The sequence below is a fragment of the Microbulbifer thermotolerans genome, from assembly GCF_900112305.1.
GTDB classification, from domain to species: Bacteria; Pseudomonadota; Gammaproteobacteria; order Pseudomonadales; family Cellvibrionaceae; genus Microbulbifer; species Microbulbifer thermotolerans.
Genome location: NZ_FOKT01000009.1, coordinates 1 through 57,671 on the forward strand (window position 1 = coordinate 1; position 57,671 = coordinate 57,671).

The 57,671-nt window shown below is 56.1% G+C and carries 43 protein-coding genes and 2 pseudogenes (1 of these 45 running past the window's edge); 23 read left to right on the plus strand and 22 right to left on the minus strand.

The window, feature by feature from the left end; all coding sequences use genetic code 11:
• Nucleotides 1-52 precede the first annotated feature (52 nt).
• Nucleotides 53-481, plus strand: a pseudogene (locus tag BM155_RS17835) (IS5 family transposase); the annotation flags it as partial.
• A 729-nt stretch (nucleotides 482-1,210) separates the two neighbouring features.
• Here the strand turns inward: BM155_RS17835 and BM155_RS14225 are convergent.
• From BM155_RS14225 to BM155_RS14235, 3 genes are all read right to left on the minus strand, one after another.
• Nucleotides 1,211-2,002 carry a DUF2884 family protein gene (locus BM155_RS14225; RefSeq protein WP_074903860.1) on the minus strand — a complete coding sequence of 264 codons (792 nt, stop codon included), beginning with the start codon at nucleotides 2,000-2,002 and terminating at the stop codon, nucleotides 1,211-1,213.
• A gap of 168 nt (nucleotides 2,003-2,170) precedes the next feature.
• The gene (locus tag BM155_RS14230) at nucleotides 2,171-2,998 is read right to left on the minus strand and encodes a transglutaminase domain-containing protein (protein WP_067156195.1); all 828 of its coding nucleotides are present in this window, start codon (nucleotides 2,996-2,998) and stop codon (nucleotides 2,171-2,173) included.
• A 5-nt stretch (nucleotides 2,999-3,003) separates the two neighbouring features.
• Entirely contained in the window at nucleotides 3,004-3,234 is a 231-nt protein-coding gene (locus BM155_RS14235; protein WP_067156192.1) for a DUF350 domain-containing protein, read from the minus strand.
• A 127-nt stretch (nucleotides 3,235-3,361) separates the two neighbouring features.
• Here BM155_RS14235 and BM155_RS14240 point away from each other — a divergent pair, with 127 nt between their 5' ends.
• The gene (locus tag BM155_RS14240; RefSeq protein WP_067156189.1) at nucleotides 3,362-4,255 is read left to right on the plus strand and encodes an SPFH domain-containing protein; all 894 of its coding nucleotides are present in this window, start codon (nucleotides 3,362-3,364) and stop codon (nucleotides 4,253-4,255) included.
• 12 nt (nucleotides 4,256-4,267) lie between these two features.
• The gene (locus BM155_RS14245; RefSeq protein ID WP_067156186.1) at nucleotides 4,268-4,678 is read left to right on the plus strand and encodes a hypothetical protein; all 411 of its coding nucleotides are present in this window, start codon (nucleotides 4,268-4,270) and stop codon (nucleotides 4,676-4,678) included.
• Between the two features lie 207 nt (nucleotides 4,679-4,885).
• Here BM155_RS14245 and BM155_RS14250 read toward each other — a convergent pair whose 3' ends face one another.
• The 3 genes from BM155_RS14250 to BM155_RS14260 form a co-directional block, all read right to left on the minus strand.
• Nucleotides 4,886-7,714, minus strand: a complete 2,829-nt coding sequence (locus tag BM155_RS14250; protein WP_083421213.1) for a M16 family metallopeptidase — start codon at nucleotides 7,712-7,714, stop codon at nucleotides 4,886-4,888.
• Nucleotides 7,715-7,947: 233 nt separating this feature from the next.
• A complete protein-coding gene (locus tag BM155_RS14255; RefSeq protein ID WP_067156181.1) occupies nucleotides 7,948-8,346 on the minus strand; it encodes a globin in 399 nt (132 codons plus the stop codon).
• A gap of 153 nt (nucleotides 8,347-8,499) precedes the next feature.
• On the minus strand, nucleotides 8,500-9,273 hold the full coding sequence (locus tag BM155_RS14260) for an alpha/beta hydrolase family protein (protein WP_074903862.1): 774 nt from the start codon (nucleotides 9,271-9,273) through the stop codon (nucleotides 8,500-8,502).
• Between the two features lie 219 nt (nucleotides 9,274-9,492).
• On the opposite strand from BM155_RS14260, the gene BM155_RS14265 reads away from it, so the two are divergent.
• The 3 genes from BM155_RS14265 (at nucleotide 9,493) to BM155_RS14275 (ending at nucleotide 12,928) form a co-directional block, all read left to right on the plus strand.
• On the plus strand, nucleotides 9,493-10,656 hold the full coding sequence (locus BM155_RS14265; RefSeq protein ID WP_074903864.1) for a phosphoglycerate kinase: 1,164 nt from the start codon (nucleotides 9,493-9,495) through the stop codon (nucleotides 10,654-10,656).
• 140 nt (nucleotides 10,657-10,796) lie between these two features.
• Nucleotides 10,797-11,861 carry a class II fructose-bisphosphate aldolase gene (gene fba / locus BM155_RS14270; RefSeq protein ID WP_067156172.1) on the plus strand — a complete coding sequence of 355 codons (1,065 nt, stop codon included), beginning with the start codon at nucleotides 10,797-10,799 and terminating at the stop codon, nucleotides 11,859-11,861.
• Between the two features lie 83 nt (nucleotides 11,862-11,944).
• Nucleotides 11,945-12,928: an alpha/beta hydrolase gene (locus tag BM155_RS14275; RefSeq protein WP_067156168.1), complete on the plus strand. Its 984-nt coding sequence runs from the start codon at nucleotides 11,945-11,947 to the stop codon at nucleotides 12,926-12,928.
• Between the two features lie 26 nt (nucleotides 12,929-12,954).
• Here the strand turns inward: BM155_RS14275 and rarD are convergent, their stop codons facing one another.
• Both rarD and serA read right to left on the minus strand, forming a co-directional pair.
• On the minus strand, nucleotides 12,955-13,863 hold the full coding sequence (gene rarD, locus BM155_RS14280) for an EamA family transporter RarD (RefSeq protein ID WP_067156164.1): 909 nt from the start codon (nucleotides 13,861-13,863) through the stop codon (nucleotides 12,955-12,957).
• 229 nt (nucleotides 13,864-14,092) lie between these two features.
• On the minus strand, nucleotides 14,093-15,325 hold the full coding sequence (serA, locus tag BM155_RS14285; protein WP_067156161.1) for a phosphoglycerate dehydrogenase: 1,233 nt from the start codon (nucleotides 15,323-15,325) through the stop codon (nucleotides 14,093-14,095).
• Nucleotides 15,326-15,462: 137 nt separating this feature from the next.
• Between serA and BM155_RS14290 the strand changes: the two genes are divergently transcribed.
• The 5 genes from BM155_RS14290 to BM155_RS14310 all read left to right on the plus strand — a co-directional run bounded on the left by BM155_RS14290 (nucleotide 15,463) and on the right by BM155_RS14310 (nucleotide 20,281).
• On the plus strand, nucleotides 15,463-16,125 hold the full coding sequence (locus BM155_RS14290) for a fumarylacetoacetate hydrolase family protein (RefSeq protein ID WP_217641552.1): 663 nt from the start codon (nucleotides 15,463-15,465) through the stop codon (nucleotides 16,123-16,125).
• 105 nt (nucleotides 16,126-16,230) lie between these two features.
• Entirely contained in the window at nucleotides 16,231-17,739 is a 1,509-nt protein-coding gene (locus BM155_RS14295) for an aldehyde dehydrogenase (protein ID WP_067156156.1), read from the plus strand.
• A 136-nt stretch (nucleotides 17,740-17,875) separates the two neighbouring features.
• The gene (locus tag BM155_RS14300) at nucleotides 17,876-18,301 is read left to right on the plus strand and encodes a VOC family protein (RefSeq protein ID WP_067156152.1); all 426 of its coding nucleotides are present in this window, start codon (nucleotides 17,876-17,878) and stop codon (nucleotides 18,299-18,301) included.
• A 256-nt stretch (nucleotides 18,302-18,557) separates the two neighbouring features.
• Nucleotides 18,558-19,274: an SIMPL domain-containing protein gene (locus BM155_RS14305; protein WP_067156149.1), complete on the plus strand. Its 717-nt coding sequence runs from the start codon at nucleotides 18,558-18,560 to the stop codon at nucleotides 19,272-19,274.
• A gap of 227 nt (nucleotides 19,275-19,501) precedes the next feature.
• Nucleotides 19,502-20,281 carry a TerC family protein gene (locus BM155_RS14310; protein WP_067156146.1) on the plus strand — a complete coding sequence of 260 codons (780 nt, stop codon included), beginning with the start codon at nucleotides 19,502-19,504 and terminating at the stop codon, nucleotides 20,279-20,281.
• 116 nt (nucleotides 20,282-20,397) lie between these two features.
• Here BM155_RS14310 and BM155_RS14315 read toward each other — a convergent pair whose 3' ends face one another.
• From BM155_RS14315 to BM155_RS14335, 5 genes are all read right to left on the minus strand, one after another.
• The gene (locus BM155_RS14315; RefSeq protein WP_254773203.1) at nucleotides 20,398-22,200 is read right to left on the minus strand and encodes a serine hydrolase; all 1,803 of its coding nucleotides are present in this window, start codon (nucleotides 22,198-22,200) and stop codon (nucleotides 20,398-20,400) included.
• A gap of 448 nt (nucleotides 22,201-22,648) precedes the next feature.
• Nucleotides 22,649-23,479, minus strand: a complete 831-nt coding sequence (locus BM155_RS14320) for an ATP-grasp domain-containing protein (RefSeq protein WP_074903869.1) — start codon at nucleotides 23,477-23,479, stop codon at nucleotides 22,649-22,651.
• A gap of 254 nt (nucleotides 23,480-23,733) precedes the next feature.
• Entirely contained in the window at nucleotides 23,734-24,330 is a 597-nt protein-coding gene (locus tag BM155_RS14325; protein ID WP_067156140.1) for an esterase/lipase family protein, read from the minus strand.
• A 108-nt stretch (nucleotides 24,331-24,438) separates the two neighbouring features.
• Nucleotides 24,439-24,852, minus strand: coding sequence for a nucleoside diphosphate kinase regulator (gene rnk, locus BM155_RS14330; RefSeq protein ID WP_067156137.1), 414 nt, complete (start codon nucleotides 24,850-24,852; stop codon nucleotides 24,439-24,441).
• 202 nt (nucleotides 24,853-25,054) lie between these two features.
• Nucleotides 25,055-25,909, minus strand: coding sequence for a hypothetical protein (locus BM155_RS14335; protein ID WP_067156134.1), 855 nt, complete (start codon nucleotides 25,907-25,909; stop codon nucleotides 25,055-25,057).
• A gap of 828 nt (nucleotides 25,910-26,737) precedes the next feature.
• Between BM155_RS14335 and BM155_RS14340 the strand changes: the two genes are divergently transcribed.
• A complete protein-coding gene (locus BM155_RS14340) occupies nucleotides 26,738-27,034 on the plus strand; it encodes a Bor family protein (protein ID WP_067156130.1) in 297 nt (98 codons plus the stop codon).
• Between the two features lie 696 nt (nucleotides 27,035-27,730).
• Here the strand turns inward: BM155_RS14340 and BM155_RS14345 are convergent.
• On the minus strand, nucleotides 27,731-28,663 hold the full coding sequence (locus BM155_RS14345; protein WP_067156125.1) for a LysR family transcriptional regulator: 933 nt from the start codon (nucleotides 28,661-28,663) through the stop codon (nucleotides 27,731-27,733).
• 504 nt (nucleotides 28,664-29,167) lie between these two features.
• On the opposite strand from BM155_RS14345, the gene BM155_RS14350 reads away from it, so the two are divergent.
• From BM155_RS14350 to BM155_RS14365, 4 genes are all read left to right on the plus strand, one after another.
• Entirely contained in the window at nucleotides 29,168-30,613 is a 1,446-nt protein-coding gene (locus BM155_RS14350) for an NAD-dependent succinate-semialdehyde dehydrogenase (protein WP_074903871.1), read from the plus strand.
• A gap of 62 nt (nucleotides 30,614-30,675) precedes the next feature.
• The gene (gene aptA / locus BM155_RS14355) at nucleotides 30,676-31,989 is read left to right on the plus strand and encodes an omega-aminotransferase AptA (RefSeq protein WP_074903872.1); all 1,314 of its coding nucleotides are present in this window, start codon (nucleotides 30,676-30,678) and stop codon (nucleotides 31,987-31,989) included.
• Nucleotides 31,990-32,151: 162 nt separating this feature from the next.
• Nucleotides 32,152-32,751: an HdeD family acid-resistance protein gene (locus tag BM155_RS14360; RefSeq protein WP_074903874.1), complete on the plus strand. Its 600-nt coding sequence runs from the start codon at nucleotides 32,152-32,154 to the stop codon at nucleotides 32,749-32,751.
• Between the two features lie 120 nt (nucleotides 32,752-32,871).
• Complete coding sequence (locus BM155_RS14365) at nucleotides 32,872-34,677, plus strand: aminotransferase-like domain-containing protein (protein WP_074903876.1); 1,806 nt, start codon at nucleotides 32,872-32,874, stop codon at nucleotides 34,675-34,677.
• 56 nt (nucleotides 34,678-34,733) lie between these two features.
• On the opposite strand, the gene BM155_RS14370 is transcribed toward BM155_RS14365, so the two are convergent.
• Nucleotides 34,734-35,957 (minus strand): MFS transporter, encoded by a 1,224-nt coding sequence (locus BM155_RS14370; RefSeq protein WP_083421214.1) that lies wholly within the window; start codon nucleotides 35,955-35,957, stop codon nucleotides 34,734-34,736.
• Between the two features lie 572 nt (nucleotides 35,958-36,529).
• Here BM155_RS14370 and BM155_RS14375 point away from each other — a divergent pair.
• The 3 genes from BM155_RS14375 to BM155_RS14385 all read left to right on the plus strand — a co-directional run bounded on the left by BM155_RS14375 (nucleotide 36,530) and on the right by BM155_RS14385 (nucleotide 41,676).
• Nucleotides 36,530-37,384: a carbon-nitrogen hydrolase family protein gene (locus tag BM155_RS14375; protein ID WP_067156106.1), complete on the plus strand. Its 855-nt coding sequence runs from the start codon at nucleotides 36,530-36,532 to the stop codon at nucleotides 37,382-37,384.
• A 126-nt stretch (nucleotides 37,385-37,510) separates the two neighbouring features.
• A complete protein-coding gene (locus BM155_RS14380; RefSeq protein ID WP_067156102.1) occupies nucleotides 37,511-39,952 on the plus strand; it encodes a TonB-dependent receptor in 2,442 nt (813 codons plus the stop codon).
• Nucleotides 39,953-40,071: 119 nt separating this feature from the next.
• Nucleotides 40,072-41,676, plus strand: a complete 1,605-nt coding sequence (locus BM155_RS14385) for a tetratricopeptide repeat-containing sulfotransferase family protein (protein ID WP_175487809.1) — start codon at nucleotides 40,072-40,074, stop codon at nucleotides 41,674-41,676.
• Nucleotides 41,677-41,807: 131 nt separating this feature from the next.
• On the opposite strand, the gene BM155_RS14390 is transcribed toward BM155_RS14385, so the two are convergent.
• Both BM155_RS14390 and BM155_RS14395 read right to left on the minus strand, forming a co-directional pair.
• Nucleotides 41,808-44,522 (minus strand): M1 family metallopeptidase, encoded by a 2,715-nt coding sequence (locus tag BM155_RS14390; RefSeq protein WP_074903880.1) that lies wholly within the window; start codon nucleotides 44,520-44,522, stop codon nucleotides 41,808-41,810.
• 112 nt (nucleotides 44,523-44,634) lie between these two features.
• Nucleotides 44,635-46,185: an alpha/beta fold hydrolase gene (locus BM155_RS14395; protein ID WP_074903882.1), complete on the minus strand. Its 1,551-nt coding sequence runs from the start codon at nucleotides 46,183-46,185 to the stop codon at nucleotides 44,635-44,637.
• 328 nt (nucleotides 46,186-46,513) lie between these two features.
• On the opposite strand from BM155_RS14395, the gene BM155_RS14400 reads away from it, so the two are divergent.
• Nucleotides 46,514-48,058: a collagenase gene (locus BM155_RS14400; RefSeq protein ID WP_074903885.1), complete on the plus strand. Its 1,545-nt coding sequence runs from the start codon at nucleotides 46,514-46,516 to the stop codon at nucleotides 48,056-48,058.
• 444 nt (nucleotides 48,059-48,502) lie between these two features.
• Nucleotides 48,503-50,647 (plus strand): MltF family protein, encoded by a 2,145-nt coding sequence (locus BM155_RS14405; protein WP_139223285.1) that lies wholly within the window; start codon nucleotides 48,503-48,505, stop codon nucleotides 50,645-50,647.
• Between the two features lie 113 nt (nucleotides 50,648-50,760).
• Here BM155_RS14405 and BM155_RS14410 read toward each other — a convergent pair whose 3' ends face one another.
• Complete coding sequence (locus BM155_RS14410) at nucleotides 50,761-51,909, minus strand: MFS transporter (RefSeq protein WP_067156077.1); 1,149 nt, start codon at nucleotides 51,907-51,909, stop codon at nucleotides 50,761-50,763.
• Between the two features lie 148 nt (nucleotides 51,910-52,057).
• Between BM155_RS14410 and BM155_RS14415 the strand changes: the two genes are divergently transcribed.
• Nucleotides 52,058-52,987: a LysR family transcriptional regulator gene (locus BM155_RS14415; protein ID WP_067156074.1), complete on the plus strand. Its 930-nt coding sequence runs from the start codon at nucleotides 52,058-52,060 to the stop codon at nucleotides 52,985-52,987.
• Between the two features lie 59 nt (nucleotides 52,988-53,046).
• Here the strand turns inward: BM155_RS14415 and BM155_RS14420 are convergent, their stop codons facing one another.
• From BM155_RS14420 to BM155_RS14435, 4 genes and pseudogenes are all read right to left on the minus strand, one after another.
• On the minus strand, nucleotides 53,047-53,658 hold the full coding sequence (locus tag BM155_RS14420; RefSeq protein WP_074903887.1) for an ERAP1-like C-terminal domain-containing protein: 612 nt from the start codon (nucleotides 53,656-53,658) through the stop codon (nucleotides 53,047-53,049).
• A 180-nt stretch (nucleotides 53,659-53,838) separates the two neighbouring features.
• Nucleotides 53,839-54,186: a M1 family aminopeptidase gene (locus BM155_RS14425; RefSeq protein ID WP_067156066.1), complete on the minus strand. Its 348-nt coding sequence runs from the start codon at nucleotides 54,184-54,186 to the stop codon at nucleotides 53,839-53,841.
• Between the two features lie 52 nt (nucleotides 54,187-54,238).
• A pseudogene (locus BM155_RS17840) lies at nucleotides 54,239-54,376 on the minus strand (hypothetical protein); the annotation flags it as partial.
• A 145-nt stretch (nucleotides 54,377-54,521) separates the two neighbouring features.
• A complete protein-coding gene (locus BM155_RS14435; RefSeq protein WP_074903889.1) occupies nucleotides 54,522-54,884 on the minus strand; it encodes a hypothetical protein in 363 nt (120 codons plus the stop codon).
• Between the two features lie 361 nt (nucleotides 54,885-55,245).
• On the opposite strand from BM155_RS14435, the gene BM155_RS14440 reads away from it, so the two are divergent.
• Nucleotides 55,246-57,671 carry the 5' portion of a hypothetical protein gene (locus BM155_RS14440; protein ID WP_067156055.1) on the plus strand. 349 nt of this gene lie beyond the right edge of the window, so the window shows 2,426 of its 2,775 coding nt (coding positions 1-2,426); the start codon lies at nucleotides 55,246-55,248; the stop codon falls past the right edge of the window.

Genomic DNA, 57,671 nt, shown 5'->3' on the forward strand with positions numbered 1-57,671 from the left:
TGTTTTCTGACGGAAGCTTTGCTTCAGCAAAAAAAGGGGCCCAGAGGTCGGAAAAACCAAGCGCGGCAAGGGTTCAAAGTGGATGGTGGTGGTCGATGGCGAAGGTGTTCCACTTGGAAGCACCATTACCTCGGCCTCACCAGCAGAAGTCAAACTGATTGAACCTTTGCTTGAAGTTACGTATGGGAAGACAAAGATACAACGCTTGGTGTATGACAAGGCGGCCGACTCAGATCTTCTGCAGGACCGTTTGGCTAAGCAAGGGATAGACTTGATCTGCCCACATAGAAGCAATCGAAAGAAGCCCGCTAAGCAGGATGGTCGAAAGCTTCGACGATACACGCGCCGCTGGAAGGTTGAGCGAACGTTTGCTTGGCTTGGTAACTTCCGCCGACTTGTTGTTCGCTGGGAAAGGCATGTAACCATCTACAGGGCCTTCTTCTATATTGCGTGCATGCTGATCGCGCTTAGGAAGTTATGAAATAGCTTCTAGTTGATTATGACATGGGGGTTGCACTAAGGCTAAATTCTTCAGTTGAAGAATTATTACAGCAGTTTGAGGCAGACCTAAGTAATTATAAATACAGTCTTCAGGAGGACGCATTGGAAGATGGTGTGCACTGGTTAAAGCCAAGCAAAGAAATTGACCCAGTAAATTGGTTTAACTCACCACGCTGGCAGTATGTTAACACTGCTCTAAAAAATAGCTAAACAAAATGTGAAATCCATCAATTGAAAAAATGATGGAAAGTCTACTGCATATTCAGTTCGCTGTTGCTGGAGCTTGCTATACGGATAAGTAGACCCGGAGTCCGGTGTGGATACAGCTTTATTGGGGTGTGACAGCACTATTAGGAAGCCCGCGACGGTATTTTTCAAAGATAGGAAAAATTTAGGAAGTGACCGGGAGGGGATGGGTAGATGAATCACCCCGGGTCTATCGTAGGCCAACGCTCTTGATAGAGTTAGCCAATGAACAAGAAATATGGATATTGTCCAAAGTGCGGGAATACCGAAATTGGAAGGTAAAAAACTGCTGGAATCAAGTCTGGTGAATTATCTGGGAAGGTATGCCGAAACAGATAGTAAGGCAGTGGATATTCAGAAGAGGTAATTTAGGATTTCCAGATTGTAGTTTCGGCTGTGCTGTTGAGTGTGTCTTATCCGATTAAAAAAGGCCGCGCAGGGCGGCCAATCTTTGGGGGGTATTTTACAATTCGATGTTGATAATGTCGTAGGGCGCCAGTTCAGGAATGGCACTGTGGAGTGTGTTCTCGAGTTGATCGATGGTTTGTAGTTGTCCGCATAGCCGCTCTGCTCTCAGTTCCAGTTGTTTGCCCCGCTGTTCCACTTTTTCTCCCGCTTCTTCCGCAGCCGCTTCGGCTTGTTGTTCGATACTGCGACCGCCGGTGAATACGGCTTTCAGTGCCTGCCAGGCGATGGTGCCGGCGGAGTCCGCGGCCAGCGCTGCGATTTTGGGCTCTAGCTCTTCTTCCACTGTTTGCTCAATTAATGCATCGATATCCGGATCTCCCAAGGTGTAGATTTCCCCCTCTTCGTTGAGCCGGGCTTCAACCCGGCGCAGGAGGTCGTCGGATGCCTGTTGCAGTTCGGCATTGTTTGGGTGGTCAGGCCCGGCGAGTGCGGTGAGGGCGACCGATATGCCGTTTAAGGCCAGGTCGACCGCTTCCAGGGAGACCAGCAATATTTCCCGTCCCGAGCCGTGCAGTTGGCTGTGGTATTCCCGCATCAGCTGCTGCTGGCGGTCGTCGAGTTGTATAGCCTGGCCCTCGATTACCAGTTGGGTCGGTGTTTGGAAGCGTACCGGGATGTCCGCATTCTCACTGTCTTCACGGATTTCCAGGAAGTCGGGGCCGACGCGCACAGTCCGGTTCAGGTCCGCGTTACAGTTGTCGCCCTCACCGGTTGAGAGGTGGATGCCCCCGGCCATGGCGGTGCCCGGCAGAAGTATAGCGGCGGATAGTGCGAGTGGTTTCCACATGGGGTTGGTCTCCGGTTTTCGTCTATTGTCTGTAAGACGGCTTAACCCTGCGTTTGGATGCAGTGGATGAAAAAATTTCTGCGCAGGTGCAGCGGTGTCCGGGCGCGAGTGGAGGGCCTGATGGCAAAGGGGGGGATCAAGGTAAAGGGCTGAGCCCCGTTTGCGGGCTCAGCTGCGGATAAACTGGGACTTTTTCACCCAGTGGCTGCCGCGGTATTTGCGCGTTGGACGAGTGTCTTTCTTGGCCCAGAAGAAGTGGCGATTGAACTGGAATTCGGGCTCGTAGCCTTCTGTCAGCGCCGCCAGCGGCAGTGCCTGCCAGTTGGACAGTCGGCGCTTGCTGGTGGCTTCCAGCAGGTACTCTTTGTTATCGACAATCGCCACCACCCAGGCGTGGCCCTCGCCGTTGTGGGTACCGAGTACCACCCGGGCGTCCACACCCAGCTCAATCAGCCAGTCCGCCAGCAATATGGCGTGGTCTTCGCAGTCGCCCCGTTTTTGGTAGAAGGCCTGGCGGGAGGTCTGCCAGATATCTGTAAGGCCCGCGTACTGTAAGTGGTCGTACTGGTATTCCTTGCGGATGGCGAGGGTATACAGCGGCACCCACAGCTGTTTGGTGTTGAAGGGGCGGAAGCCGACCAGATAGCTGTTGGCGAAGTGGTGTTTGTTGTCCAGGCCGCGGGCCGAGGCGGTGACCTGGGGGATGCCCTGCCAGTTCCACACCGATACATAGGCGCTCTGCTCGCGGCTGCGCCGGGCGACAATCTGTTGAATCGTCTCTTCCGGCAGGGGACGGCTGGTGCCGACAACCCTGACCACACCGTACTGGCGATCCCGCTGGACACTGCCCGGTGCATTGATATTGAGCCGCTGATCGAGCGCTTCTTCCAGTTGCCGTCCGGTAGTTGCCGCTTCCCGCCGCTGTGTCAGTTTCACGGCCAGGTCCGGCAGTGTGAGCAGGGTGCCGAGGCAAGCGATAAAGAGCCAGCCACGCATACCACTTAACCCTTGAGCCCGAAGGATATGATCAGAGCGACGAAGATCAGTATGGTCGAGGCAAAGATGGCCACGGCAATATTGCCGTTTTTCAATTCGCCCTCGATATCCACATGCTTGAGCAGCTTCTTGTCGATTGCGATCAGAGCCGCCATACCGATCAGCAGAGCTAGTAGGGTATAGAGCAGGTTGATCCCCAGGTTAAATAGGGTTGCGGTGATAAATTCCAGTTCCATAAGCTTCTCTGATTGATGAATTACCGGGATACGCTGGCGCAGGCCAAAGGGAAATCACTTGTGCCCCTGTGGCGGCTGACATATCTTATCCTATTTGAAAATTAAAAAAGATATACGGAGATTTTGTATGCGATCAGTATGGGTCTGGATTCTTGTTGTTGTTGCGCTGGGACTCTCCGCCTGCGGAGATCGGGTGGAAGTTCCGCCGGCCCACGTGGGGAAAATACTGACCAAGAATGGCTATAAACCCGAGACGGTGCCACCGTCCAAGTTCCGTCTGGATATGTGTTTCTACTACTGTGACAAGCTGATTACTCTTGCCACAGCCGATTTTGGGCACAGAGAACAATTCCAGTTGTTTATGCCCAAAGATCAACTGAATATGAGTTTCGACGTGCGGATGACGGGCGCTGTCAATAACGAGATGATCGATAATATCTTTGATCGCATTCCTCCGACCAACAACAATATATCGGTCAATCATATATACGGTACCTACGCGCAGCCGGTTATTCGTGATGTTGTGCGCCGGGTGGTTGCCAAGTATTCCATCAATGAGATCGCGTCCAGCCGTGAAGCGCTGAGCCAGGAGTTGTTTTCCGAAGTTAAGGAGGCTCTCAAGGGCACACCGATCGTGATTAAGCGCCTGGGGCTTGCCGATGTACAGTTTCCGAAGGTTATAACCGAAGCCAAAGAGCGCGCTGCCGAGCGCCGCGAGCTGATCGAGCAGGAAAAAGCCCAGTTCGAAATTCAGAAAATTCAAATGGAGCGGGATCTGGAACGGGAGAAGATGAATCGCGCTATCGCCAGGGAAAAAGCTCTGGGACAGAAAGAGGTGAATGATCTGCTGGCGAAATCGGTCACCGACAAGTACTTGGCCTACCGTACCCTGGAGGTGCTCGAAGCCATGGCGGAGTCCGACAACAAGGTGTTTGTGCCGGTGGAAGCGCTGGGTACTATTGGCCTGCAGCAGGCTGTTTTCAGTAATGAAGTCAAGCATGTTGCGAAGAAACGCCAGTAAAGGGGCGCTGTGATGGATTTCAATTCGCAAATTTCCAACTGGCTGGTCGCCGTGCTCGGCGGCCTGGCTTCCTGGGTGGTGATTGCCGCCTGCGCGCTATTGGCCATCAATGTCTTTTTCCGTGTGCGGCTGCTCCACGCACGGGGAGATGGGATGCACTGGTTGCTCGACCGCAGTCTGGTGATCCGCTTTTTATGTCTGTTGTTTTTTATCTGGGTGTTGATCGGTTTCAACAGTAATGCGCCTAAACTGACACTGGCGCCGGATTACAGTGCTGAGCAGCAGGCGATAAAAAACGCGTTGAGCGAGAAAACTGGCGGTGTGCGAGATTTGTCGCCGCGCCGGGAAACAGCCGCTGAAACCAGTGAGCGTTTACAGTCTTTGCGTGAGGCGCAGAAAGAAGAGACTGTCGGAGAGGAATAGGAGCCGTTTGGACGGGGCTTGGATACTGAGCGCTCCGATACCAGTGAAAGCACCCGGAATCATCAAGAGTGCCTCGGGGCGCTCAGGCAGTAGGTGGACAGCGCAAATATGCCGGATACAGAAGATACGTGCCTTATTTGTGCCGTCCATTTTCTGATCGGGCCCCTGAGTCAGCAGCACTGTTGCTGATGACTCAGAGGTGACTTCTCAGTTCGCGGCCAGGGACGGCATCCGGTTGCCGTCGGCATCCAGCTCCGCAATGGGGCCGATATTCAGGCTGCGGATCTTTTTCTCGATCTTTTTCTTATCCCCCACAATCACCCAGGTGAACTGATCCGGTTTGATGATCTGCCGCGCCAGGTCGTGAATGGTCTCCAGATCGGTGTTGCGGATCAGTTCGGCGTAGCCGTTCATGTAGTTCAGTGGCCGCTCATAGGTAACCATGCTCGCAACCGCACCGGAGACTGCTTGTATGGTTTCAAAGCGCCCTGGTAGTTCATTGATGCGCTTGGCTTTTACCTTGCTGAGTTCTTCCTCGGTGGCTGGCGCATTGCCGATATAGGAGCGCAGTTCCTTTTGCAGTTCTGTCAGGGATTCCGCGGTTTTATCGGTCTGCACTGGTGCGTAGACCAAAAGCGGCTGTTGGCTCTTGGCGCCGGTGAAGAAAGAGTAGGCTCCATAGGCCCAGTGTTTCTCCTCGCGCAGATTCATATTGATGCGCGCAGTGAAGGTACCGCCGAGGATGTCGTTCATCATGTGCAGGGCTTCGCGCTCGGGGGTTTTTTCCGAGGGCGCCAGAAGGCCGCCGATAATGATGGACTGTTCGGAGCCGGGTTTGTCAATTAGGAAGACACTGGCTTTTTCCGGGTGCGCCACTTCCGCTAGGTTTTTCTGTGGCAGAGGAACGTCCGGTGCGCGCCAGTCGGCAAAGTGGTTTTCCAGTTTTTGTACCAGCGTGTCCAGGGTGATATCGCCCACGGCAACCAAGGTGGCGTTGTCCGGACGCATCCAGGTGCGGTGGTAGTCGACCAGGTCTCCGCGGGTCAGGGATGCGATGGATTCCTCGGTACCGGAGCCGGTGAGAGGCACGCCGTAGGCGTGGTCTTTGCCGTAGAGCAGCGGCGGCAGACTGCGCAATGCCATGTCCATTGGCCGGGTTTTTTCCTGCTGTATGGCGGCGATCCAGCGGCTGCGCTTGCGTTCGATTTCCTCGTCGGAGAAGGCCGGGTTTAGCACTATATCGGCGAAGAGTGCCAGAGAATCGTCCAGGTTGACGGTGAGGGCATTCAGGCGCACTTCTGAGGTATCGATAGCCGCGAAGGCCGAGATGCGCGCGCCCAGCATTTCCTCGCGGGCGGAGATTTCCAGTGCGCTCAAGTCTGAGGTGCCTTCTTTCAACATGGACATGGCGTAGCTGGAGGAGCCCAGTTTTTTGCCCTGGTCGGCGGCATAACCGGCGTCAAAGATCAGGCGCAGGTCCACGATTGGTACAGTGTTGCGTTCTGCCAGTACGACTTTCAGTCCGTTGGACAATTCCGCCGTTTGCAGTTCCGGGAAGGGCACGGAAGGGAATTCGCCGGTATCCGGCAGCTTGGATCTGTCGGCGCCGCTGTCGGCCACTTTGTATTCCGGGAAGGGGTGTACTTCCAGGTTGTAGTCGCCGCTTGAGAGCCATTTCTGAGCCGCGGCCTGCACTTGCTGCGGCGACAGTTTCTGTTTCTCGGCCAGGGCCTCCATGTAGGCGGTGGGGTTGTTCAGATAGAGTTCGCCCCGGGCGAGTATTACGCCTTTGCCGTTCCAGCCGCCGACCTGTTCCAGGTTGCGCGCGTAAGTGGCGTACTCGCTCATATTGACTCGTGCCAGCTCCTCCGCGGTTGGCCCCTCTTCCAGGAAGCGCTGCAACTCCTCTTCAATCGCTGATTCCACTTGGGACAGCTCGACGCCGGGTTTGGCATCGGCGACTACCCGGAAAATCGAGGCCAGCTCGAATTCGTCAACGGTGGCGTACACTCGGGTGGCGATCTGGTCCTGATAAACCAAGCGCTTGTAGAGGCGCGAGTTCTTGCCGTCACCGAGCACCGCTGCGGCCAGGGCCATAGCGCCGGCATCTTCGTGTCCCAGGTTGGGGGTGTTCCACACCTTGTACAGGCGCGACTGCGCCACCCGGTCGTACATTTGCTCGCGCTTGGTTTCGTCTCGCTTGGCGATCCAGGCCTTCTTCTTGATTAGCGGCGGCCCGGCGGGAATGTCGCCGAAGTATTTACTCACTTTCTCCCTGGCCGTTTCTACGTCGATATCACCAGCCAGAACCAACACTGTATTGGCGGCACCGTAGTAGGTTTTGAACCACTGGTGCACATCGTCCAGGCTGGCTGCGTTCAGGTCCTCCATGCTGCCGATGGTGGTCCAGGAGTAGGGGTGGCCTGCGGGGAATATGGCGGCTTGCATCTTTTCCCAGACCTTGCCGTAGGGCTGGTTCTGGCGCTGGCGTTTCTCGTTCTGGACCACGCCGCGCTGCTCGTCCAGCTTCTCCTGGGTGATGGCGCCGAGCAGGTGGCCCATGCGGTCCGACTCCATCCACAGCGCCATGTCCAGTGCGTTGCTGGGGACGGTTTCAAAGTAGTTGGTGCGGTCCAGCCAGGTGGTGCCGTTCATACCGGTGGCCCCGGCCTGCTCGAAGGGTTTGAAGTATTCGTCGTTGTAGTTTTCCGAACCGTTGAACATCAGGTGTTCAAACAGGTGGGCGAAACCGGTGCGGCCGGGCTTTTCATCCTTGGAACCCACGTGGTACCAGACCCCCACAGATACGATCGGTGCCTTGCGGTCTTCGTGCACGATGACCCGCAGCCCGTTGGGCAGGGTGAACTTTTCGTAGGGGATGTTCAGTGCCTCGGTGGCGGCCTGGGTGGTGCTCAACTGTGTCTGGGGAGCGGGCGTTGAGGAGTCGGCGGATGCGTCGGGCTTCGGCGCCTCGCCGCAGGCGCACAGGGCCAGTGACAGCGCCAGAGGAGCCCAGCGCAAATTTGCGGTCTTCATAGCGGTTTCCTTGCTTGTAGTTGTTGTCCCGAAACTGCCATACCGGCGCTTCGGGAGACCGCCGGCGACAGGGGCCGGTTTCAGCCCCTGTCGCTGTGCACCGGCATCCAACCGGCTGCGGCATCCCTGCGCGCTGTAGGAAATGATGGGGTGGCAGTTTCCGTTCGGATTTTATACCGGCCCTGTGCGGGGCTGGCAAACCGCTACCGGACGCAGGGTGACCGCTGTGCGTCTCAGTAGGCTCCGCGAATGATCTCGATGCCCGGTTGAATCGCTCTGCGCCAGGCGGATTCAACGGTGTCGGAGAACTCCGGGTCGTGCCGGCGCAGTGTTTTCATCAGCGCTTCCAGCCACAGGTGATAGAAGTCCGGGCGAACATTGTAACCCCTGCGGGAGTGACTCTCGCCGAGAGCGCGCAGCTTGGTGTCGGGCAGGCCGCGGGCGTGCAGCACCAGCTGCATAATGCCGTTGCGCAGCAAGTGGCGCTGCTGTTTCATGTCGGTTTCAGTGAACATAGCGCGGACTTCTTCGGAGCTGCTCATAAAGAAGTCGTAGAAGTCGACAAAAAACTGTTCGTTGTTGCAGCATCGTCCGTAGCTTTGAAAAACGATATCGCTATCGGCTGGGTCCATTGCGGATACTCCCTGTGATGATTACGCATGGTTTTTGTAGGGTTATGCCGCGCGGATTCTAGCGGCGGGGGGGACGGGCGCAAGGACTTTTTTTGCCGCTGCCATTGTGCAATTCGCTGCGCGGTCCTCCTGGGCGCGCGGATGTGGGTGGATTTAACCCCGTTCCCCGGACAGATAGGGCTCGGCCCAGGCGGCCAAAGTGTTGGCCAGGTAGTCCGCGTCCGCGCGCCGGGTCAGCAGGTGGTCGGCCCGGTCCAGGCTGATAAAGCTCTTTGGGTGCCTGGCACGGTTGTAGATTTCCGCTGCCTCATCGATGGACACCGTTCTGTCCACAGGCGAGTGATAGATCAGCAAAGGCCGGCCGAGATCGCCGATATAGTCTGCCTTGTGTTTGTCCAGATCATCGAGAAATTGTTTTTTGATGACAAAGGGACGCCCGGCCAGTTCCACCTCGGCTTGACCCTGGTGGCGGATAGTGTCCAGGGTGCAGGCGAACTGCTTGACCACGTGATCCGGGCTTGCTGGCGCGGCGATGGTGACAATGGCCCTGGCTTCCGGGATATCCCCCGCGGCGGCTAGTACCGCGGCGCCGCCGAGGCTGTGGCCGATCAACAGGTCCACCGGCCGGTGGACCTTGCGCAGAAAGCCCGCGGCGCATAGCAGGTCTTCTACATTGGAAGAAAAATTGGTATCGGCGAAACTGCCTTGGCTTTCGCCCAGGCCTGTGAAGTCGAAGCGCAGTACCGCGATGCCGAGATCCGCCAAGCGGCGCGCGACGCGCGAGGCGGAGAGCACGTCTTTACCACAAGTGAAGCAGTGGGCGAAGAGTGCATAGGCCCGCGGTTCGCGCCCTTCCGGCATTTCCAGTATGCCCGCCAGGCGGGCGCCGTTGCCGCCGGGAAACTCGACCTTGTGCCGCTTTGACATACACACCTCTTCTTTACCGGGACGCTTTCCACAGTGCCCATTGTATTACGCCGATGCGTGGACGCTATGGCAAAGTCTTCAGTCCGCGGCTTGTGGCTGGTCGTAATTCAACTACACAGGGGCTTGGTATACTCGGCGCCGGTGGGCGGTAAGCGCGCATCGGCTTATAATCCGCGCCCACTTTTCAGTTACTCACAGTCACAGCAAGGGGATTGGCGAATGGCGGTTAAATTGATGAAGGATCTGGATTTGGCGGGCAAGCGCCTATTGATCCGTGAAGATCTCAACGTTCCAATCAAGGATGGAGCGGTCACATCCGACACCCGTATCCGAGCGGCACTGCCCACCATTGAGGCCGCCATCAATGCCGGTGCCAAGGTGCTGTTGATGTCTCACCTGGGGCGACCCACTGAGGGCGAGTATGACGAGGCGTTTTCCATGCGGCCAGTGGCTGACCACTTGAGTACACTGCTCGGCCGCGAAGTGAAGCTGGTCAAGGAGTGGCGGAACGGCGTCGAATTGGCGGATGGCGAAGTGGCGTTGCTGGAAAACGTGCGCTTTAACCCCGGTGAAAAGAAAGACGACGAGGCCCTGGCCAAAGCCTACGCCAGTCTGTGCGACATCTTCGTGATGGACGCTTTCGGAACCGCCCACCGCGCTCAGGCATCCACCCACGGTGTGGCCAAATTCGCGCCCGTCGCCTGTGCTGGCCCGCTGCTGGCTGCCGAGCTCGATGCTTTGGAAAAGGCGCTGGCAAATCCGGCGCGCCCCATGGTGGCCATCGTCGGCGGCTCCAAGGTCTCCACTAAACTGACAGTGCTGGAGAGCCTGGCCGACAAGGTGGACCAGCTGATTGTGGGCGGGGGCATCGCCAATACCTTCCTCGCCGCCAGCGGCAAGCCAGTGGGCAAATCTCTGTGTGAACACGACTTGGTGGACACCGCCAAGGCTCTGATGGACAAGTGCGATATTCCGCTGCCGGAGGATGTGGTGACCGGCAAGGAGTTCAGCGAATCCGCCGCCGCCGAGACCAAGTCCGCCGCCGATGTGGCTGAAGACGATATGATTTTCGATATAGGCCCGCAGTCTTCCGACAAGCTGGATGAGATTTTGAAAGAGGCCAAAACCATTATCTGGAACGGCCCGGTGGGGGTGTTTGAGTTCGATCAGTTTGGCGGCGGTACCGAGCGCCTGGCTCAGGCCATCGCCGATAGCGATGCTTTCTCCATCGCCGGCGGCGGCGACACCCTGGCCGCGGTGGACAAATACGGTATTGCGGACAAAGTCTCCTATATATCCACCGGCGGCGGCGCCTTCCTGGAATATGTGGAAGGTAAAAAACTACCGGCCGTGGCAGTACTCGAAAGCCGCGCCGCCGATTAATAATTGGCCAATTCAATCATCTGAATACCCCCTCCCGGGGCGAGGTATCTTCTGGCCCCGGGAGCGAATTCACTAAAAGCGCTTTAGCGACTAAAAAATAATTATTTCAATACCTACAGACGACGAGAAAGGAAGATTCCATGGCCCTAATCAGCTTGCGCCAGTTGCTGGACCACGCCGCCGAACACGGCTACGGCGTGCCCGCGTTCAATGTCAATAACATGGAACAGATGCGCGCGATCATGGAGTCCGCGCAGCAGACGGACTCCCCGGTGATCGTGCAGGCTTCCGCCGGTGCGCGCAAATACGCTGGTGCCCCGTTCCTGCGGCACCTGGTGCTCGCCGCGATTGAGGAGTTCCCGCATATCCCGGTGGTGATGCACCAGGATCACGGCACCAGTCCGGCCGTGTGCCAGCGCTCTATCCAGCTGGGTTTCAGTTCGGTGATGATGGACGGTTCCCTGCTGGAGGACGGCAAGACACCAGCCTCCTATGAATACAATGTGGACGTCACCCGCCGCGCGGTGGAGATGGCTCACGCCTGCGGTGTATCCGTCGAAGGCGAGCTGGGCTGCTTGGGCTCCCTGGAAACCGGTATGGCCGGCGAAGAGGACGGTGTCGGCGCAGAGGGCAAACTGTCCCATGAGCAATTGCTGACCGATCCGGAAGAGGCCGCGGATTTTGTCCAGAAGACCAAGGTGGATGCTCTGGCCATCGCCTGCGGTACCAGCCACGGCGCCTATAAATTTACCCGTCCGCCCACTGGGGATATCCTCGCTATCGACCGCATCAAGGAAATCCACGCACGCATCCCCGACACCCACCTGGTGATGCACGGTTCTTCCTCAGTGCCACAAGAATGGCTGAAGGTCATCAACGATTTCGGTGGAGAAATTCCGGAAACCTACGGTGTGCCGGTGGAGCAAATTTGCGAGGGCATCAAGCACGGCGTGCGCAAGGTCAACATCGACACCGACCTGCGCCTCGCCTCCACTGGCGCGGTGCGCCGCTTCCTGGCTCAGAACCCTTCGGAGTTCGACCCGCGCAAATTCCTCAAGGAGAGCGTCAAGGCGATGAAGGAAATCTGCGTGGCCCGCTACGAGGCGTTTGGCACCGCCGGTAATGCCAGCAAGATTCGCCCGGTCAGCCTGGAGGCGATGAGTCAGCGCTACGAATCCGGCGAACTGGAACCGCAGATCAAGTAGAACGCCGCGGGCGTTTGCCGCAGGGGTGGCCGCCACCCCTGCTTCCTCCCTGCCGCCTTGCAAAATGCAGTACCATTGCGTCAATGGATCTTCTGCAAGATATCACCACCGTTGAACACAGCCCGGTCATTCGGCGCCCGGACTACTCGGCCCTTCGCGATCAGTTGCCGGAGCTGGACTTCAGCAGTGCCGATGAAGGCCCCCTGCTGCCGGCACTGCAGGAGTACCGCAATTTCTATAATCTGCACTTTCCGCAGGCGTCCAGGACCGGTGTTGGCACCTTTGCGGCCGCGGGGTTCGAGCTGGTGGCCCAGTACTGGCTGGTGGAAAAGCCCCGCGGAACCCTTTTTATCTGCCACGGGTATTTCGACCACACCGGAGTCTACGGCCCGGCGGTGCGCTTTGGGCTCGAGCGCGATTTGAACGTGGTGATCTTCGATTTTCCCGGTCACGGCCTGTCCAGTGGGGAGCCCGTGGCGATAGACACCTTTCTGCAATACCGTCAGGTTTTGCAGGTGTTACTGCAAAAAGCCCGGGATAAATTATCCGGCCCCTGGCACGCCATGGGGCAAAGTACCGGTGGCGCTGCGCTGCTGGCATACCTGCAGTACAGCCGCTGGCAGCCATTCGATAAAATTTTTCTGCTGGCGCCACTGGTGCGCCCGGCGCGCTGGCATGTGCGCAAGTGGATGTACTACCTGGGCCGCTTTTTCCTGGTGGCGCCCGACCGGGGTTTCAATATCAACACTCACGACGCCGAGTTCGCGCGCCGTCAGGCACATCGGGACCCCTTGCAGTCGCGGGTGATCTCCATGCGCTGGCTCGGTGCCATGGTGGACTGGCTGAAGACCTTTCCCGCCACGGCGAAAAATCCCAAGCCCATTCTGGTGGTGCAAGGCACCGGCGATGAGACAGTGTCCTGGCGCTACAACATGCGCGCAATACGCGACCGCTTCCCCAATAGCCGCCGCGTGATTATACGCGGTGCCCGCCATCAAATGATTAACGAGACCCAGCCCTATCGGCACCAGATTCTCAAGGCGCTGGACGACTGGCTTAATCGCTAACGGGGCGGGGCAGCCGCGTCGGTGAATCAGACCAACGCCTTTTTCTGCTGCCGCATCTTCCGGCGTTGTGCCAGGGCGTCCGCAGTATAGAGCAGCAGCCCCGACCACACGCAGGCGAAGGTAATCACCTTGCCTTCGCCAAAGGGCTCGTGGAACACCAGCGTTGCGAGCAGCAGCATCAGGGTTGGCCCCAGGTACTGCAGAAAGCCGAGGGTGGAAAGATTCAGCCGACGCGCGGCGATATTGAACAACAGCAGCGGCGTCAGAGTAATGGGGCCGGCCAGTAGCAAGAGGCCGTTGGTCCGCCAGTCGTTGGCGAGCAAGTTGCTGCTGGGGCTGTCGGACCACAAAAGGTAAGCCAAGGCTGGCAGCAACATATACAGGGTCTCTATGGTGAGGCCGGTCAGGCTGTCCACCGGTGCGCGCTTGCGCACCAAACCGTAAAAGCCGAATGACAATGCCAGCAGTAGAGCCACCACTGGCACCCTGCCAAATTGCCAAAGCTCGTGAGCGATACCTATCACCGCCAGCACAACGGCCAGCCACTGCAGGCGCCGCAGCCTTTCCCCAAGAATCAGCACGCCGAGTAGGACGTTAACAATCGGATTGATGTAATAGCCGAGGCTGGCATCCAGCAGATGGGCGTTGGTGATGGCCCAGATAAACACCAGCCAGTTGCTACCGATCAAGAGGGTGGACAGGGCCAGAATGCGCATTTTCTTGCCGTCGCGCAGGGTTGCGGAGACATCGGAGAGGCGGCCGATCAGGACGAGAACCCCCACGGCCAGCACCAGTGACCAGATGCTGCGATGGGCGAGAATTTCCACAGCGGGAATCCCGTCTAATAGATTGAAGTACAGCGGCGCCAGCCCCCAGATAAGGAAGGCGGCAACGCCGGCGAGCAAGCCGGTTGCGGCGGAGTCGTGATTACGCAAAGAGGTACACCTGATTATGGAAGGGCGGCGGCGCCGCCGGAGCGAAGAGGCGCTATTTTAGGAGGGAGCGGACGTCACCATCAATCCTCCTTGAGAGCGCAGCAGAAGGTCCCGTGCACTCACTGGGTGCTCAAAAAACGCCGGCTCCGGATGAGGAACCCGTGCGAATGCATCGGAGCTTCCCCACCGGAGCCGTTTTGTTTCCCGAAGTGCGTTTTGCCTAGGCGTCTTAGAAGAGTACGCGGCAGCGCAGCGTGCCGGGAATATTTTTCAGCTTCTCCAGCGCCAGATCTGAGTATTCCGCGTCTACATCGATTACCACGTAACCGAGGGTTTCGTTGGTCTGCAGGAACTGCGCAGAGATATTGATGTTGTTCTCCGAGAACACCTGGTTGATGGCGCTGAGCACTCCGGGAACATTGCGGTGGATGTGCAGCAGGCGATGCGCGCCCACATGACCCGGCAGCGCCACTTCCGGGAAGTTGACTGAACTGGTGGTGGTGCCATTGTCGGAGTAGTAGGCCAGCTTCTCCGCCACTTCTATGCCGATATTTTCCTGCGCTTCCATGGTGGAACCACCGATGTGGGGTGTGAGCAGGGCATTATCGATTCCGCGCAGCGGCGATACGAACTCGTCGTCATTGCTGCGCGGCTCCACCGGAAATACGTCGATGGCCGCACCGGCCAGGTGGCCACTCTTCAGCGCTTCCGCAAGGGCCTCTATGTCCACCACGGTGCCGCGGGAGGCGTTTAGCAATATCGCACCGGGCTTCATGCGGGCGATTTGCTTGGGCCCCATCATCATCTTGGTGGAAGGCAGTTCCGGTACGTGCAGCGACACAACGTCCGCCTCGCCCAGCAGTTCATCCAGCGAGCTGATTTGTACTGCGTTGCCCAGCGGCAGTTTGGTGACCACATCGTAGAAGATCACGCGCATGCCCAGGGCTTCCGCTAGCACCGAAACCTGAGAGCCGATGGCGCCGTAGCCGATAATGCCCAGGGTCTTGCCGCGGGCTTCGAAGGCACCGGCGGCGGATTTCATCCAGCCGCCGCGGTGGCAGGCGGTGTTTTTGGCCGGGATACCGCGCAGAGTCAATATGGTTTCGGCAATAATCAATTCCGCCACACTGCGGGTGTTGGAGTAGGGCGCATTGAAAACGGCGATGCCCAGCTCTGTGGCCGCCTTGAGATCCACCTGGTTGGTGCCGATGCAGAAACAGCCGATGGCGACCAGTTTGCGCGCACTTTCCAGAACCTTGCGGGTCAGCTGGGTGCGGGAACGAATGCCGATAAAGTGGACATTGGATATTTTCTCAATCAGCTGGTCTTCCGGCAGCGAGGTCTTGAGGTACTCCACATTGGTATAGCCACGGGACGCAAGCAGATCGACGGCGGACTGGTGTACGCCCTCAAGCAGCAAAATGCGAATCTTGTCTTTTTGCAAAGAAGTTTGTGGAGTCATATACACTCTCTTGACTGATGGCGAGGGAACAAGCGGTAAAATTTTCGACTGCCGGGGGCCCGGCGAAGGCGCGATCATACCACAAGCGCCCTGGAGCGCTTTATTCGAAATGCCTATCACAACTATCTAATTTTATGATGTACAGACACCATTACACCTGCGGCACTCAAATGCCGCTCAGTCCGGGCAAGATCGTCTGTGTGGGCCGTAATTATGCCGCCCACGCCGCCGAGCTCGGCAACCCGGTTCCAGAGGAGCCGCTGCTGTTTATTAAGCCGGCCACCGCAGCGGTGCCCATGGCCGAGCCGATTCGCCTCCCCGCGGGGCGGGGCAGCTGTCACTTTGAGGGGGAGTTGGCACTGCTGATCGGCGAGCGGCTCACGGGAGCCACTCCCTCGGAAGTGCCGGCCGCCATCGCCGGTTTGGGGCTGGCGCTGGACCTCACTTTGCGCCAGCTGCAGTCCCAGCTGAAAAAAGACGGCCATCCCTGGGAAAAGGCCAAGGGCTTCGACGGCGCCTGTCCTCTGTCGCCTTTCGTGAAATTGGGCTCTATTCCAGACTGGGGTGACCTCACCTATTCCCTGTGGTTGAACGGCGAACTGCGCCAACGCGGAGAGACGGCGCTGATGCTGACACCCATCCCCGAGCTGGTGGCCTATATCAGCGCTTATTTCACGCTGATGCCCGGCGATGTGGTGCTCACCGGCACACCGGCCGGTGTGGGCGAACTGCAGAGTGGTGACCGCATTGCGATGCAGCTGGAGGACGACTGGTTGCGGGTGGAAACCCGAGTGGATTGAGCGGCCTGCAGGGACTCCCATTTGTGGGGTTACTGATATGCTTTGATTTGTGATCACATTTTGGTATAAGCCGAACAATGATTCAGGTCTGACAAGAGGTGTGCCATGGCAGCGCAACAACCGATCCCCCAAACCCTGCAGGAGTGGCAGGCTCTGGCCGCCGCTTTGGAAATTGAAAGCCGCGCGTTTATCAATGGCGAATATGTGGATGCCCTCGGCGGCCGGACCCGGCCGACCGTCAACCCGGCGGATGGCAGTGAACTGGCACAGGTGGCCAGCTGCGGTCCCGAAGACGCCAAAGTCGCGGTGGAGGTTGCCCGCCGTACTTTCGAGTCTGGGGTCTGGTCTGCAATGCCGCCCATGGAGCGCAAAAAGATCCTGGTGCGTTTTGCCGAGCTGATCGAGCGGGACAAAATCGAAATCGCGCTGTTGGAAAGCCTGGATGCGGGCAAGCCGATCAGCGACACGGTAAACGTAGATGTCCCCGGTGCGATCACCACAATCCGCTGGAGTGGTGAGGCCATCGACAAGATTTACGACGAAGTGGCGCCCACCGGACCGGACGAACTGGCCCTGGTGCAGCGCATGCCTCTGGGGGTGGTTGCGGCCATAGTGCCCTGGAACTTTCCTCTCTCCACCACCGCCTGGAAGCTGGGGCCGGCGCTCGCCACCGGCAACAGTGTGATCTTAAAACCCGCTTCCAATACGCCGCTGACGGCGATCAAGCTGGCGGGGCTGGCCAAGGAGGCGGGTCTGCCGGACGGTGTGTTGAACGTTCTGCCGGGCCCCGGTTCCACCCTCGGCAAAGCCCTGGGCCTGCACATGGACATCGACTGCCTCACCTTCACCGGCTCCACCGCCGTGGGCAAAACCCTGACGGAGTATGCCGGCCAGTCCAACCTGAAACGCACATTTCTAGAGCTGGGGGGCAAGAGTCCCAATATTGTTTTCGCCGACGCGGACCTGGACAAGGCCGCCGAGGCCGCCGCTCTGGCGATCTTCTACAACCAGGGCGAGACCTGCACCGCAGGCTCGCGTCTGCTGGTGGAAAAGTCCATCGCCGACGAATTTATCCGCAAGGTGGCCGCAGCCGCGGAGCGTTTCCAACCGGGCCATCCACAGGACCCCAACACGGTGATGGGGGCCCTGATTGATCAGAGCCAGTTCGATACCGTTGAGTTCTACGTGGCCAAAGGTCTGGAACAGGGGGCGCAGCTGGTGTGCGGCGGCAAGCCGGCGGATGTGGTGGCCGGTGGTTACTACTATCAACCGACCATCTTCCGCGGTGTCAGTGGCGATATGACCATCGCGCGCGAGGAAATTTTCGGCCCGGTGTTGTCAGTGATCGAATTCGAGACAGAGGCGGAGGCGCTGCGCATCGCCAATGACTCCATTTACGGCCTGGCCGCCGGTGTCTGGACTCACAATCTCGGCCGCGCGCACCGCATGGCCCGCGGTCTCCGCGCCGGCTCCGTATGGGTGAACAACTATTTCGGCGGTGATATCACCGTGCCTTTCGGTGGCTTCAAGCAGTCCGGCAATGGCCGCGACAAGTCTTTGCATGCGCTGGATAAATACTGCGAGTTGAAGTCCACCTGGATCGATTTGGGTTAATTGTACTGTTACTTACAAAGGCCGCGGCAGCGGCCTTTTTTATGGCGTAGATTGGCTGGCGTTTGCGAACCCCGATACTCTAGTGAGGATTATGGACCCGCTGCGAATCGCAGTGCACGCTTGAAAGGAGAACACCATGGAGTTTCTGATTAATATCGATGTTGATGACCTGCCCCGTGCCATTGATTTTTATCAGAGCGCCTTCGGTCTGCGCCCGGGGCGCAGTTTCGGAGCTTCTGGAATGGAGATGCTCGGCGGCAACGCGCCCCTCTATCTTTTGGCGAAGGCGCCTGGCTCCCAAGCCAGCGAGGGCCAGCGGAGGAATTACCGGCGCCACTGGACACCGGTGCACCTGGACATGGTGGTAGACGATGTGGAAGCCGCCGTTGACCGGGCGGTGGCTGCCGGCGCAAAACTGGAAGGAGAAATTCGGGTAAACAGCTGGGGGGCGATTGCCACACTGTCCGATCCCTTCGGCCACGGTTTTTGCCTGTTGGAATTTCGCGGCCGCGGTTACGATGCACTGGCTCAGGAGCCTTCTGGCCAAGGAACCTCTGATTAATTCGCGTGAACACTATGGTAGCTTCCGGGGCGCTCAGGCAATAGGACGGATATTTCGAAAACGCACGAGTACTTCCCTGTAGCTCCGACGGATACATCCCTGTATCCGACGGTTTCGAAATATCCGTCCTATCACCTGAGCTTCATATCCGTCCCTGAAGAATTTCTGCCACCAGAAAGTGATTTAATCAGAGGTTCCCTAAGGCGCCTTTGACTCTGCGCTCCTCCAAGGATTTGTACAATTTCGGAGAACAAAAATGAATACACGAAATACTGTGCCTGCACTGCTGCTCGGTGTTGGCGTACTATTGGGATTCGCCGCCCTCGGTTTCCTTTTCGGCAACGCTGTGGAAAAGTTCAAGAGTTACGAGCGCACTGTTACCGTTAAAGGTTTGGCGGAGCGGGAGGTGCCGGCGGATATTGTGATTTGGCCCATCCAGTTCACGGCGGCGAGTAACGATTTACCTTCCCTCTACCAGAATATTGCCGCCAGCAGTGCGCGCATCGAACGATTTCTGAACGATCAGGGGATTGATCCGGATGAGGTCACCGTATCTCTGCCGGCCATCACTGATAAGCTGGCCCAGCAGTACGGCGGACAGCGAGCGGAGTTCCGCTATTCCGCACTGCAGACGGTCACTGTTTACTCGGATCAGGTGGACAAGGTACGCGAGGCCATGCAAAAACTCGCGGACCTCGGCAAGGAGGGGATCGCCTTTTCCCAGGGCAATTACCAGGGGCAGATCGAGTACATCTATACCGGTCTGAACGATATCAAACCGGAGATGGTTGAGCAGGCCACTCTCGAAGCACGGTTGGTCGCGCAGAAGTTTGCCGAGGACTCGGACAGTGTCCTCGGCAAGATCAAGCGTGCCTCCCAGGGCCAGTTCAGTATTCGGGACAGGGATAAAAACAACCCTCACATTAAAAAAGTGCGTGTGGTATCGACGGTAGAGTATTACTTGTCAGACTGAGAGTGGTGAGGGGCCGCCGAAAATGGGCCATTGTCACTGTACCGAACGGTTTCGGAATGTCGCTCCCATCACCTGAATTCCTTATCTTGAGGCAAAGCCACTCTACAGCCGGGAAGCGAATGAATCAGAGTTCGCCAAACAAAAATCACTCGGGCTGCAGGGAAGCGCGTGAGGGAATAAAATAGCCTCTTCAAATAAACTCCCTTTGTAAAAAAAGGAAATTTCCTATGTTTGAATGGGTGGCTAACCCCGAGGCCTGGATTGCGCTGGTGACACTGGCGGCGCTTGAGATAGTTCTCGGCATTGACAATATTATCTTTATTTCCATCCTCGTCGGCCGCCTGCCGGAAAAGCAGCGCGAGCCGGCGCGTTATATCGGCTTGACCCTGGCCATGGTCACACGCTTACTCCTTTTGTTTTCCATTGTTTGGGTGATGGGATTGGTGGAGCCCTGGTTTACTGTGTTAGGGCAGGAGATCTCTGGACGGGATCTGATTCTGATTGGGGGCGGCCTCTTCTTGTTGGCCAAGGCTACCCACGAAATTCACAACAGCTTGGAAGGTGTCGATGGCGGCGGTGGTGAGGTGGCTACCGCCGGTTTTGGTATGGTACTGGTGCAGATTGCGATTCTGGATATCGTTTTCTCACTGGATTCGGTGATTACCGCAGTGGGCTTGGTGGACGAGATCTCCATTATGGCGGTGGCCATTGTGCTGGCGGTGATAGTGATGCTGGTAGCGGCTAAATCTATCGGCGATTTTGTCGACCGGCATCCGACGGTGAAGATGCTGGCGTTGTCTTTTCTGATCATGGTTGGTTTAACTCTGATTGTGGAAGGCTTCGATGTACATGTGCCCAAGGGGTATATCTACTTTGCCATGGCCTTTTCGGTGGCGGTGGAAATGCTCAACCTGCGTCTGCGCAAGCGGCAGCAAGCGCGCCCCGTGGCGCTGCACAGCCCTTACCGTGAGGAGAGCACGAAAATAGCAGAAGGCAATTCCGATTAATTCGCTCGGAAGGCCCGGAGAGACCTTGCGGCTGGCTGAGTTGTGGATAGATGAAAAGGACCTTCCGGCGCCGTCGGATACAGGCCGTATCCGGCGGTGCGGAAATATCAATCAGCCTATTGGCACAGGCTGCGTATCTTGTGTGCCTCCTGCACTGCTTCCAGCCAATAGTAGGTGTCGTTATCGCTGAAATAGTAGTAGATACTGTTATTGGGCAGCAGTACCACGGTAATGCCGCCGAATCCGGATAGGAAGGGAATCCACAGATCGCCGCTGCAACCGCTCAGCTTCCCCGCCACATTGTGTGCCCAAAATCCATTGTTGTAGCGATAGTTCGCCATGGGCACTGTACCTGTATCAGTTGCCGAGCGCTGCAACGCCGCATCCAGTTGGTTTGCGTCCAGCACCTGCTCTCCATTGATTTTTCCCCTGTCGATACCGATAAAACTGGCAATTTTGACGATGTCGTCCGGCAGCCAGATCAGTCCCCAACCGGTGAAAGGCTGTCGCACCGAATCGTAGGTGCGGCGCGTGTAGCGGCCGGTGGCACTTACGCCGATGGGTTTCCACAGATCCTCGACGATAATATCCGTGAACAGGTCCGCATCACTGCCGCGCCGACTGCGCAAATAGGCGTTCATCAAGGTGCCGGCGATATAGGTATCCGATGTGTGGTAGACCCACTGGGTGCCGGGTGGCGCCTTGCGTGAATAGCGGGTACAACTGTAGTGGATCTTGTTGGCGTGGGTTTCCGGTAGAAAAAAATAATCCGTGTGTTTCGCGTCTTCATCCTGCATGTAAGTGCTGCTGCTGTAATTGCCGGAGGCCATGTCCAGCAAGTTATCCAGTGTCACATCATTCCAGTTGCCGTTCTTGTCACAGTCGGGCACATAGCTGCCTACAAGGCTGTTACGTACACCGGGATACAAGTACTCCAGTCGCATCATGGCGACGCCAGCGACCAGTGATTTGGCGGCGGAGTAGGAGGGGACGACCAAGGATTCGCAGAAAGGGTAGTCGCCACGGCGAGTGGTGCAGTCAGCGCGATAGTGGATACCGTCAATCACAAAGCCGGCGGTGCTTACATGAGTGGGATCTGTATCATTTGGCGCTGCAAAGGCGCTGGTATTGATACCTGGATAATCGTCTGCCAGTGTGGAAAGTGGTTTCACCGGCAGACGCGCAGCGATTTCCTCCTGGTACTCGCGGATCAGCCGGGCTTTATCGGCAATGTCCTGCGGTGTGTATGTGGCACTAAGCAGCCCCCACCAGTCCGCTTTGAAATAGAGGCAGGTTTCACTGCTGATTTGATAGGCCACCTTGGAAATCGCGCCATTTTCCTTGAACAGAAAAGACATTACGCCGTTGTGCACACAGTTGGCGTTGCGTTCCTGCAGGGCAAAGGGAATCGATACGCGCGTGTAACCCTTGTCACCGTTTTCCCGCCAAACCCTACCCGGTGCCAGCACATATTCCCAGTCTGGGTGGGCGCTGGGAATAGAGCCGCGTTGCAGTGGGAAAATATGGCTGCCAGTCTGCACAAACTGAAAATCGAATTCCGGTAAATGTTTGCGCGGACTGTCGCTGTTGTCGGTGTAGTTGTAGGTGTCCACCTGCTCGAAAAAACCTCCACCGCTGGCTTCCCCGTGAAGTGTCAGTCTGCCAGCAAAAAGGTGTTGCGGATGGGCGGCTTCGGGCGGAAGTGCGTAGCCGGATAAGTCGATGCGCGAACCGGGATCGGAGCCGTTCATCAAAGTGTCGTAGCTGAGCAGGGTCCGTTCCACATTGCCGCTACCGTTTAGCGTTCCATAGGCGTTGTGGTTATTGTTGTGATCATTGAAAGGGTGAGGAATACTGGCGGGCCGACCGTCAGTGCTGCCATCCTGAAAGTCGCCGGATACAACGGTATTCGTTTTCAATGAGGATGAGGTGCAGGCGGAGATTAATGCAGCAAAAGTTAAATATTTAAGAGCGTTCATTGTTGTAATTTTTTTCATTGTTAGGCTCAGATTCTCTAATCCCGGGGGCGATCCTACAAGTACTGTCCTTTATCTCCAATGGATACAGGGATGTATCCGTCGGAGCTACAGGAAAGTACTCGTGTGTTTTCGAAATGTCCGTCCTATTTCCTGAGCGCCCCGGAAGCTACCATAGTGTTCACGCGAATTAATCAGAGGTACCTTAGCAATATTCGTGTCACAGAAAAGAGTGACTTCGCTTTGTAGTAGCCTAACGCCCTTGATAGCCGGTGCCGTACCGCGCTGTCCGGCCTGGGTAAAATACAACGGCGTTACGGAACGGGCAGTGGATAGTAAGCTCTGTTCCGCAATGCCGCCGTGATAGAAACCTTCTGTCGCCTCAGATGACTTAAGCCGCACGGTTGAAACGCCGGCGCGGTGAGGATGGGCGGCTGGGGAAATTCGGCCCGGTGGGCGTGGATTGCCGTTGCAGATAGTCCTGGATAACCTCCCGTAGTTTGGCATCGCCGCCCTCTATACCCTGGTTACCAAAAAGCCGGTTGAATTCGAGCACGTAGGGGTGCCCGCCGACCATGGCGATATCGAAGCCAGCGTGGTTGATATCCAGCGTTCGGGCCAGGTGAAGCGCAAGGGCGACAGCGGCTTCGGGCACCGGGCTTCGCTCAATAAGACCGCCCTTGGAGACATTGTTGTAGAACCCCTGTGCCGCCTGCAGACGCCAGTACGCGGTGATGACCTGATCGCCGATAACAACGATGCGGATATCCCTGTCAATTGGCAGTTGCTCCTGTACGTAGAGTACATCGCTTTTGCTCAGGTAGTCGCGCCAGTCCTGCAGTGACTCGATCAGCCAAACGCCATTGCCTTGGGAGGATTTGGGCAGTTTGGCCACAAAGGGTTGGTCCATTTCATTCCAGAGGTGTTCGGCATTTTCCGGAGTATTGGCAAGAATACGCGTGTAAGGCGTGTTAGCCGGAGCGACTAACTCGAAGGCGCGCGTCATTTCTATTTTGTTGTGGCCCAGGCGGTAACTGGCTTCGCTGGGAAACACCCGCGCCTGCAGGCCATAGATGAGTGCGTTTAGTTGCCAGTACTCGGGGAAAAGCACCCATTCTGCCATGCTGATCTCCTCTCGGTATTTGAACACATCTTCCGGCTTCAACTGTAGGGTATCCGGGAACCCCAAAGTGCGAAAAATATTGAACGAGACCCAGGACATCGTTTTGCTTGAGGATGCTCTGATTAAATCGCGCTAATGCTGCCAATGGTTAAGAGGCGCTCAGACATTGTGCATTCGCTCACCTGCATCTTTGCGGATGGTTGTCTGCAGGCTTGCCAAAATGCATCCGGCCTTTTTAAGCCAGCTTTGGGTTTGGGTCAATATGTGATGTGCAGCGGCGAATGCTGGGGCTGGTCATGAACTGGACACGTTGAACAGATTTGCGGGTGGGCCGGATAAACCGTCCCGCAGGATTATGCCAGTGCCGAGCGGAGCTCCCTGTTGACCAGGTCGATAACCCGAGCGTCTGATGGCATCCACCGGTGCAGCTTAACCGGTACTTCGTAAGATGTTCCGATCGGCAACAGGGCGCTGGAATGGGGCAGGATGGTGATGTCGTATTTGGTCCAGATAGACACCGGCGCGGTACAGGATAGTGATTCCATATCGTTGTTAAGCTGCTCCAGAAACTGACTGCCAATACGCAGCTGCCGGCCGCCCTTGTACGGCAGGAAGTTGGCCCAAAAGCTGCCGAAATGGGGGCTGGATATGGCGATGAACTTGTATACCCGTTCAAGTCCACCCATTGACTGGAGGTAATATCTTGCGACTATACCGCCCATGCTGAAGCCGACCAGGGCACAGGTGTGCCCTTTGTCCGCGAGCGTCTCTACGCTGCGCTGCAACTGTTCCGATAGATGCTCCAAGCCGTGCCAGCCGGAATTGTATTTCAGGTGGATATAGTGGGCGGAAAAACCGGCTTCATTCAGCATTTGTTCCATGCGCCGCATCGACCAACCGTAATCGAAAATACCGGGTATCAGAAGAACGGTGCGACTTTTAGGAGTCATGGATAAAACCTTCTCCAGTTGTGCCACCCTCAGTTGAAAGCATTGTTTGAGGGCGGCGCAGTAAACTGTAGTCAGCCGTTGATGATAATCCTATTCAATAGGAGACGCTTATCTTTCGTAATCCCCGGCGCGCTCCGGTTGATAGAGAACCTCAATAATTTTCACTTTAATAAAGCCTCCACCCGGCTTTGGCCATTCGATTTCATCCCCTTGGGATAGGCCGAGCAGCGCACTTCCTACCGGGGCCAGAATCGATATGGTCTTTCCACTCGTGTCGACATCATCCGGATAGACTAGAGTCAGCTCGAATTCACTTTGGGTGGACTCTACGAAAAAGCGTACCGTTGAGTTCATTGTCACTATGTTGGGCGGCATTTCCGTAGGTTTGACGATATTGGCCCTGGCAAGCTCGGTTTCCAAATCGCTTAGGCCCGCAATGCTGTTTGATGGCAGGGCGTCAATCAATTTATACAAACGATCTAAGTCTAGTGATGAGATTGTAATTTCTGGTCTCTTGCTCATTTTTCCTCCTTGACGATAAGAAAATATTTCAACGGTTATACCTGAGATTCATTTCATTGTTTCAAACAAATAACATGGTGCTGAAATGGTAAGCCCTATCTAGGGGACCTCTGATTAATATACTCAGTGTTGACAAAATGCTTTGATTCTCAAGAATCACCCACATTGCACACGAGAATTCATCAGGGATCTCTTAACAAGTTTAATCCTTGCAAAAATACTTGACTCGCGAATATGCCTCGGCTAGCCCATTGGATTTCCAAGTGTAACGTGCCGTGGACCATTGGTGCAGTGGAATCCTTAAGGCGCCTGCCTTGGACTGTAATAGCTGGCGCTCAATTTCCGGTGTTACGGTAAATCCGTAAGCATCAAATCTTTTGTTGTCTGATGTTAAATGAAAGTCACCATCCAGTTTGAATTCCACATTGTACGGAAAGTAAAGATGTACGTCTTCCGTTTTCGGCAAATACCACGGATAGTCCCATTTTATGGTCATAGCAATTTGATTTTGTGCGGTGCAGGAAAAACTGATTCCATAATCTAAATTCGTGTGTTTGTAGTTATCCTTAATAAAAAAATTTGTGGCGACTTGTTTTGCGATTACCTTTCCTCGGGAGTCAAACGTAGAAAGAAATACCTTCACTGGTTCATAGGTTCCATCGAAGCGTTTTTCGAGAGGAACCAGGTTGCCATGAAGGATATCATCTTTATCGTTATGAACAGCTGTGTCGTTCACCGTCAATGATATGGAATCAAAACGGCTGTCAATTAAACCTAGGTCTCTCATTGTATATTTTTTATTGAAGACTCTATTGCCGCCATCGTCCAGAATATAAAACCTGAAGATGTCAAACTCCGGGTGTGCTTCAACCTCTGATAAAGTGACTTCCTGTCCGTCGTTAAGCTTTTCCATAGTTTCCAGTGCCGCCATCTGTTTGAAAACGCGGTACTTTTGTCCTTCGAGCTCTTTGGCTAAAACGCCATTGATTGCTCTGTCAGAATTTGCGTATGCGCTGCTAATAGCAAAAATACCCAATAGAAAATACGCAAATTTCATACTGTCTCCGCTGGTGTTGTGTAAAGTTTTGCACGAGTTTAGGTCGCGTGCATGTAATCGAATGCTGCCACCTTAAAATACGATCGCGATTCTAATTGGCCCGCTGGTAGATTTTAGAAGCGTTGGCCACTGGGCATCCTGGCGAGAATACAGCAGTTGCGCGCCCCCTGAAATCCCTAACCGGCAAAAGCCCCGATTACCGACTGTTTTGCTCATTATTTGGTCAGATTGGCCCGCCGGTGAGTGACGAATAGCCCCCGACATAGAGAATCATGAATCAGAGATGATTGCGCTCGGAAAGCAGATCCTGGGGTGAAATTTAGATAACCTGGATCTATTCAGATCAAGGTGAAGAGAGTTTTTATAGGTGCAGCAATAACAGGGGGTTGGCGGGTGATCGGACGAGTGGTGCGAAATTTGGGGTAGCCTGACGTTAACAGTGCCGGGAAAACGATAGTAAACTAGATAATAAATAGGATAAGAGCGAAAAACGAAGCAGCGGATAATCTGGTTTTTTGGATTGTCAGTCAGCTCGGGGTAATCATGATGTAATAATTTCTATAGGCTGTAATACAGGAAATATTAATACGCTGGATGAAATGTACAGATATTCACCGCCTTTTTGTGTTTAATGTGTGTGTTAATCTTCACTATTGATTCTAATAATAGTGTTTTAGCATATTAAAACTGCCTGTATTTATGCGGTTTTAACTTTCATTGGTTTTTTCTGAAATAAAGTATCGTTTCTTTCGTCGCGTTATTGCGGTTTTTGATTTGGCATCTTCGCCCGGGATGTCAAATAGAGTCAGTCGGGCAATAGGAGTTAAAATGAAAATTAAACTTTTTTCCGCGTTTCTCGCGAGTTCACTGCTTTTTGGTTGTGCTTCTCAAACATTCACCATTAACGGTGAAGGAGGGGAAGTGCCAACCTCGCAAAAAACGCAGCACTTTTTTGTCAGTGGTATTGGGCAGGAAAAAATTACTAATGCGGCGGAAATCTGCGGAGGTGCGGAAAATATCGTAAAAGTTGAGGCTCAGCATACCTTCATGAATGGCTTCCTGAGCTTTATCACGTACGGGATTTACACGCCCCGTGATGCCAAGGTTTACTGCAAGTCAGAATAAATAGATTGAACAAAGGGCGACTTAATTGGGGCCTTTCTCAAGCATTGCATAACTCATTATGAGTGCTTTCCTTGAAATAATTGTGATAAAAGGAGATTGGCCGGAAGGGCTCCGCGGGCAGTATCTCAAGGTGCTTTCCGTGGGCCCGCAAACTGCGCGCCTCTTCGCTGTAAATGATGGTTATGGTTGGGGATATATGACGTTTGTATTACCTTGAAGGAGCTGTTTGATAAAAGCTTCGCTCGTGTTTTTGATCGTGAGTAATCCGCAGATATATATGAGGAGCTTTTATCAGATTATCTGAGCTAAGGAACCTCTGATTAATTCGCGTGAACACTATGGTAGCTTCCGGGACGCCCAGGCAATAGGACGGATATTTCGAAAACGCACGAGTACTTCCCTGTAGCTCCGACGGATACATCCCTGTATCCGTCGGTTTCGAAATGTCCGTCCTATCACCTGAGCTTCACATCCGCCCCGAAGCGCCTCGGCCACCAGAAAGTGACTTAATCAGAGGTTCCCTAACATGGGCGGTAAAGTAATCGCTAGAGACTTGTTAGAGAGAATTTCGGCTAGATAAAAAATTTCTTGACTCTCATTGTTTCTCATATCAGAAGGGTAATCCCTGACCTTGAGTGCTAATGTACCTTCTCTCCCCTTAAAGTGGATATTTCAATAAGTAAGCGCAGTGTACAATTATTTATTGATTTCTAATGACTCCAAAAACAGCCGCACCGCCGGGTGTTCTGCGGCACTTCGCTTGAAGGTCGCCGCGTTCTCGATCCGGTAGCGGAACCGCTCCGGCCGCAGGGCCATCAGTTGTCCGCGCTGCACGTAGTCCTCCGCCAGGTACTCAGGCAAAAAGCCCACAAACTGCCCCGACAATATCATCGCCAGTCGCGCCGCCATATGGTTGGCGGTGGATTTGCGCGGAAACAGGCGGTAAAGGTGCGCTGCGCCGGATAGGACGGCGTGGCTGGGGGCCGCCAATTCTTGCTTTGTTAGTGACTCCTCGCTTACTTCTTCTGCAGCGGCCAGCGGATGCTGCTGGCTGCAGTAAAGTAGTGACTGGTGGTGGAACAGGGGGCGGTACTGAAGGCCGGGGCGGTGGGAGTGAAGCGGGTTGATACCCACATCGGCACGGCCGGCGAGGATTTCAAGTTCCAGCTCCTGCGGGTCGGCCAGCTGCAGGTCCAACTGCAGCTCCGGGGCCTGCTGGCGGATACGGGCCAGGGTCGCGGGCAGGTCCAGCTGGGGGATTTCCAGTACATCGTCTGGCAGCACGATGCGCAGGCTGCCAGTCAGGCTCGACTGGATGGCATTGACTTGGCTTCTGAAGGCATCCAGGTGGCTGTCCAGTTCAATAATGGCCCGGTAGACCGCTTCGCCTTCCGGGGTGAGCTTGAAGTCGGCACGGCCCCGGGATCTCAAGCACAGCGGCATGCCCAGACGCGATTCCAGGTCGGAGAGGTGTACGCTGATGGTGGAGCGGCTGATGTTCAGTGCCACTTCGGCGGCGGCCAGGCCGCCAGCGCGGACGACTTCGCGGAATACGCGCAGCAGACGCAGGTCCATGTCGCTCAGGCGGCCGCCGAGGGCGCTTTTGCTGGTTTTTTTGGCCTTGCTCATCCGTTTTACCCGTGTGCTTGCTGATGGATTGCCTGCGGGAGCTTGGGGCACCGCTGATTAAGCCCCTTGACGACAAAATACTTGAAGCCGCATGAGAATCTCAGGTGATGGGATGGGCGCCCCAGAATCGACTACAGCGCTCAAGCATATGAATTGGGATTCCTAGGGAACCTTTGATTAATCCGCGTGAATACTATGGTAGGTTTTGGGGCGCTCAGCCAATAGGACGGATATTTCGGAAACGCACGAGTACTTCCCTGTAGCTCCGACGGATACCTCCCTGTATCCGTCGGTTTCGAAATATCCATCCTATCACCTGAGCTTCTCATCTGCCCACGAAGAATCTCTGCCACCAGCAAGTGAATTAATCAGAAGTTCCCTAGCTTAGGAGAAAGTTTGATAAAGGTAAATTTTTGTTGGAAAGATACTACTATTCGCCGCCTGTACTCCGCGCCAGAATCCTTGCAAGAGCATTGAAAAGCAATAATTGCAAGGAGATTTGCGGTGCAACTGGCCAATAATGATTTGTTGAAACTGCACAACTATATCGGTGGTGAGTGGTGTGCGGGAGCCGGCACTGTCGAAGTGCGGGACCCGGCTAACGGCGATTTGTTGGCGGAGGTAGCGGATGGCAGCGCCGCCGATGCCGAAAGAGCGGTGGCCGCCGCCAGCGCGGCTTTTCCGGCGTGGAAGTCGAAAACTGCCGCCGAACGCGCCGCGGTATTGAAGCGCTGGTATCAGCTGATTATGGACAATGTCGATGACCTGGCGCGCATCCTGACTCTGGAACAGGGTAAACCCCTGGCGGAGGCCAAGGGCGAGATTGTCTACGGCGCTTCCTTTATCGAATGGTTTGCGGAGGAATGCCGGCGGGCCTACGGCCAGACAATTCCCACTCACAACCCGGCCATGCGCCTGAACACCATCCGCCAGCCGGTGGGCGTGGTCACCTGTATCACCCCCTGGAACTTCCCCAATGCGATGATCACGCGCAAGGCGGCGCCTGCACTCGCGGCCGGTTGTACCGTGGTGATCAAGCCCGCGGTGGAGACGCCGCTGTCCGCCCTGGCCCTGTGCCAGCTGGCGGAGGAAGCAGGTTTGCCGAAGGGCACCATCAATATGATCGTGGGATCGGATGCCCCCGCCATCGGCAAGGTACTGACCCAGGACCCGCGGGTGGCGAAGTTCACTTTTACCGGCTCCACCGCGGTGGGCAAGTTGCTGATGGCTCAGTGTGCCAGCACCGTGAAGAAAATGTCTATGGAACTAGGTGGCAACGCGCCTTTTATTGTTTTCGACGACGCCGATCTGGACACCGCGGTCAGTGCCTGTGTAGCGACTAAATTCCGCAACGCTGGCCAGACTTGTGTATCCACCAACCGCATTTATGTGCACGAAACGGTGCACGATGCCTTTGTCGATAAATTGCGTGCGGCGATGGGAGAGCTGAAAGTCGGGCACGGTTGCGATGAAGGGGTGACCGTCGGCCCGCTGATCCACCGCCGCGCCGCCGAGCGGGTAGGCACTCTGGTACGGGATGCGGTGGAAATGGGTGCGAAAGTCGAGCTGGGCGGCGATTACCGGCCCATCGGCGAAAACTACTTTGCACCTACACTGTTAACCGGCGTTAGCGACGAAATGCGCATTGCCCGGGAGGAGATCTTCGGGCCGCTGGCACCAGTGCAGAAATTCGCCGACGAGGAGGATGTGATCCGCCGGGCCAACGATACACCCTACGGTCTTGCGGCCTACGTAATGAGCGAAAACATCCGCCGCGCCAACCGCGTGGTAGAGGCGCTGGAATACGGCATGGTGGCCTGTAACGCCGGTGTCTTTTCCACAACCGTTGCGCCATTCGGTGGCTGCAAGGAATCCGGCATTGGCCGCGAAGGCGGTGTCGAGGGAATGGCGGAATTTTACGAGACCAAGTACTGCTGTTTCGGCGCGTGAAGAAACCGCCTACTGGTCGCAACCGATGTTGAATCTACTGGTAATTCGCGGAGCGAGAAACCATGTCTGAACTGAAAACCGACGCTTTCTGGATGCCCTTTACTCCCAACCGCCGTTTTAAATCCGCGCCGCGGATTGTGGAACGCGCGGAGGGAATTTACCTCACCGAAAAAGGCGGTCGCCAAATAATCGACGCCACAGCCGGTCTCTGGTGTTCCAATGCCGGTCACGGCCGTACGGAGATTGCCGAGGCCATTTACCAGCAGGCCAAAAAGCTGGATTACAGCTCTATTTTTAATTTCGGACACGAATTGAGTTTTGAATATTCCGAGCGCCTGGTAAAGCACACACCCGACGGCCTCAACCATGTATTCTTTGGCAACTCGGGTTCCGAAGCGGTGGAAAGCGCACTGAAAATCGCCCTGCAATATCAGCGTGCGCGTGGCAAGGGAACCCGCACCATGTTTATCGGCCGCGAGAAGGGCTACCACGGGGTAAACTTCGGCGGTATCTCCGTGGGCGGAATTGCGCCCAATTACCAGACGTTCGGCCAGCCGGTGAAGGCCAATCACATGCGCCACACGCTGGATATTGAACGCAATGCCTTCAGCCGCGGCCTGCCGGAACAAGGTGTGGAGCTGGCGGAAGACCTGGAGCGCCTGGTGGCCTTCCACGGTGCGGATCAGATTGCCGCGGTGATTGTTGAGCCCTTCTCCGGTGCCGGCGGTGTGATACTGCCGCCGAAAGGCTATCTTCAGCGCCTGCGCGAGATCTGCGACAAGCATGATCTGCTGCTGATTTTCGACGAGGTCATCTCCGGCTGGGGCCGTACGGGTTCCGCCTTTGCTGCCATTGAGTGGGGGGTGACGCCGGATATGATCACTTCCGCCAAGGGAATTACCAACGCAACAGTGCCGCTGAGCGCCGTATTTGTAAAAGATGAAATTTACCAAACGGTAATGGACGCCGCGCCGGAAGGTGCAGTGGAGTTTTTCCACGGCTACACCTACTCTGCCCACCCTGTGGCCTGCGCCGCGGGCATGGCGACACTGGACATCTACGAACGCGAGGGCTTGCTCACCCGCGCCAGCGGCGACATCGGCAAGCACTGGGAAGCGGCCTTGCACAGTCTGGCCGAACTCGACAATGTGATCGATGTGCGCAACTATGGCCTGGTTGGCGCGGTCGAGCTGCGCGCGCCGGAAAATCTGAAGGGCAAGTTCGGCGGCAAGGTGTCCGGCATGGCCTGGGATGCCGGGGTAATGGCGCGCGGTATCGGCGATGCCCTGTGCATGTCTCCGCCGCTGATTATTGAAACGCACGAGATCGATGCCATCGTCGACAAGCTGCGCGGTGTGATTACTTCACTGGCCTGATGCGGCTGGGAAAGCGGAGGAGTGCCGTGGGTTTTTTCCGCTTTCCCTGGGCCTTTTGTTACCGCATCGGCGCAATTCAAAGCACAGTTTTTCGAAAAACTTGGATTTTGAGGGCGGTGACCTTTTAATGGTTTATCGCCAGCGCAGACAGGGGCCGAAGCGATGCGCAACCATCCCGTATCCGATCCCGACTTGGAACCCTCTCTGGCGACAAGGCCGATATTGCGGGTGTTGTCGGAAAACTGGTGGCTATTGCTGCTGCGCGGTATTGCCGGCGTAACCTTCGGGGTATTGTGTTTTATCTGGCCGGGCTTGTCGCTGCTTACCCTGGTGTTGCTGTTCGGAATTTATGTTCTGTTGGACGGCTTCTTCACCTTGATTGCCGCGGTTCTCGGGCGGCATAGAGCTATGCCATTGTGGTGGCTGGTCCTCGCTGGGTTGGTCAGTGTTGCGGCGGGTATATTTACTTTTATCTACCCCCAACTCACCGCGCTGGTGCTGGTGATTTGTATCGGTGCCTGGGCCTTGGTGCGCGGGGCGTTTGAGATCATCGGTGCTTTTCTTCTGCGCAGGGAGATCCACAACGAGTGGCTGTTAATGGCGATAGGTCTTTTGTCGATGATTTTCGGTTTGGCAATTCTAGTCAATCCATCGGCCGGTGCCTTGGCGCTGGTGTGGCTGATCGGCCTCTACGCCATACTGTTCGGCCTGCCAATGATATGGCTGGGACTTCGCCTGCGGAAACAACAGCAGGTTCATTAACTATTTTCGCGAAGTCGGCGCTGCCCTACCGCTTGATTTGCCATTATTGCCGGGGGCATTATTCTCGCCGTACGATAACAAACCGCTGCCGGATGGCAGTGTAAAATAACGGCGGCACAAATGGCGGAACCATTGATCGTATTGGACCCGCAGGCGCAAAAGAGCCTGCAGGCGCAAATACGGGAAAAAGTCATTCAGGGTATTATTTCCGGTAGCATTCCCCCCGGCCATAAGATGCCGTCCTCGCGCCGTATGGCGGAGCAGCTGGGGGTTGCCCGCAACACGGTGGTACTCGCCTATCAACAGCTGGTAGATGACGGCTTCCTGCTTACGCGGGAACGCAGCGGTTTCTACGTCAACGAAGCGATACAGCAGCAGGGGCTGATCAGCCACACCGGTTCCGTCGAGGCGACTGCCGGCAGTGACGATGATCGCGATTTTTGGCGCAGTCACTGCAACGCTGTGTCCGTCAGTCGTCGCGCCCTGCAGCCGCGTCCCGCCAACTGGCTGCAGTATCCCTTTCCATTTGTCAGCAACGAGTATGATCCGCGTCTTTACCCGGGCGCCGAGTGGCGCGAGTGCACACGGGATATTTATAGCGCGCGAGAAGTGGCCCAGTGGGCGCCCCTTGGGGCCAATGAAGATGACCGCCAGCTGCTCGAGCAGATTTGCACACGGCTACTGCCGAGGCGGGGTATCTATGTGGAACCGGGGCAGATCCTGTTGACCAGCGGATTACAGCAGGCCTGCTACTTGCTCGGCCAGCTGCTGCTGGGGGAAAAGCGTTCTCTCGGTATGGTGTTGCCCGCCTGTGCGGAAACCGAGGAGATCTTCCGCCGCACCGGAGCGCGAATAGAGGCGCTGCCACAGGACGGTGACGGCCCGCTGATCGGAGAGGAGCTGCAAAACAGCGACTGCTGGTTTTTGCAGCCCAATGCCCACAATCCCACAGCGGTCACCACCACGCTGGAACGCCGTCGTGCACTGCTGCGGGCGGCGGCGGTGCGCGGCGCGGTGATTATTGAAAATGACTGCGAACATGAATTCTGTTACCACGGCAGCCCGTTGCCACCGCTGAAAAGCATGAGTGGGGGCCGTTCGGTCATCTACTTGTATCAGTTCCCCAAGATTATTGATCCCGGTATGCAGCTGACGTTTATTGTCGGCCCCAAACCGGTGATCCAGCGGTTGCGTGCGCTGCGCTATACCCTGCGGGAGCGCATGCCGCCGATCAATCAGCGGTTGCTTGCGAAGTTTGTTGCCTCCGGGCATCTGGATGCGGCCACTTTCCGCATCACGCAGCAGCTGCGCGAGCGCTGGGTGGCGCTTGGCGAGGCGCTGTTGTATTACCTCCCGAAGCTGAAGGTACGCCGCGCCAGTTGCGGCACCGCATGTTGGCTGCAGCTGCCCGAGGCCGTGGATGCCGATCAGCTGCAACAACGCGCCGAGCAGGAGGGGTTATTGGTGGAAACCGTGCAGGGCAGCAATACGTTGCGCATTGGCTTTTCCTCCATTGAAGCGGAAAAAATCGAAGCCGGTGTCCGGCTGTTAGCACAGCTGATCAATGGCGAAGTCTCCGCTACTGAAGAAACATTGGAAACGGCCACAGGCCGCCGACTCAGCGCCGACGATCTGCGCGCGGAATTTCCCGGTGCGGTTCTGCTCGGCACCAACACTCTGGGAGAGTCATATCGCATTGAATTAATGCCCGACGGCACTATGCTCGGCTATTCCCGTAACGATGTGGACGTGGATGAAACCGATACCGGGAGGTGGTGGCTGGAGGGTGACCTCTGGGTGCGCCAGTGGCGCAACTGGTCCTATGGGCGCAAGGCAAGTTTCTATGTGGTTGCGGAAGAACACCGTATTAAATGGTTTAATGCAGCGGGCAAACTGATCGACACCGCTATCCTTGTGCACGAATAAATCAGTAAACGCGCGATAGTTTTCGTCAGTCCGCCGGTGCTATAGCGCGCGGGAAGTCAGCCTGCGGCCCGATCGAGCCGCGACGCGGCCGGCAGCGCCGCGAGGCACACCACCAGGATGCCGCAAGTAATCGCGATTAATTGCGTATAGCTGCCGCCGGCGGAAATAAAATAGCCGGCCGCCAGCGGGCCGCAGGCCAGTCCCGTTTTCGAGGCAAAGCCGCCGAAGGCTCCCATTTGTCCCGCCGCATCAAACCTGGACGCCATGGTCAGAAAGTAGGGTACACAGAAAGCCCAGGTAATTCCTGTGATTATATTGGCGGCGACAAACACCGGTTTCAGGTCGCTGAAAATAAACATTGCCAAGCCCACCAGCGTCACGAGCAGCGCGATGGCCAGCGGCGGAGCCAGGGCAAAGCGCTGGCCCGTATAGGCGGCCAGGGCAGCGCCGCCGATGGCAACCAAGTTGGCCCAAAAGAGTGTCTGGCTGATAAAGGTAAGTGGCAGCCCGAAGGATTTGCCCAGATCAAAAATAAACGCGAACAGGGCCATATTGGAAAGTTGAAAGCAAAACAGCGCTACCAGCGTAATCAGCATGGGGGCCAGCGCCACTTTTGCATTGAATACAGCCTTTTTTTGTTCTTCTATCGATGGCAAGGGATAGTCGGCCAGGAAAGGCAACATCGCCAGCGTTACCAAACTGAAAGTAATCAGCGCGAAAAAGGGCACATAGGTGCCGTATAGCGCGACCAGCTCCGGCAGGAAACGCAAGCCCAGCGCGCCGCCAATATACTGCACCAGCAGCACCATACTGTAGGTGCGGCCCGCAATGCCGCTGCGCGCGATGACCGCAAAACCCAATCCCACCAGTGCGCCCCCGAGCATCCCGTGTACCAGCCTCAGAGGGATCAGCAGTTCCAGGTTGGCGAGCACAATGGTTAACAGATCCATGCCGATGGAGCAGAGCAGCAGGACAAAGGCGGCCAGTTTCCACTGCGGAATTTTCTTTACCAGAATTGATATTAAAAAGGCACCGATAACTGCACCCATGGTGTTGGCAAAAGTTATTTCTCCCGCCTGGGCCGCGGAAAGTCCGGCTCCGGTCATCAGAGAATTGACGATGACGGGAAAAATATTGACGTAATAGAGACCGGCGGAGGAAAGGAAGGCGAGTAACAGGCTGGCGATCCAGCCCTGGGGGGCGGCGTGCGGAAAATTCTCAATCGCCTTTTGTGGGGTTGTACCGGCATCGTTGGCCAGGCTTTCTGCGTTGTTGCTCATGGTGACTCCTGGTGTATTTATTATTGGGACATGGGTTCCGAGCGGCAGGCCCTGGCATTTCCAGGGAACCGTTGAGCGATGCGTTCCGGGCAAAAAATTCAAGTGATGGATTCATCATTTCGAACGGTAGTACCAAAGGAAAGTATTGGTACATTTTTGATCGCACCGCTCACTCGAATAAATCAGGGGTTCCCTAACTGATTGTCAAAGAGAATATAGTGCCAGATGCACCCAGTCCATAGCATCAAGCTCGGAAAAAAAACAGAAGCCAATTCGCTTTGGCCTCATGCGGGCAGAGCAACTGGCCCTATTGTCGGACGTTTCTATCCTCCAAGATACCGACCGTTAAAAAATGTTAAGGGATCTCTGTTTATTCGTTTTTTGACGATAAAGACTCGTCGGTCGCAGGTAATGGGGACATTTCGAAACTGCCGGGTAGAGGAGCATATCCGGTGGAGCAACAGGCAGTGCTGTTGCCAAAGCTCGTCCCGTTGTCTGAGCGCCTGATATTGCTAAAGCGTTCATGCGAATGAATCAGAGGTTCCCTATCCGACAAGTGGGAACTGTTGGTAATGAGCGAAGTGAATAAATATTTTGGTATTGCCGCGCTGCAGCTGAACCTGGCGGATGCGGATAACCTGGAAAGGCTGCTGGAGCGTATTCAGAAAACCAAACTGCGCTTTCCCTGGGTGCAGATGATTGTGTTGAGCGAATTGGCCCTGCGCGGCGTCGGTGTCCACCATGCCCGTGAATTGCCCTCGGACGAGGAGCGCGCTTTCTGCCGCGTCGCCCGAGAGTTGGGCATCTGGTTGGTGCCCGGTTCCATGTATGAAAAGTGTGGCAGTACTGTTTTCAATACCGCGCCGGTGATCAACCCACAAGGGGAAGTGGTGGGCCGTTACCGCAAGATTTATCCCTTCCTGCCCTACGAAAAGGGTGTGACTGGCGGCGATCAATTTTTGGTTTTCGATATTCCTGAGGTGGGGCGCTTTGGGGTTTCCATCTGCTATGACATCTGGTTTCCGGAAACCACCCGCGCGCTTACCTGGATGGGGGCGGAGGTGATTATTCACCCGACCAAGACGGACACCATCGACCGCGCGGAGGAGTTAGCCATTGTGCGCGCCAGTGCGGTTACCAATCAGTGCTACATCGTGGACGTCAACTCTGCGGGGAACCAGGGCGTCGGCCGCTCCATTATCGTGGGGCCGGAGGGAGAGGTGATTTACGAGGCCTCCGTAGCGGAAGAGGTCATCACTTTCGAGGTGGATTTGGCCAAGGTCAGGCAAGTGCGCGAGCACGGGGTGAAAGGACTTGGGCAGACACTGAAGAGCTTCCGCGATGGGAAGGTGCGCTACCCGCAATATGAACCCGGTGCCTTCTCGCCCGCGTACGAGGCCCTGGGTCCATTAAAGGCGCGAGATTAAACCTCAGGCTCATCTGGACCATGCGTTCCCGGTAAACTGGCGCTAGGTTTCCGCTCCCGTCTGTGTAGCATCAGCATAACAACCAGAGGGAGCGGTTGGGTAAAACGATAAAAAGCAGAGGGAACCATGAAGCAGCAGAGCAATCTGGGGTTTTGTAAGAAAACACTGGCGAGCGCGGTCGCCGCAGTGTCCGCCGGCACGCTGTTTTCTGTACCACAACATACGGTTGCGCAGGAATCGGCTCTGGAAGAGGTTATCGTCACTGCCACCCGCCGCGCCGAAAGTATTCAAGATGTCCCCTATAACATTACCGCCGTATCGGGAGAGGACCTGGAGAAAGCCAATATCAAGGAAGTCTCCGAATTGATGCGGACCCTTCCCGGCGTGCAGTACATAGACCGCGACTGGCGCTCCGGCGGGGTGGTGAACGGTATTTTGATGCGCGGCGTCAACATTGATGCGGGCGCCCAGGGGGATGTACAGCTGAGCGCAGCGCCACCAGTTGCCACCTACCTGAATAATACGCCACTGTTTGTAGGCCTTTCCCTGCGGGATATTGAGCGGGTGGAGGTGCTGCGCGGCCCCCAGGGAACCCTGTACGGTTCCGGCGCCCTGGGCGGTGCGGTGCGCTATATCCAGCGCGCGCCGCAAATGGGGAAATTTGAGGGCAATGTATCGGGCTACTACAGCCAGAGCGAGGGCTCCGAAGGCTGGAATCACGGCGTGGACGGTATTATTAACCTGCCCATGGGGGAAATCGCCGCGGCCCGTATATCTTACGGCACGCTCAAGCGCGCGGGCATTATCGACTACGCCAATGCTTATGTGGTGGACGCAAGCGGCGTACCTGTGCCCGCGGACGCTGCGGATATTGTCAACAGCCCCGCGCTCTATCAAAACATTGAGGACGCGGACGAAGTCAATGTGGACTACGCCCGTGCGAGTTTTCGCATAGAGCCCAGCGATCGCTTTTCCGCGCAACTGGATTATTTCACCCAGGAGGGTGATGCCGGCGGCCGCCGGCAGCAGACCGAGAGCATGGACGACTACGAATTCGGTGGTTTGATCCTGGAACCCTCCGAGCGCGAAGTGGATCTTGTGAGCCTGGAGGTCGAGGTGGACCTGGGTTTTGCCACCCTGACCTCGAGCACGTCCGACTACGATAATCAGGCCATGGCGGTCACCGACAACACCGGCTTTTATGCCAATGCGGGCTTCGGCTTCTACTATGCCGGTACGCCCCGTCCGCTGAATAAGGCTACCCGCACTTTCGAGGACAGCGCGTTGGTGCAGGAAATCCGCCTGGTCTCCAACACTGATGGTGCGGTGGACTGGATTGTCGGGGCTTACTATCAGGATCAGGATTACGGCATGACCCAGCTTTCGGAAACACCCGGGCTGCACGATTGGGTCGTCGCCTCCCTGGCCGAGGGTATTCCCCCATGGGAAGCCGGACCCTGGCTTCCGGAGACCGGTGCCGACTGGTACGCCTACTGGTGGGGTATGGATACCGAGGGCGATGTGGACTGGCGTTACAGCCGCCAGATGAATTATGTGGAAACCGCCTTCTTCGGCGAAGTCACCTTCCACCTATCCGATCGCTGGCAGATTACCGCCGGCGCGCGCCGCTTCGAGGTGGACTCCGATATCGACAGCCTCGCCGATCTGCCGTTCTGGGGCACCGTTGACAAATTCGATCAGTCCTTCTCGGATTCCGATACCATTTTCAAATTCAATACCGCTGTCGACCTGACGGAGAGTGACATGCTCTACGCCACTTGGTCGCAGGGCTATCGGCGCGGCGGCGCCAACGCCGTTTCCACCACCGGGCCCTTTCCGGAAGATCCGGGGCTGCTGAGTTACGAAGCGGATACTGTGGACAACTTCGAACTGGGCGCGAAGGGGACACTGGCCAGCCGCCTTCAGTACAACGCCGCCCTGTTCCGGGTGAACTGGGATAATGTGCAGTTGAATACATCGGGCCCGGTATCTGGCTACTTCGTGGTGGTCAACGGGGATGAAGCGGTGAGCCAGGGCGTGGAGCTGTCCCTGAGCGGTCAGTTCACCGACGCACTGGACGGCGGCATCAGCTATACCTATGTCGATGCGGAGCTGACTGAGGATCTGGTTTTCCCCGGTGCCACATTCACCACCCGCGAAGCCGGCGCGCGCCTGCCCGGTATTCCCGAACACGCCATGACGGCGCGGCTGGGCTATCTGCACTCTTTGCGCAATGGCCTGTCGCTTTACTACCAGCTGAGCAGCTATTACCAGTCTGAGACTGAGAACAGTGCCTCCAGTAGTCCGCGGGAGGCGGCAACGCTTGATGGATTCACTCTGGTCAATGCCTCGGTCTCTCTCTCCGCCGACCAGTGGAACGTGGATCTGTATGCGAAAAACCTGACCAATGAAGAAGGTATTACCGGGGCTAGAACCTTTGCCACCTGGGGGCCGAACTATGCCGGTAATCAGTCGCAGTGGTTCAACTACAACTATGAGAATGACGCCTCCAGTAGTTTCATCACAATGCCGAGAACAGTGGGCCTGTCCGCCTCGTACAGGTTCTAAAGTCCCGGAGTTGTGGGTTTTATCACCCCAACTTTTGCCGGCTCCGAGGCCGGCTTTTTTTTACCCGTAGCAACGCAATCTGTTAAGGTCAGGCCAATCGGAGCTTGCGGGCAGTCAATGTGAACAAAAGCGATTTGTATCCATCGGCGGTAGCCTATTTCCGCGCGGGAGAACTCGACAAGGCGCTGCGGGCCGCGGAGGAAGTTCTGCGTGTAGATAGCGGTGCGATCAAAGCGCGCCGCCTGTTGGCGGATATCCACGTTGCCAAGGGGAATTTCCCGCGGGCCTTGCATTTCCTTGAGCAGGCGCTGGCGCTGTTGCCGGGTGACAGCACCGGTTACTTCCGTGTCGCCGTGCACCGGGCGGGTGTATTGCTGCGCGCGGGGGATCTGGCCGGTGCCGCTGCAGCGCTCGACAACTGCGATTTGAGCCGCACGCAAGACATCGACCTGCTGACACAGGCGGGTTATATCTACACGCTTTGCGCCCGCTATGACCATGCCCGCAAAAACTACGAACGGGCGCTTTCCTTAGCACCGGAGAACCCGCAGATAATTTTTAACTGTGCTGCCGCCAACCGCGCCATGGGAGATCTGGAGCGCGCGGAAAGGCTTTACGACCGCGCCATCGCCCTGGTGCCGGAGGACTGGGAAGCCTATAAAAACCGCAGCGATCTGCGCAGGCAGACGGAAAAAAACAATCATATTGCACAGCTGCGCCAGCTGCTGGCGCGGCCGGGGTTGCCGCAGCGGGCCCAGGTGCAATTGAATTTCGCCTTGGCGAAAGAACTGGAAGATCTGGCTTTGTACCCGGAGAGTTTCGCGGCACTGGAACGCGGCTGCGCAGCGCGCCGCGCCGGGATTCGCTACAACCTGCAGCGGGATTTAGCGGTAATGGCCGAGATAGCGTCCACCTACGGTGCCGCTCTGATGGATGGTCAGAGCTGTGACAATACACAGGGAGAGGGCATTCTTTTTATTCTCGGTATGCCGAGAACCGGGACGACCCTGGTGGACAGAATATTGACCGCGGTGCCCGGTGTTGTTTCGGCAGGGGAGCCGGATACCTTCGCGCGTTTGCTCGGCCATCAGGTGGCCCAGCAATTTCCGGGTATCGGTGCGGACAAATTGGCGTTTGTGCGTAACTCCGCCGCCATCGACTTCGGCGCGCTCGGAAAACACTATGCAGATCAGCTGCGACAGAGGGCGCGGCAGCTGGGCGGCGGAATCATAATCGACAAAAACCCTATGAATTTTCTCTACGTGGGGCTTATCCGCAAGGCCCTGCCGGCGGCAAAAATCATTCACGTGCGGCGCGATCCCATGGACAGCTGTTACGCCATCTATAAAACGCTGTTTAAAACCGCCTATCCATTTTCCTATGATCAGCGGGAACTGGGTGCTTATTACCTTGCCTATCAATCGCTGATGGACCACTGGACGAAACTGGTATCGGAGAACTTTTACGCGTTGGAATACGAAAAACTGGTGGGTGACCTGGAAGGGGAAGCCCGCGCCCTGCTGCAATTCTGTGGTCTGCCGTGGGATAGTCGCTGCCTGGAATTCCACCGCGCCAGTGCCTCCGGTACCGCTACTGCCAGTGCCGCACAGGTGCGCCAGCCGGTTTACCGCTCCTCTATCGGCAAGTGGAAGCATTACCGGGAGCAATTGCGCCCGCTGGCGGAAATTTTGCGCGAGGGAGGAACCCCGGTGGATGTAAGCTAGGGCGCCGCTGATTAATTGCGCCTTGACGACAAAATACCTTGAATTCGGATGAGGCGCTCAGGCGAATTAACCAGAGGTTTCTCGGCAGGATGCAGTGATCGCGGCCGAAACCGCGACCACCTGTAAGGTTTTTAGTTGGCGGCCAAAGGCAGCGCCTCAAACAGTGCCTCTCCTTTTTCTTTCAATGCCATGCACAACTGAATTTGCTCTTCGGTTTGCGCCAGGCTGCGTTGGTGCCCGGGAGCCAGTTGACCATGCTGCGCAAACAGTTGGCGAACCTCGGCCAGCTTGCCTTTGTCACAGAAGGCGCGGGCGAAGGCCGGCGTTTGGCGACGCCACTGTGCGGGCACCTTGTTTACCACCTCGGTAAAGTGCTGTTGCAGCCACTGCCAGTTCGCCTCCCGCACTGCCGGCTCCGACAGAGCCTGCTGGATCAGTCCGAAGGCTTCGCGGGCGCCCATGTCGCCGCTCAACGCCAGCTGCTGGATTTTATCCAGCTGTTTGGGGTTGCGGTTGCGGCCGATGGCGTTGGCACTGGCGCTTTCAAAACGCGGGTCGTCCAGTTGCGCACGCATTGCGATCAAGTGGTCCAGGAAGCCGTCCGTATCCTGTACGGCCACGGTCAGCGCAGCTTCGTAGAGATCGGAGTCCAGCGCTTCAGCATCGCGCTTCCGCTTGTAACCGGTAAAGGCGATGGCCTTGTCCGCTAGCGTTTTGCGCGCGTCGCCATCGCCGGCAGTCAGTGCCATAAAGCTGAGCAACGCACTGTGGAGCAGCTGCTCTTCGCTGTCCGCACTGCCGGCGGTTCTCTCCAGTATCGGCAGATACAGGTTCTGGGTGAAATTGAGAAACGCGGATTTTTGTTCTTCGCCCAAGTAGCTGCCGCGGTATTTCTGCAGATAGCGCAGCGGGGCGACAATCACCTGCCGCTGGTCCGCATGGGCGGACTGCCGCACTACCGCCAGCAGCTGGGCCTGCGGCAATTGTCCGGCCTCAAAGGCGGCGAAGGCGCTGTCGATAATGGACAACTGTTCGCTGGGCGAGAAGTCGGTAAAGTGCTCCGCCAGTGCCTGCCACTGTGCCGGCGCCAGGGTCCAGCGGTAATAGCCACTGCCCTCAGCGTTGGGCATTACCCACTGGGGGCAGCTTCCGCCGGGAATATCCACCTGTTGTTCGGTTTTCGTCAGCATCAGGCACTGCTGTGTCTCAGTATCGCTGCTAAAGCAGAAGGGGATGTTCCAGCGCTGATCCGTGTCGGCAATGGGGGAGCCGAGCGGGCGGTAGCGGCGCTGTGCGATTTGCAATTTTGCTGCCCCCGGCTTGTTGCAATCCAAGGCGATATCCAGCAGCGGGACACCTTTTTGCTCCACAAAAGTGCGGAAGGTTTCGGTCAGCGCGGGGCTGTCGGTTTCCTCGCCGATCACGCGGTAGAAGTCCGGTGCGTCGGCCACGCCGTCGGCGTGGCTCTCAATATAGCGGCCCAGTGCCGGGCGGAATTTATCTGCCCCGAAGTAGTTGTCCACCATGTGGATTACGCCCAGGCTCTTGGCGTAGGTGATGGCGTCGTAGGCGTTGCGGACATTGTTGTTGTCTGCGATCGGTTCGCGGATGGCGCGGGTACTGGCCAAGGAGTCCAGTTGCATGGCGCTGATGGCGCGCACCGCGGCGTTGAGATCGTGACCGCCATTGGGTTCAAAGATGGTCAGCGCCAGAGGTGTGCCCCAGGTCGCGAAGCCCTCCTTCAGCCACAGGTCGTCCCACCAGGGCGGGGTGACCAGGTTGCCGAACCACATATGGGCGATTTCGTGGGCGTGCACACCCAGCAGGCTCAGGCGCGCGCCGGGGGCCGGGGTATCGCCGACCAGTATGCGTTGCTCGCGGTAGGTGATGGCCGCGGAGAGTTCGGTGGCGCCGCTGGGCCACTGAGGCGCGGCGACGATATCCAGTTTTTCAAACGGGTAGGGGCGCTCAAGCTCCGTCTCGAAGATTTCCACCAGGCGCGGGGTGACATCGAGAATGTATTTCATATCGCCGCCGCGGCCCTTGCGCGCGAAGCCGCGCAGGGGGATAGGCTTGTCCCGGTATTGGTTCGCCGGAATCGCCGGCCTCTCCACCACATCGAAGGGACCCACGGACAGGGAAAGCAGATAGGTGGACATTGGGCGCGTGGTGGCGAAGGTCACCTTTTCCAGTCCCTGGCCCGCCGGTTCCCGCTTCAGTTCGGCGCCGTTACTGATAGCGGCGTAGCCCTCGGGCACCGTAAGGCGAATATCGAAGGGCGCTTTCAGGCCCGGTTCGTCGAAGCCCGGCAGGTACTTGCGCGCCTGAATGGATTCGGATTTCGCCAGTACATAGGCGTCCCCCTGCTCTTCCACTTTGAAGAGTCCTGCCAGGTTGCGGTCGTAATCGGCGCTGTAGTTCATGCGCAGAGTGAATGTGCCCGCGGGAATGTCTTCACCAAAGCGGACCGCGGCGACGCCGCTGTCCAGCATTTCTTGGTATTGCGCCGGTATTTGTTTGCCGCCGGGGAGCAATGCGGTCGCTTCTGATACGCGGATGTTTTTTCCGTGCAGCCAGATGTGATCGGCTGCGTTGGCCATGTGAATATCGATTTCCACCTGCCCGGTAAAGCCGTCGCGTCGCGGGTCCAGAAGCAGGTCGAGGCGGTAGGCGGTGGGGCGCACGCCCTCGGGCAGCTTGCCCGTCGGCGCTTCGCCGAGGCCGGCGGCTGCTTCGGCGGCGGGTTTCTGGTCTGTTTTATTTCCGTCCACTTTCTCGGATGGGCCACAGGCCACCAGTGCCAGCAGCGGGATTGCCAGCAGACTGCGCAGGATAATTTTATTCATGGTCTCTCGCGGTTTTGGCAAAACACGCATTGTACCGGTTCGGGAATGGATTGCCGAAGATGGGGACAATTTAGTCCCGGACGGGAAGAAACTCCGTGTCCGGGACGGGGAATCACAGTTGCGGTATCGCCAGTTTGGATACCCGGTCACTGCGATAGGGCACGGTAATTTCGTAATCGGTATCCGCGGGCTTTTGGTAGATAAGCCCTTCGGTGTCTATGGCCAGCGTCACCCTGTGCCCCGCAGGCACATCGTAGCTGGTAGTGAAAAACTCTACGTCAATTTTCTGTTCCCGGCCCACCTGGGCGTTGCGCAGTGTGACGGGGGCGTGGGTAATCAAGCGGCCCATGCCGAGGGGGCCGGTGTCATACAGGTGCAGATGCAGTTGCACTTCCGGTTTGCTCGGTGTGATCCACATCTCCAGTGTCGGCGTGCCGCGGATTTTCATCCCGTTCCACAGCAGGGGAGATTGGTACTCAATGGCATAGTAACCGTTGATGGCCGGCATAAAGGTGTAAACGGGAATGCCCAGCCCTTCCAGCGCATCGGACACCAGCGGGATGCCGGTTCCCGCCGCGGTGTCGGCGCCACCGTGAAATTGGTTGCTCCAGCGCCAGCCGCTGTAGGGGTTGCTTTTCAACTGGCCGTTGCCGAAATAGGTCAGCCGCGGGTGCAGGTACCAGTGGCTTTGCTTGCCGGTTACGGGGAAGTCGTCAAACTGCTCCAGGCGATTGCTGATGCGCACTGTCATGTCCACCTTGGGCTCGCGGTCGATACCGTTGTTTTCTCCTTTTAGATAGCGGTCGAACCAGCGGAAGCTGGTGGTCCAGATATGGCCGCCGTTACCGCCGAGGGTCTCGGTCACCGCGTGGGTTCCCGGGTTAAGCAGCAACTTTTTCGGTCCTTCCAGCAGGGTGTAGAGGTCGATGGTGCTGTTGGGTTTGAACAGGTAGTCGGCGAAATTGTTCGACAGCAGCACTGCGGTACCATTGGCATTGAGCGCGTCCACATAACTGAGCGCCGAACGGCTTGCGCTGAATGTAAACACATCGGAAAGGTTGTGTCCGTTGCGCAGATTACTCCAGATCTGATCCACAATCGGCTCGCGCTTGAAGGCGGTGTTTACCAGCAGGGTGCCCCAAACCAGGTTCACGGTGTTGTTCGGATACAGCCCCTCGACAACGTCGGACCAGCCGGACAGGGCCGCGACCGCGTCCACTCGCGAGTCCGCCGCCGCGGTGAGCAGTGAAATTCCGGCGCCGTAAGAAATACCGGCCATCCCCAGTTTGCCGACCGGGTAATTGGCTTCCAGCCAGTCGATCAGTACCCGGGTATCCGCGAGGGTATTGTCCCCGGCCACATCCACTAGGCCGCCGGATTTTCCGAAGCCGCGGGTGGAGTAACTCATCACCAGGTAGCCCTTCTCCGCCAGGGCCTTGGCTTGCAGCAGGTACTGGTGTTTATCCAGGGCCCAGCTGTTGGTGAAGAGCACCGTTGGATAGCCGCCGTCGGGTGGGGGGGTATCGGGCACGAACAGGTTGGCGTCCAGTTCCGTGCCGTCGAAGCTGATGATATCCAGGTTGGAAATAAAGCGCGGCGCCGCCCAGCTGTGCGCCGCCAGCAGGGCGCCGCAGAGCAGCGCCAGTAGCGGTGAGACTTTCATCGTTTTCTCTCTTTTGTCGATTATTATTTTCTGACCAATAAACGTCGAATGGTCATGGGGAAATATAGAAGCCGGTGAATCGTGGTTTTATCGACAAAAAGAAAACTGAGAGCTGAGTCTCACTGATTGGCGCGAATGCCAACTCTGGGTGGCACAGGCGAATCCATCAGCAGTGCCATCAGCGACCGGTCTGAATTCGAAAAAAACCGACGGAATTGATTGAGTGGTCTAAAATTGTTCTTTTTTTGTACAGTAAAAACCGGTAGTGTGTGGGCTTTGCAGTTCCGCCACGGAGGGCTTCAGAAGAATCAACTCGGTGGTAAGAACTATGTTCTCACGCTCATTCGCGCTGTTGGTATTTTGTTGCGTTTTTGCCCTCACTGCCTGTGCCGGCCCCCGGACTCTGGGGGAGGAAACCTGGTATCAGGTGGACAGCGATCACTTCCGTATTGTCACCAACGGTGATCCCGCCGCAGTAAAGACTTTGGTTGCGGATCTGGAGCGCTACCGTGCCGTTGCCCTGAGTCTGTTTGGAGAGGAATCCACGGCGGGCGAGAAGAAGTTGACTATCTATGCTACTGCCGACCGCCAGAGCTATGCGCAGCTGGTGGGGGCGGAGCTGGCGGAGGTGACCAACGGTCTCTACGACACCACGGCCGATGGCAGTTATGCGCTGGTAAACCTCGACGGTCGTACCGGCGAGCGGCAGCTGAAAGCGCGGGAGTTTCTCTTCCACGAGTACACCCATTTCCTCACCTACAGCGGCAATACCACGCACTACCCCTACTGGTACAGCGAGGGTTTTGCCGAATTCATGTCCACCATGACATTTACCGCGGACGGGCGCTACCGCCTGGGAGCTGTTCCCCGCGAGCGCGCCATGACGCTGCTGTTCACCAGCCCCATGCCCTTGGAGCAATTGTTGCGGGCGACGGTTTACAACACCTCGGAAGAGGACAAACCAAGAGTTTATGCCAGTGGCTGGATGCTGGCGCACTGGGTGCTGATGGAAAGTGGCAAGACCGACGAATTTAAGGAATTTGTGAAGGCGTACAACAGTGGTGCCGATCCGGTGGAAGCACTGGAACAGTCTCTCGGAATGACACTGGCGGATATCGACAAGCAGTACCAGGCGATGTTTGAAAGCGGCCATTTCGATATGGTCAGCGGCCGGATTCCAACGGATTTTCAAGAGGCCAGTCCCGTGGCTACAAGACTGCCGCAACCGCGCGCTGTGGCGGAGATCGCTAACTTTATAGTGCAGTCCGGCTACAACCTCGAAAGCTTATACGGACTGGTGCAATACGCTCGGGTCCGGGGTGTGAACAGCGCCGAGCTAACTGCCATCCAGGCGGAAGCGGAAAGCCGTATTGGCAATTATCAACGCGCCGAGCAATTACTCGCCCAGGTACCTTCGTCCCAGCGCGATACCCTTTGGTACAAAAAGGTAGACGCCTGGCTCAGCCTGAATGGTCAGGTGATGCTTCCGAATAATTCACGCGATCGCAAGCAATTGCAGAAAGCACGGAAACAATTTGTCTTTCTGGTCAACAATGATGCTGAAACCGCATCCCACTGGTTTGGCCTTGCTATGACGATGGAAATGCTCGGCTACCCGCGGGAGAAATACGTGGAGATGCTGGAACAGGCCTACCTGCGCGCGCCGCGCCAGGTACATATTGCCCAGTGGCTGGCGCGCGAACTGTACATGCAAAAGGATGCCGAATATTTCACCCAGGTCGCCCAGCCGCTGCTGCTCGAAATGGGGAGCGAGGAAGAATACAAGGAGATAAAAATGATGCTGGCAGAGTTGCAGCCCAAGTCCCAGGCGAAGGGAAAAGTACACAGTGGGCATGCGCATACGGGCGGCTAATCACCCTGTGTGCCCCAGCCTCCGGGCCGGGGCATACGCCACTGCAAGGTAACGAATTATGTGCTGGAATCTATGATTAATTCGCATTAACGCTATCGTTGATTTTTGCACAGACAGTGGGATAAACCTTTAAAAAAGGCACGAGTAGATTCCCATACCCTCTCGGATACTTCTTTTTATCCGGCGGATTCGAACTGTTTATCCTATCACCGTACTTCCCATCGGCCCCCGATAGATCTATACCGCCAGGAAGTGAACACATTATAGGTTCCCCAGGCGCATTCTCTCCCGCACGTTGATAAAGCGTGCCTGCAATGGCGCAGTGCATTTGTACCGGGAAAGGTGCATTTGCGCCGATCGTGGCATAATCCAAGTGCAGGTCAAAGAAAAAGAAAGAAGGGAAGATACGTGCACTGTCAGTCTGTTCCGGTTTTGGCTTTTATATTGTCCATATTCCTGGCTGTGTCCGGTTGTGAGAGAGACTCCCGGCAGGGCGAAATCGAAGCAGCGCCGGTGGCGGAGCAAGTGGCACAGGAGCTGCCTCCGGCAGAGCCCGAACCACCGGCTTTTCAAAATTACACAGAACTCGGAGACTTGCCGGCAATCCGCGAGCGCGGGCTTTTGCGTCTGCTGGCGCCGCGCGGCCCTCAAGACGACGCTCTGCCGCGGGAGGGACTGCCGAGCAGCGAGTGGCGGCAGCTGGCAGAAAAATTTGCCCGCAGCCGTGGTCTGGAACCACAGTGGGTGTATGTGGAGAGCTTTGCCGATCTGATTCCCGCTCTGGTACAGGGCCGTGGCGATGTGATCGCCACCAATTTTTCCCGCACGGAAGCGCGGGCTGAACAGGTGGCCTTTACCCGGGCCCTGCAATATGTGCGCGAGCTCTTGGTAACCCGCAGCAATGTGCGTTCGGAGGATACTACAGCCCCCCTGCAGGTTGCGGTGCGCCGCGGCAGTGCATTCGCGCAGACGCTGTCTGCCGAGGAGCGCAGAGATCGCTATGTCGTCACTTTTCTGGATGAGCCGATAGAGCACGAGGAACTGTTGTCCGCGGTGGCGGAGGGCGATTACCAGGCCACAGTTATCGATAGCAACCTCGCCGATGCATTGCTTCCTTCGTATCCCGATCTGGTGGCGAGTACAGAACTAGAATCTCAGCGCGCCATTGCCTGGGCGGTGCGCCGGGATGCCGTGGAACTGGAGCGCGCCCTGAACGAATTCTTTACCGCCGAACACCTGCTCGCCAGCCAGCAACAGCGGCGGCTTCTTCGTGACTGGGAAGAGATTAAACAGCGCCGTACCCTGCGGGTTCTGACTCGTAACCACCCCGCCTCATACTTTATCTGGCGCGGTGAACTGATGGGCTTTGATTACGATCTGCTCAAGCAGTTTGCCCGCGAAAACGACCTGCGCTTGAGCATGGTGGTGCCCGGCCCCGATGTGGATCTGGCTGAGGCTCTCAAGGCGGGTATGGGCGATATGGTCGCGGCTTCCTTGACAGTGACGGAATCCCGCCGTCGGCAGGGCATGGTATTTACCCGCCCATACCTGAAAGTGACCGAACAGGTGATCGCCGCAAAATCACAAGAACAAGAAGAGCATAGCGGAGATACCGCAATTACCGAGCTGCTCGCGGGGCAGAAGGTGGCTGTGAATCCCCTCAGCAGTTTTTACGCCCACCTCAACGCTTTGGCGATGGAGCAGGCAGAACCTATGGAAGTGCTGGCGGTGCCAGGTGCCACCACCGAACAATTGATAGAGGCTGTGGTGCGGGGGCAGTATCCCTATACCGTAGCCGATTCCCACTTGGTGGCCATAGAACACACTTACCGGGACGACTTTACCGTGGTGGGTGAACTGCCCGGTGAGCGGGATATCGCCTGGGCCGTGCGCAGGGACCAGCCGGAACTGCTGCAACAGCTAAACAGTTTTCTCGATGAGCACTACCGGGGTTTGTTTTTCAACGTCACCTATAACAAATATTTCAAAAACGCCAAGCGTATCCGCCGGCAGCAGGCGGAGCGGCTGCGCAGCGGCGACCAGTTATCCCCCTACGATCCAATTGTGCGCAAATACGCCGACCAGGCCGATCGCGACTGGCGTATGGTGGTGGCGCAGATGTATCAGGAGAGTCAGTTCGATCCCCGCGCCGAATCTTTCGCCGGTGCTCAGGGGTTGATGCAGGTATTGCCGCGCACTGCACAACAGATGGGGATCACCAATTTATTCGAACCGGAAAACGGAATTCGCGCCGGAGTTTCCTACCTGGACTGGCTGGAACAGCGCTTTCCCCGCGAGTTGCCCTTGGACCAAAAAATTTATTTCACCCTCGCCGCCTACAATGCCGGTCACGGCCATGTCAGGGATGCGCGCGAACTGGCCGCGCGCCTGGGCAAGGACCCCAACCGCTGGTTCGGCAGTGTGGAGGAAGCGATGCTGATGCTATCCAAACCGGAGTACTACCGTCAGGCGCGCTTTGGCTATGTGCGTGGGCGGGAACCGGTGAATTATGTACGGGAGATTCGAGAGCGCTATCTGGGATATCTGGCGGTGGCCAGGCAGGAGAGAAGTGTCCGCGAGCAGCTTTAAAGAACTTCTAATTTCTGCCACTGTGCGCTCTACTTTGACTGCTTTTCTATTGCATGAGCACCGCAGCACCAACTGCAGTGCTTATGCAAATTAAACAGCGGTTCTCTGCGCGTTTATCCAGTTACTTGCGGTTTCTTCTTCACGATGCTCAGAGCCAGATAGAGTACGGCAAAGACCGCAGCCAATACTCCCGCCACTGCAAACACCTGATCGCTGCTTCCAGGCAGGAATTCCAGAAATGAAGTGAGAAACTGCCCGAGAAAGATGGCCATAGTCAGGTAGGCAAGATTGCGTCCCCGCACCTGCGCGTGACTGCGCTCAACGGTCATATGGTTCAGTAGAGGGATGGAAAAACCGAAGCCGAATCCGGCAAAGGTTCCGCCAAGTATCAACATGGCGGTAGCTGCAGAGGCCGAGAAAGCAGCGTGGCAAACCGAGAAAAGGCAGAAGGCTACCACCAGCGTTTTCATCTCCCCGGTACGACGCGCGAGGTAAGGCATGGCCATTGCGGCGATAACGGCGATCAGAGAAATATAGGACAGCAGGTAGCCGGTTTGTGCTTCACTGTATCCCAATTCATTCAATCGTATGGGCAATGACACAATAGCGGAGAAGAACACCATCATCGCCACCGCAGCAGCCAGATAGACGGTGGTCAAGGCTGATGAGATCCGCCCTGACGATGCTTCCTGCGGGCTGCTTTCTCGGTGTGTCGAGTTAGCGGGTACCCACTTAAGCAGCATTGCCCAGACCAGCCAGGACACCAGATAGAGGGCAAAGGGCCATTGCCACCCCTGAGAAGCCAGCAGCCCGCCAATAAACAGAAACACCACCCCGCCGAGCTCAATGGCCATGCCCTGTTTGGCAATCATATGCAGCCGGGCGTGGCCCTGATACCAGTGCGAGATCAGGGTTGTGCCGCCGGCCATAACGATGGCGGTTATGCCACCGAGAACCAGGCGATTCAGGAATACTGGAACCAGGCCTTCGAGAAGCGCGCCGCTGGCGCCAATCAGGCCGTAGAGCAGCAGGCCGATTGTGAGGCAGCGATAGGCGCCGTAGCGGTCGATCAGACGGCCGGCGAGCGGCGCGAAAATTACGGCGCCCAGGGATGGCAGAGTGATCAGCCAGCTGGCCAAGCCACTGACTTGCAGGTTTTGGGCGATCACAGGCAAACCGGGGGCGACGACGGCACCCACCATGATGGTCAGAGTGGCGACACTGAGCAGTGCAAAAGCACCGGTTTTTGGCAGGGAAGACATATCGGGCCTCGCTTGGGAAAGGTTGGAAGAGGGCTGGCACCCCTTTAGCCGGAGGAGCGGCTACTCTAAGCAATCCCGTCAGATAACAAAAATGTTATGATTTTCTATCAGTAATAGTAAAAATGTATTAATTGAAGAGTAAGGCGCTATGGATTTACGGCGTTTGCGCACCTTTGTCCGGGTTGCCAAACTGCGCAGCTTTTCGAAAGCTGCCAGTGAACTGAATACAGTGCAGCCGGCCATCAGCCGTCAGATTGCGGCTCTGGAGGAAGAGCTGGGAACCCCCTTGTTGTGGCGCAATACCCGCCAGGTTCAGGTTACTCCGGCGGGAGAGGCTCTGTTGGAGCAGGCCTCGGTTATGCTGGCACTGGAGTCCGGGATCAAGCGGCGGGTACTGAGCGCCGCACAGGGGGAAACCGGGGAGCTGCGTATCGGCTATATCAGCTCTGCGTGTGCGGATTTTTTGCCCGGTCTGATGCGCCGCTACCGGGAACACTACCCGGATGTGCATATCGTCCTCACGGATATGACTGCACAGCAACAGCGGGAGGCCTTTCAAGTGGGGCGGATTGACGTGGGGATGTCGCGCCCGCTGCTGGTGGCGGGGGAGCTGGGACTGACTGCGGAATTGGTTTACGAAGATGCCCTGCTGGCGGTATTGCCGGAATCTCATCCCCTGGCAAAACAGTCGAGGTTAAACCTCTCCCACCTGGCCGAGGAACCTTTTATCCTGTTTCAGCGCGGCGAAGCCATAGGTTTGTTTGACCAGATACTGAGTGCCTGCCACCAAGCGGGATTTTCACCGCGTGTGATCAGCGAACCTGCCAGTATGCAGACATTGCTGACCTCGGTCGGCTGCGGGCTGGGGGTGTCGGTGGTGCCGGGGTGTATCCGGGGGCTGAATACTGTCGGTTGTATTTTCCGGCCTTTAAAAGATCTGCTCGCCCCGGTCAGGCTGGAGCTTCACTATGACAAACAGCGGCTAAAACCGACGGTGGCGGGTTTTGTGGAAGAAGTCCACAACACACTGCCGGAGATCCGCGCCCGTATGGGCGCGGATGGCAATTGGGGTGATTGATTTTAACAGAGCCCCATTATTTCTATATGGTCGACAATTAATCCGGCTGTTCTTGCTGTTTATTCATCGCTGCACGCCACAAGCTTTGCTGCCGGCGGTTCTTTAATACTCGCTTCAGTGCCGGCATCAGTGGCTTGTTTTGTTGCAATATTCGGCTGTATTGAGCGATACCCGCCTCGCCGCATACCACCGGGAACAGCATCGCATAGGCCTTGTTGTACAGGGTGTCCTTTGTGTCGCTGACTTGTGGCACGGCCTGGAATAGCTGTGCGCTGATCGCAAAATTTTGCGAGCGTTTCTTGAGGCATATCGAAGCGGTGCATATAGGCACTGGCGGTTTCCAGGTGGCTACCGATCAGGCGGATCACATTAATATTGCTTTCATCTGCGGCGTTGTGCAGGGCAAAGTCGACCCGCTCGGATAAAGACATCTTTGCGTCGGTGACGCTGCCGAACAGACTCTGCCAAAGCATCAGGCGAGTGAACGCGCTTTCAATGGCATTGATATATTGCGCTGCCTGGGCGACGGAGTTCTTGTCCAGACGGGTTTTTACATAGCCCCAGTCTTCGTCATTCAGAATAAGAATTTGCGGGCAAGGCTGGCCTTGCGCCTCTTTGACTTCAGTCTCAGCGCCACTGTAGGTGATTGGAGCCGCCGCCACCCGGCTCATGGTATCTTCCTGCGTGCGGTAAATCCCCAGCTGAATTTTCTGCTCGCGCAGTACCGGGTGTGCCTTCGGCGCCGCCTGGTACAGTGTCAGTTGGGTAATCTTGTCATCAGAGCACTGGTAGTCCGCGTAGATAGTGTTGACGCCCTGACGGAATGCTTCTTTGCCGAGGAGATGTGGTAGCTACTCCAGTACCGAACCGCCCTTACCGTAGGTGATACTGTCGAAGTTGGAGAAGGCCTCGGCAGTGTTGGGTACCTTCACTTCTATGGGGTGGGTTGTGGGCAGTTGATCCGCTAGATAAGCGGACTGCTTGGAGCGCAGGTAGAAGTTTTCCCACACGTCTTCGAATTCGCTGTTGGTGGCCAGTGCCAGGCTGGCCATATAGGTGGCAAAGCTCTCTTTCAGCCAGAGGCCGTTCCACCACTTCATTGTTACCAAAACTCCGAACCACATATGTGCCATTTCGTGAGCGATCACATTGGCGAGCCGCTGCTGCTGTGCCTGTGTTTTTTCGCCCCGGGGAAACATAGGTTTCGTTGAAGGTTACCACGGCGACATTTTCCATCGCGCCAATGGTGAAATCCGGCAAGATTAATTGGCCGTATTTATCGAACGGATAGTCGATACCGTAGTACTTTTGGTAAAACTCGAAGGGTTGCTGGGTAAAGGTGAACCAGTCCTGGGGTTTGACATCCGGCGCCAGGGTTTTGAGGGCCATAAGTCGCAGTGGAATATCTCCGGCGCGACTCTCCCAGACCACAAAGGGACCTGCGTGCAGAGGAAAGATATAAGCGGCGAATTTCTTGCTGACACGGGAAGTGCCGGTGCCTGCGCCCGTTCGCCAGCGTTTCGATTTTTTTCCCTCATGTAGCGGTTACTACTGCCCAGTCCCCCTGCGCCCTGATATCAACGGTATAACTCGCCTTCAGATCCGGCTGGTCGAACAGCGGTGCAACGTAATTGGCCTTGTAGGGTTCTAAGTGGGTATACAGATAAACGCTGCTGTCTTCTTTTTTTTGTCGTGGATTGTAGCCGATATGTTTCAGGGAAACGGTAGACTGCAGAGAATCTTTAAGTGAAAGAATATTCTTTTGTGGGAGTCTCCAGCCACTTTGTGTGTATGCTCTGATCGGTTCTGGGCGCTTAGGTATGATAAACTGGATTTTTCTGGAAGCTGCGGGTACTTTGCTGTAGCATGCGCGTTTTAGGCTTTCGGAATATCCCAATGGCCTGAATCTGTTATTTGATTTTTTGAAGAATCTTTAACGCCGGATGCATCAGAGGGTATTCGGGCGGTAAAGCGATCTGGACTCTTCTAAAAATTATAGGGCGCAACAGCTGTGGTTTGGAATGCGTTCATTGTTCTGTCCTGGAAAGAGGATGCCGGGGATTAGAACAGATGTAAAAAATTACCCAGGTCATAAAAAATAATTTATTTCAACTGGTGGGAGATTTTTTTGGTCTTGAAGACTGCTTTTTCACTTCTGTAAATCTGTCTGTCGAGAGAGAAACCACTGCTGAGTATCAGCAAGGGAGTTCTCTATAAGCGAATAGCTATATTTTTTATACAGCTTGGGAGAAATAAGAGTGACAGTGATAAAGAAAGCTGCTTTGGGGTTATCTATTGTTGTACTGGCTGCTTGTGGGGGAGGCGGCGGATCGGGCGGCACTAGCGCGCCGAATCCCACGGGTGGCGGCGATACGGGGGCGGATCCTTATCCGGCAGGTGTAAATCTTGACGGTGTGGTTGCCAAGGGCATTGTCAGCGGCGCCCTGGTGGAGGCCTATGGGAGCGATGGTGAGCTGATCGGCACCGCAACTACAGATTCTGAGGGGCGTTACAGTATTACTGTCGGGACCTATACGGGCGCGGTAAAGTTGGTACTCAAGCCACAGGAGGGCGCACTGGTAACCTGTGACATAGCCGAATGCCGTACAGCCTCCGGCGGAGATGAAGACGCGGATGGTGACGGGAAAATAGAGTTTGGTGAACGCTATGCACTGGATTATCAGCTGACTTCAGTTGTCTTCGTAGATGAAACGGCAACAGAGGTAAACAGTCATATTACGCCCCTGACTACTCTGGTAGCGGAAAAGGCAGGTATTACTCTCAACCAGACGTCCATCTCTACAGCCAACACCTATGTGAAGAACATGCTGGGCTTAGATGCGAACCCCAGTGAAATTGAGCCGGTAGACCTCACTAAAGCAAGCAGTGTTTCCGAGCAGCAATTGCGCTTTGCCCTGTTGAACGCAGCTCTTGAAGAAGTGGCGGAAAACGGAAATGTGGCCGGTGTCCTGGATAATTTATCAGCCGCTTTCACCCTTAATATAATTGAAACTGGAGCTCTGGACTCTCTCTCCGAAGGGATCAGCCTTGTAGCTGCGGCTGTAAAACAGGGGAATCAAAATCTCACTGGTATCGAGGACGCCGCAGAAGCTTCCCAGAGCAAACTGGACGATGTGATCGCACAGGTCTGTGGTACGGGAACCTCGTGTTCTCTGAAAATTGATCTCACCCCGGAGCTGAATTCCAACCTGGAAAAAGCCAAGCAACTGGTTTCCACTGTACGCAGAGTTACGATTGAAACTGTTGATACAGTGAATTCCAAGTTGCGGGAAGATTCCGATGGCTACGATTCTGAAAATGTTCTGACGCAGTTGGACGCCGCCGAAGAGATAATGGATGAAGAAGGCCGCGATACCGTAATGGCATTTAGTGAAATCGCCGTTGTTCTAGCAAGCCAGGTGGTCGCGGTCCAGTATGAAGGACAAAGTCTGATAAGTGATATCCCCTCTGTCGCAGAAGCCCTCTACGATTCCAAAAACAGTGAAGATAACTGTGCCTGGATAACCTGGGACAAGGCGACCCAGGATGCCTGCTATGCCGAGAAGCAAGCAGATAGAGACGCATATCTGTCCAGGTTCGTTCAGGGAACTATTGAGAATTCCGGCGGAAACTGGAAGGTCCGCAATGCGGTTATCGATCTGGACGGAGATTCCTCCACAGGGTCGGATGAGGTAAAAATCAGTCTGAATCTCGCCCTGCCTCAGTTCACCGGTGATTCCTCCACGGGGATGGGACTGCCAGATGGGGTTAACGAGCTGGCGGTGAATGGTACAGCCGGTTTGGGATCCACTGAATTTACGGTTGAGGACGGATCCAAGTTGCAGCTGGAACTAGATAGTGCATTTAATGAAGAGGATGAAAATGGCCCCGATATCACCAGCATTGGTCTGCAACTGCAGGTGAGACTGGAAAACGCGACCCGGAGTTTTTCTGGAGACATGGAGCTCGGTGCACGCAAGTCTGTAAAGCTTGAAGAGATGGGATTAAATAAAGAAATACTGTATCTGAATCCGGAAAAACTGGCGCTGAGGGGATCTTTTTCTGAAAAGACGACGGGTAACTCATTAGAGGCATCTGTCGTTTTCACCGTAGATAATGCCGCGGAATTCGGGTATTTCCCCGCCGACTATGAGCGTAGTGATCTTACCAGCTACAGTTACAATGAGGCGGATAATACGCTGACTTTGGTTCACGGTGAGGGCGAAAATAAAGCTACAGTCAGATATTCACTAGAGGAAGGCGAATACGGCTGGTCTTATTTTATCAGGATAGAATGCTTGGAAGTTATCGGCAGTGCGAATTGTCCAGTAATGGGAGGAGTTGATTTCTGGGGAATTGTTCGGTCTGTTTCAGGTATCAGCCAAGAGGATTGCTGGTCTAATTACAGTGGATACTGGAGAAGTAATGGTACATGCGTATATCTGGAAGGGCCAAACTTGGATAAGGATATTCGTCTTGTATTTTCTCCAGTTTATACAGATTACTTGTTGGGTGAGCTGCAAGCCTTTGTCCCCGGTGAGGGGTGGTATGCGGCCACTCCCGACAATTACTGGGAAGAATACGGCTTTTATGAGTCGATGATTCCAACCACCGAAACCAGTGGTTTCATTACGTCAGAATTGGTGCAGCAGGACTTGAATTTCAATGCCGAAGGGCGCTATGT

Coding starts and splice junctions, on each gene's coding strand:
- BM155_RS14225 (WP_074903860.1), bottom strand. CDS start 2,002: ATGTGGAAACCACTCGCACTATCCGCCGCTATACTTCTGCCGGGCACC.
- BM155_RS14230 (WP_067156195.1), bottom strand. CDS start 2,998: ATGCGTGGCTGGCTCTTTATCGCTTGCCTCGGCACCCTGCTCACACTG.
- BM155_RS14235 (WP_067156192.1), bottom strand. CDS start 3,234: ATGGAACTGGAATTTATCACCGCAACCCTATTTAACCTGGGGATCAAC.
- BM155_RS14240 (WP_067156189.1), top strand. CDS start 3,362: ATGCGATCAGTATGGGTCTGGATTCTTGTTGTTGTTGCGCTGGGACTC.
- BM155_RS14245 (WP_067156186.1), top strand. CDS start 4,268: ATGGATTTCAATTCGCAAATTTCCAACTGGCTGGTCGCCGTGCTCGGC.
- BM155_RS14250 (WP_083421213.1), bottom strand. CDS start 7,714: ATGAAGACCGCAAATTTGCGCTGGGCTCCTCTGGCGCTGTCACTGGCC.
- BM155_RS14255 (WP_067156181.1), bottom strand. CDS start 8,346: ATGGACCCAGCCGATAGCGATATCGTTTTTCAAAGCTACGGACGATGC.
- BM155_RS14260 (WP_074903862.1), bottom strand. CDS start 9,273: ATGTCAAAGCGGCACAAGGTCGAGTTTCCCGGCGGCAACGGCGCCCGC.
- BM155_RS14265 (WP_074903864.1), top strand. CDS start 9,493: ATGGCGGTTAAATTGATGAAGGATCTGGATTTGGCGGGCAAGCGCCTA.
- fba (WP_067156172.1), top strand. CDS start 10,797: ATGGCCCTAATCAGCTTGCGCCAGTTGCTGGACCACGCCGCCGAACAC.
- BM155_RS14275 (WP_067156168.1), top strand. CDS start 11,945: ATGGATCTTCTGCAAGATATCACCACCGTTGAACACAGCCCGGTCATT.
- serA (WP_067156161.1), bottom strand. CDS start 15,325: ATGACTCCACAAACTTCTTTGCAAAAAGACAAGATTCGCATTTTGCTG.
- BM155_RS14290 (WP_217641552.1), top strand. CDS start 15,463: ATGTACAGACACCATTACACCTGCGGCACTCAAATGCCGCTCAGTCCG.
- BM155_RS14295 (WP_067156156.1), top strand. CDS start 16,231: ATGGCAGCGCAACAACCGATCCCCCAAACCCTGCAGGAGTGGCAGGCT.
- BM155_RS14300 (WP_067156152.1), top strand. CDS start 17,876: ATGGAGTTTCTGATTAATATCGATGTTGATGACCTGCCCCGTGCCATT.
- BM155_RS14305 (WP_067156149.1), top strand. CDS start 18,558: ATGAATACACGAAATACTGTGCCTGCACTGCTGCTCGGTGTTGGCGTA.
- BM155_RS14310 (WP_067156146.1), top strand. CDS start 19,502: ATGTTTGAATGGGTGGCTAACCCCGAGGCCTGGATTGCGCTGGTGACA.
- BM155_RS14320 (WP_074903869.1), bottom strand. CDS start 23,479: ATGTCCTGGGTCTCGTTCAATATTTTTCGCACTTTGGGGTTCCCGGAT.
- BM155_RS14325 (WP_067156140.1), bottom strand. CDS start 24,330: ATGACTCCTAAAAGTCGCACCGTTCTTCTGATACCCGGTATTTTCGAT.
- rnk (WP_067156137.1), bottom strand. CDS start 24,852: ATGAGCAAGAGACCAGAAATTACAATCTCATCACTAGACTTAGATCGT.
- BM155_RS14335 (WP_067156134.1), bottom strand. CDS start 25,909: ATGAAATTTGCGTATTTTCTATTGGGTATTTTTGCTATTAGCAGCGCA.
- BM155_RS14340 (WP_067156130.1), top strand. CDS start 26,738: ATGAAAATTAAACTTTTTTCCGCGTTTCTCGCGAGTTCACTGCTTTTT.
- BM155_RS14345 (WP_067156125.1), bottom strand. CDS start 28,663: ATGAGCAAGGCCAAAAAAACCAGCAAAAGCGCCCTCGGCGGCCGCCTG.
- aptA (WP_074903872.1), top strand. CDS start 30,676: ATGTCTGAACTGAAAACCGACGCTTTCTGGATGCCCTTTACTCCCAAC.
- BM155_RS14360 (WP_074903874.1), top strand. CDS start 32,152: ATGCGCAACCATCCCGTATCCGATCCCGACTTGGAACCCTCTCTGGCG.
- BM155_RS14365 (WP_074903876.1), top strand. CDS start 32,872: ATGGCGGAACCATTGATCGTATTGGACCCGCAGGCGCAAAAGAGCCTG.
- BM155_RS14370 (WP_083421214.1), bottom strand. CDS start 35,957: ATGAGCAACAACGCAGAAAGCCTGGCCAACGATGCCGGTACAACCCCA.
- BM155_RS14375 (WP_067156106.1), top strand. CDS start 36,530: ATGAGCGAAGTGAATAAATATTTTGGTATTGCCGCGCTGCAGCTGAAC.
- BM155_RS14380 (WP_067156102.1), top strand. CDS start 37,511: ATGAAGCAGCAGAGCAATCTGGGGTTTTGTAAGAAAACACTGGCGAGC.
- BM155_RS14390 (WP_074903880.1), bottom strand. CDS start 44,522: ATGAATAAAATTATCCTGCGCAGTCTGCTGGCAATCCCGCTGCTGGCA.
- BM155_RS14395 (WP_074903882.1), bottom strand. CDS start 46,185: ATGAAAGTCTCACCGCTACTGGCGCTGCTCTGCGGCGCCCTGCTGGCG.
- BM155_RS14400 (WP_074903885.1), top strand. CDS start 46,514: ATGTTCTCACGCTCATTCGCGCTGTTGGTATTTTGTTGCGTTTTTGCC.
- BM155_RS14410 (WP_067156077.1), bottom strand. CDS start 51,909: ATGTCTTCCCTGCCAAAAACCGGTGCTTTTGCACTGCTCAGTGTCGCC.
- BM155_RS14415 (WP_067156074.1), top strand. CDS start 52,058: ATGGATTTACGGCGTTTGCGCACCTTTGTCCGGGTTGCCAAACTGCGC.
- BM155_RS14420 (WP_074903887.1), bottom strand. CDS start 53,658: ATGAGCCGGGTGGCGGCGGCTCCAATCACCTACAGTGGCGCTGAGACT.
- BM155_RS14425 (WP_067156066.1), bottom strand. CDS start 54,186: ATGTTTCCCCGGGGCGAAAAAACACAGGCACAGCAGCAGCGGCTCGCC.